Origin of the sequence: Peptacetobacter hominis, assembly GCF_006861675.1 — a bacterium.
Classification (GTDB): Bacteria; Bacillota; Clostridia; order Peptostreptococcales; family Peptostreptococcaceae; genus Peptacetobacter; species Peptacetobacter hominis.
Map to the genome: position 1 here is coordinate 1 of NZ_SGJB01000006.1, position 57,671 is coordinate 57,671.

The window sequence follows — 57,671 nt, forward strand, 5'->3', positions numbered from 1 at the left end:
ATATCTGGCTTAATTATGGTTTGTAAGAGTCCGAACAAATCGTTCGAACAAATTTATCTGCTGTTCAGTTTTCAAAGTTCATTTCTTATTTTCTTTTGCCCTCTCTCAAGGACAAGTATTATAATATCACCTTATTCAAAAAGAGTCAACACTTTTTACAAAACTTTTTTTAATTATTTTTTATTTTCTCATCTATCTTATATAATTCATAGCTTTCAATAGTATTTATAAGAACATCAGCATATATCTTTTCTCCCTTTTCATTCTCTTTTGTTGCATATCCTGCGTCCTCAAGGGCCTGTGCCTGTCCTTTATAATCTTTCGCTTTGAAAAATCCTGAATCTGTATACCTCTTATTTTTTTTCAGAAATTCCGCATAGTCTATTATTGATTCTCTGTATGATGAATATTTTCTAAAAGACGCATCGATTGTATCATTGTAATTTTCCTTTGTCGACATTACCACTGACTTTCCACTCCATGAAGAGTCCGCTTTGATTCCGAAAAGATTGTATGCGTCTTCAGAAAGTTTTGATTTTCCCCAATTTGATTCTATAGCAGCCTGCGATATTGTAATAGATGGCAGTACTCCATAATCCTCGTATATTTCTTCAGCCATTGGTGTGATAGTATTTATAAAATCATCTCTATCCATTTCATTTAAATATCTTTTTCCAAAGACTGAATAAATAAGACCAAATATTATCATGACTGTTATTATTACAAAAATATCTCTTTTTACCGACACTTTTCCTTTGGATGATTTTGATTTCACAGTTTTTTTCTTTCTTTCTTTTCCTTTTGTTTTCTGAGATTTTGTTTTGTTATTATGTTTATTTGTGTCTTTTTCCTTTTTTCTGTTTTCAAAAGTATAGAGTACATCATCACAGTATTTTTTAGCATTACTTATAATAGTAGATTTACCTTTTGGGGATTTTTTCATACAAAACGCTCCTTTTCATATTATAGACCTGTTTTTTATTATATCATCACTTGTATATCATCTCAAATAAATACCTCCCAATAAAAATTATCAGGAGGTAATCTATTATTATTCTGATTTAAGTTCTATCCATGCCTTGTCATACATTTTAATTGCATCTCCAAGGTCTATAAAAGTTTCACATTTATTAAGAAGTTCATCACTAGGATAAGCATCCTCATCACTTGTTATTTCCTCATCAAGAAGTTCCATACAGGCTTTATTCGGAGTTGAATATCCTATATACTCTGTGTTTATTTTTGCTATCTCAGGATCAAGCATGAAATTTATAAACATTTCAGCTTCCTTTTTGTTTTCGCATGTAGTCGGTATACACATTGCATCTACCCACTTGTTACTTCCTTCTTCAGGAACAAAGAAATCTATATCCGGATTTTCCTCACTCATAAGCGGATAATCTCCCGAATAGAACATACCTATATAAGCGTCTTCCCCAACCATTCTATCCTTACCTTCATCATTTACATATGCAAGTGCATACTGTTTCTGATCTATAAGAATTTCCTTTGCTTCATCTATTTCCTTCTGGTTTGTCGTATTCATACTGTATCCAAGTTTTATAAGAGCCGCTCCAAGAGTATCTCTTACTGAGTCAAATACCATTATTTTTCCTTTATATTTTGGGTTCCAAAGTATATCCCACGAACCTATATCCTCTTCATCAACATACTTTGTATTATATGCTATTCCTACAGTTCCCCACATATATGGAACACTGTACTCGTTTTCAGGATCGTATTCGGGATTAAGAAACTTCTCATCTATATTCTTCATATTTGGAATGTTGTTAAAGTCAATTTTTTCAAGCATTCCCTCTTTTATCATTTTTGATACCATGTAGTCTGAAGGTACTACTATATCGTATTTTGTACTTCCACTTTTTACTTTCTGATACATCATTTCATTTGTATCATATGTAGAGTACTGAACATCTATACCAGTCTGCTCTTCAAATACCTCTATAAGACTTTCATCTATATAGTCACCTACGTTATATACATTCAGAACTTTTGAAGAATCTGAATTTTTTCCACATCCAGTGAACATAGCTGCTGAAGCTACAGACATAGTTACTGCAACTAAAAGTGCTGTAAATTTTTTTGATATTTTCATTATCTTCCCCCCTCAGCTATAGACTGCTTTTTATTAGACAGTATAAGAAGTATTATAACTGCCGTAAACATAAGAGTTGAAAGCGCATTTATTTCAGGTTTTATACCTCTTCTCGCCATAGAATATATCTCTATAGAAAGATTTGATACACCATTACCTGAGTTGAAGAAACTTATTATGAAATCATCTATTGACATTGTAAATGCCATAAGAAATCCTGATACTATTCCCGGTTTTATCTGAGGTATTATAACCTTTCTAAGTGCATAAAAAGGTGTAGCACCAAGATCAAGTGCCGCATTTTCTATGTTTTCAGGCATCTGTCTAAGTTTAGGAAGCACTGAAAGTATTACATATGGTATACAGAACATTATATGAGATATAAGCATTGTAAAATATCCGAAATCCATCTGTACAAATGTAAAAAGACTCATTATAGCTATACCTGTTACTATTTCAGTATTAAGTATTGGTAGATTGTTTACATTAAGCATTATCGCCTTATTTCTAGGTCTCATTTTATTTATACCTATAGCAGCAAAAGTTCCCATTATAGTAGATATAATAGATGCTATTACAGCTATACTTATTGTATAGTAAAGAGCAGACATTATAGCTTCATTCTGGAAAAGCTGAACATACCATTTAGTTGTAAATCCTCCCAGATGACCCATTGATCTTGAGTCACTGAATGAAAATATTATTAGCGCAAAAATAGGTATGTACAGAAACAGGAATACTAGAAACATATATATATCTGACACTATTTTTACTTTTTTATTTACTCTTTTAGCCATTATATAATCATTCCTCCTTCTCCTTTTCCATCATCCATTCTAGACATTATTCTCATAGATATAAGTATTACTATCATCAGGAATATTGATATTGCAGAACCGAAGTTCCAGTCTCCTACAACTGTAAACTGCTGTTCTATAAGGTCTCCTACAAGCATTGTCTTTCCTCCACCAAGTATTCTTGATATTGCGAAAGATGTTACTGAAGGCATAAACACCATAGTTATCCCTGAAAATACTCCAGGCATACTAAGCGGAAGTATTATCTTTCTAAACACTGTAAAACTTCCAGCCCCAAGGTCATATGCTGCATCTATAAGGTCATGGTCCATTTTACATAAAGATGTATATATCGGAAGAACCATGAATGGAAGGAAGTCATATACCATCCCTACAAGAACCGCTGCTGGTGTATATAGTATTGAATGATATGTTATTCCAAATATTCCAAGAAAACTGCTTAAAAGTCCATTTTGCCCAAGTATTGCAGCCCATGCATAAGTTCTAAGTAGAAAGTTCATCCACATAGGAAGTATAAAAAGAACTATAAGAGTTCCTCTTCTGCTTAAAGGAGCCTTTGTTATAAGATATGCAACAGGATATCCCACAATAAGACATATAAGCGTTGCAAGTCCTGAGATAAGTATAGATCTTACAAATACATTAATATATATAGGATCAAGTACTTCTTTAAAGTTTGCAAGAGTAAACACAACTTTACCATCGACTTCCTGAGTAAAGCTGTAATATACCACCATCAAAAGAGGTATTATTATAAATATTGCACTCCATACCACATATGGATAAGCGTATAAAGATTTAGAGTTCTTAATTTTCATGGCACTCACCTGCTTTTTTCATGATGTGTATATCTTCTGGATATATATCCATACCAAGCTCTGTACCTACCTCTGCATTCTGAGTATTGTGAAGAAGCCAAGTTATACCATTAGCTTCAAGTTCTATTTCATAGTGAACCCCTCTGAATATTGTAGATTTTACTATACCTTTTAACATACCTTCTTCAGGAGATACCATTTTTATATCCTCTGGTCTTATTACAACCTCTATTTCCTCGTTTTTATCAAAGCCTTTGTCAACGCACTCAAATTCTCTGTCTGCAAACACAACCTTGAAGTCCTCAAGCATTGTACCTGGTATTATGTTACTTTCTCCTATAAAGTCTGCAACAAATGCGTTTTTAGGTTCATTGTAGATATCCTGAGGAGTACCCATCTGCTGTATTTTTCCTTTGTTAAGTACAACTATTGTGTCAGACATACTAAGAGCTTCTTCCTGGTCATGTGTAACAAATACGAATGTTATTCCAAGTTTCTTCTGTATTCTCTTAAGTTCCACCTGCATTTCCTGTCTAAGTTTAAGGTCAAGTGCTCCAAGAGGTTCATCAAGAAGAAGCACCTTTGGCTCATTTACGACTGCTCTTGCTATTGCTATCCTCTGCTGCTGTCCACCTGAAAGAGAATCTATATCTCTTTTTTCAAATCCTTCAAGAGCAACAAGTTTTAAAACTTCCTTTACCTTCTGGTCTATTATATCTTTAGGAGTTTTCTTTATTTTTAATCCGAAAGCTACATTCTCATAAACATTCATATGAGGAAACAAAGAATATTTCTGGAAAACTGTATTTACATGTCTTTCATTTGGAGGCATGTCGTTTATCTCTTTTCCTTCAAATATTACCTTTCCATCGTCTGCATATTCAAATCCAGCTATTATCTTAAGTAGTGTAGTTTTTCCACATCCACTTGGTCCAAGTAGTGTAAGAAATTCATTTTTCTTTATATCAAGATTAAAGTTATCAAGTACCACGTTGTCATCATAAACTTTATTTACGCCTCTTAACTCTATTATATTTTCTGCCAAATCAAACACCTCTTTCTCATCTTATCCTTTATTTAGAATGTAGGTGGAGTACTCACCCAAAGAACTTTCGCTACCGTCTTGCCTTCGTTTGCAAGATAGTGCTTAGCTTTTGGCTTGAAGTAAAAACTCTCTCCCTTTCTTACTTTTAAACTTTTCTCTCCAAGATGGAGATAAACAGATCCCGCAAGAACATACCCGAACTCTTCACCCTCATGTGGTTTTTCCTCTTTGTATCTTCCTCCAGGCATTATTGTAACTATTACCGGCTCCATCTCATTTTTCTGTGAGTTCGGTACAAGCCACTTAAACTCATATCCTAAATCTTCATCTTCAGTTTCAAACATATCGTCTTTTACAAAGACGATTTTTTCACTTTCTGTATCGCTGAAAAATTCCTTGAGATTAGTTCCTAATATCTCCAGTATATCTATAAGAGTTGCTATAGACGGAGAAGTAAGGTCATTTTCAAGCTGTGATATAAACCCTTTTGAAAGCTCACATCTATTTGCAAGCTCTTCCTGGGTGAGCTGTTTCTCTATTCTCAGCCTCTTTATTTTTTTTCCTATTTCCATCATCGGCCAATCCCTCTTTTTCTATCATTTTACTAAACTATTAGTTTATTTTTTCTAAACAACAGTATTCATTATAAACAAAAAGTTTATTTTTTTCAACCTTTTTTTCGTAAAATTATAATTTTTATACAATTCCTGTAATCTTTGTATTTACTGGATATCAATTTGATTTTTTTATATTTTCTTATATTAATTTTTTCTATGTTTAATATTAGTAATCTTTTCGTCGATTTATTTGAACAGTTTTTATATTACACTTTTTAACATTTCTCTATATATAGCTGATTTATAACTTTTGCTATATCTTATGAGATTCACTCAATCTATACTTTTTATAAAAAATAAAAAGCATCAATCATTAAAGATCGATGCTTTTACTAAACATATTAAGATTTTCAAGGCGAATTATCTTATTTTATCAGATGCAACACCTTTTATAAATTTTATATCATCCACTATATATCTGTTTTCAACCCGAGTTCCATCGAAGTGACATAACTTAAATACTATTTTTATGGCATATCCAAGGCCTATAGCACTTATAACTGTTCCTATTCCAACCTGTCCTCCAAGTAGAACTCCTGCTGCAAGAGCTGCAACATCCATAGTAACTTTTACAACATTTTCAGTTTTACCTGTTTTTTTCTGAAGACAAACCATAAGTCCATCTCTTGGACCACTTCCAAGGGCACTGTCCATATACACGACCATACCGAAAGACATTACTATAAGTCCGCCTATAAGTAATATCAGACCTGATACTATTCCTGTTCCCAATGGTATCCATCCTGTATATAGAAGAAAATCCATGAAAAATCCTACAAGAATTATATTACATACAGTTCCCCATCCTATATTATTTCCAAGTAAAAGACCTGCAAGCATTGTCAGTGCTGCAACTATTATACTGGCTGTTCCTATTGTTATTCCAAATTTTTGAGAAATACCCCGGTGTAAAACATCCCATGGCTGCATACCAAGGTTTGAATTTATTGTCATTATTATACCCACAGAACATATAAAAAGACCCACAACAAGTTTTGTGATTCTCTCACTTATATTTTTAAACATTTCATCACCTCTGAAAAAATATTCCCTTACCTATATATTACACCAAAACCGTTCAAATTTACAGCTTTTTCATATATCTATCGGATTTATTTATTCATAGCTTTTTGTTTGATATTATATAAGTTATATTTTTGTCATGGAGTCTTTTTTAACTGTAATCTAAATATTTATTTTATTTTGTGGCATCTATACATACTTTCACCACTGTCAAATCCAAATTCAAAGTACACTTCACCTGTAGAGAAGTTTTTCTCAAATGCTACTGTATCCTGCTCTGAAGTTTTTCCTCCAGTTCCAATCATAAATACCTGATTATCTTTGTCAACTTCACTTACAGATCCCATATATTTATAAAAATCACCTATATCATATGAAGCATATTCTGTTACTTTCATATTTTTCTCGTCAAGTTTAAGTTTTACAATTCTTGTGCTTTCATTTTTATCTCCATTATCATAGACAGTGATATACCCGTCATCTGTAAATGTTACATGATGCTGTCTTGAAAATTTCTGTTCCTCTGTCATCGAAAAATCATCTCCATCTCCACCTAGAGTCCACATGATTTCTCCTGTTTTTCTGTTTATTTTTACTACTTCATCAAGATTTCTGAAAGAACATACAAGATTTCCATCACTTTCATCTATTGTCATTGAGTTAAAGTGCAGATAATCAAGTGCTGAATCATTTTCCTCTGAGTATGTATTGCCCTCTTTACTCTGAGCATATAATTCCGGATACTGAGATGATCTCCACTGCCATACTACCTTTCCATCTTTTACTTCCTGTATAACTTCTTCAACAACCTCAGGTGTTTTTCCACCTGATACTGAATCTGGAATATTTGTAGCTGTTACCTGCTGATAACTGGATAAAATATAATGATTATCATCTATGTATATATAATCATGGTTTTCAAGAGGATCTCCCTCCTCTATTGTGTCATATTCAGACATCATTATATTATTTATCTCATTGTAATTTTCATCAAGTACAACCAGCTGAGTTGGAGAGTAGCCTATTGAACTTATTCTGTATGATTTATCTTTAAGAGTATCCATATATAGATATCTTATATCTCCATCTTCTGTTGTAACTTTCTGGAAATTAAACGGATTTGATTCAGTTTCTTTATAGTATTTCATACTTCCATCTTCATTCAAAACAAACACATAGTTGTGCTCTTCATTATGAGTAGTCATATAATAGTCCCCATCATAAGGGCTTTCAGCTTTTACACTGTATCCTGGAAAATCTGTACTCATTGTATTTATATAATAATCATAAGTCCCATTATCATCGCTGAACTTGACCGATAATTTTATTTTATTTTCATCATCTATAGACGATATACTGTATTTCAATTCACTTTTTACCGGATACTCTATATCATTTATTTTTATCTGTTCCACTTCCGATATATCTTTTATTTTTATATTGTTTACAGCACCTGTTCTCATTTCTGATACATTATATCCTTTTTCTCCATTGTTACTGTTCATGGAAATAGATTTTCCATTGAATTCTATATTAAAATTTCTTCCATCATCTTTATTTATATTACCAACCGCAAATACTACTATAACAGCTGTAAGGACTACAGCTGCTATAGCAATGAAAATCTTCTTCATCTTATATTTATACCTTCTTTCCTACTTTTCTATACACATATCAACAAAATTTACACCATTTATCTGACCTAGAGAGTTTATAAAATCCATACTCTCTTTCTTCATTTTTATGTTATATTCAGTTTCAAAATTACCATCTGATGTTATTTTTTTTCTTGTCATATTGTATTTTCCATCAAACGATTTTATCATATCTGATATTTCATCTTCTATTATCTCATTTCTATATTCTATTTTTATTTTGTACATATGATTCTTCTTTTCAAGAAATGATATTACATATAACAGTATTCCTGCTATCAGTGAGATTGATGCTGCCAGAGGAACAAACTGTATTCCACATGCAAACCCTATTGATATTGCCCACAGAATAAAGCATGAATCCTTTATATTTCCGGCATCCATCTTTATTACAGAAAATACTGCAAAAACAAGTATTGCTATTATAATCTGAGAAGTTGTTGTCATACTTACCATAGCTACTGAAAGCGAAACCACTATAAGAGTTGCTTTCATATTTTTTACATCATCTCCATAAAGTACCTCGTATAAAAGTCCTATAAAGACTGCTATTACAGCTGCTGACAGGGCTACAACCACCATATCTGCAGCTGAAAAGGAAGCCGTCATCCCCATATAAATTGTTTTGATATTTTCGATAAATCCTGACATATTTTTATTCTCCTTTCGATTTTATAAATTGTTTATAGTATGTCGAATATTTTATATTAAAATATCATTCTGCTTTGTTGATTCTGAAAATCACCACCTTCATTTTCCTTACTTCTTATAAGATATTCAATTGCTTCAGGAAGTTTTCTTTTATGATTTACTGTTACTGTACAGCTACCATCTTCTGATACAGGAACAGTTTTCAGAGCCTCACTTAGTATTTCCTTTTCATTCAAAGATGCACTTATTTCACTATCTACACATATCTCAAGATCTCTTTCTTTGTCTTTTACATGTATTCTATTGAACCTTATAATAGCTTTAGGTTCTATAAGCATACACATCATTTTCAGATAGAATTCTCTTAGTATATGTTTTTCTGAAAACACCAGGTACTCTATATCACCAAGCAGTATATTTTCAGCATCTTCTTTTGTTATATTTGTTCCTATCGTACATACCTTTCCACCATTTTTCATTACTTTTTCAAGCCTTATATTTTCAATCTCTGTCTCATAGTATCTTATTCTGAATTTTTCACTGAATTCCAGACCATTTATTTCCTCTTTTAATTCTTCGTTGTGTGGATCATCAAAATAAAGATCTCTTATCGTCATATTTTCACATTCTATTTTTTCATTTCGGTATTTTATTATCATATCGAGTCGTCTTGTGAAAACTTCTGACTCCTCCTTATTCATTTTTATTTTCTTTTCAAATTTATATTTAAGATTTCCTCTCATAATTATCTTCCTCCATTTATATTTGATTAATATTTTCTGGATATATTCTATGTATATAATTATATTTCAGCAGCTATTTTTAATCCCCGTAAAAAAAAGGTAAAAATGTGGCATATTTGTAAGAATGATTAAACCCTGTCTATTTTTGTAAAAAAATAAGATGTATCCCGAAATTGGATACATCTTATTTGAATTATTTTATTTTTCTCAGTACGATTGTGAATTTTGCTCCACCTTTTTCATTATTTTCAGCGTATATTCTTCCACCATGTCTATTTATAACTTCTTTTGAAATTGAAAGTCCTATACCATGTTTGCCGTCCTCACCTTTATAGAATCGTTCAAAAATATGAGGCAGATCCTCATATTTTATTCCTTTTCCATCGTCTGATATTACTACTGTTATATTCTTTCTGTCTTCTCTGCATTCCACAGTTATTTTATTATTTGCATATCTTATACAATTTCCTATGATATTCTCAATAGCTTTTGAAAATTCTCTTACATCACATTTTATAGGTATCTCGGAATCATCAAACAGACATTCTATTTTTACACCTTTGTTCTGTGCTATTATATTCCTTCCAGAAACACATGAGGATATGATTTCTCTTAAATCATGCACCTTCATATCGTATTTTTTCATATCGCTGTCCATCTTGGATATATATATTATATCCTCTATCATAGATTTAAGATTCTCACTTTCCTTCAATATTACATCCGCCGCATCCTCACTGTTCATAATTTTATACTTTATTGCCTCAGCATATCCGTTTATCGACATTAGAGGTGTTCTGAGTTCATGGGATATATTCTGGAAAAATACTGTTTGTTCTTTATTTCTGTTGTCAAGATATTCAGCACTTTTATTCATAACTTCAGCCATTTCCTCAAATTCTCTATCGCTGAAACTGAATTTTCTTCTTTTAAAATCTCCCTTTCCTATATCTTCAGCAAATCCTGAAAGCTCATTTATAGGTTTTGCTATTTTTTCTGATATCATCCCTGATACAATAACCGCAAATATTCCTACAACAAACATAATTGTAGCAAGCATTGCATTTATACCATTTATCAGAACAAGATTGTTGGTTATATTCACAAATAATACTATATATGTATTTTCTGAAACCGATTCTTCTTTTCCTGATTCTATAGTTGCTTTTACTGATGTAATATAATATTCCGAGTTCTGTGTTTTTATTCTTCTTATACCACCTTCTCCGGGAGTTATATTCTCAGACTTCATCACTTCACATATGTTTTCCAATTCATCTATATTTTTCAGAAAATCATTGTTTCTATTAGGTAATAACATATTGTAGTTTTCATCTATTGCCATAGCTTCAGCATCAGAATTTTCCTGAGCTATTCTGATTCTATTATTTGTATCTTTTAAAAATCTGAATATACTTGCTTCATCTTCTGAAAATATTTCTGATTCGGTTATTTTATCCTCCGGCCCCTTCATACCCTCGACGTCAATGTTTTTTACAATCAAAGTGGCTTTTTCAAGCTGATTTTCCGCAGTATTTTCTATATATCTACTTATAAGGATATTAAATGAAACAGATATTACAAGAAAAGCTATTGCCAGAAGCAGTAAAAAGTTGAAAAGTATTCTGTTTCTTATATTATTATCAAACAACCGCTTTTTACTTAGTTTTTCTTTTATTTTATCCATATTATTTTTCTCCAAGTCTGAAACCAAATCCCCATACAGTCTTTATTTCTATATCTGTATCAGCGATTTTTTTTCTAAGTCTTTTTACTGTATCATCAGCTGCCCTCGTTTCAATATCAGCACTATATCCCCATATTTCATCCAGAAGCTCATCTCTTGAAACTGCTCTTGTACTATTTTTAAAAAGATACTCAAGTAAACTGAATTCATTTGGAGTAAGATTTATATCTTTCCCATTATAATTTACTGTCTTATTTGCAGGATTGATGCATATACTTCCATAGCATAATTCCTCCTGATGTTCATTTGCACTTTCAGATAATCTTTCTCTTTCCATATCTATTCTTCTAAATACTGCTTTTATCCTCATTATAAGCGCCATCGGACTAAATGGTTTTGTAAAGTAATCATCACTTCCAAGACTTATTCCCGTTATATAGTCTATATCCTCACCTCTTGCAGTAAGCATTATTATAGGGACTGTACTTTCCTCTCTTATCTTTTTGCATATCTCAAATCCGTCCATTCCCGGCATCATTACATCCAGAAGCACCATATCCGGTTCTTTTTCTCTGAACCTTTCAAGTAAAAGCTCTCCATTTTCAAAAGCCTCTACATCATAGTCAGAACTTTTAAGAAAAGTTTCCACAAGTTCTCTTATATTTTTGTCATCGTCAGCTATATATATAAGCTTTTTCATAATATTTTTCACCTACTTTATATCATCTGCACCAAACGACATCGGAAGCAGACTTTCTATATCTGTAACTAAAACTTCTTTTCCGTTTGAAAGAATAATTTCCGCTTTTTTAGGTATCAGTTCAGACAGTACCTGTCTACATGCCCCACAAGGAGATGCAGGAACATCACCCGATGTAACAATTGCAATGGATTTTATATTTTCTTTTCTACATCCATCTGAGTATGCTGCAAAAATAGCATTTCTTTCAGCACAGCATGTAAGTCCATATGATGCATTTTCTATATTTGCACCTATATAAAATCTTCCGTCATATGTTTCAACACATGCACCTACTTTATATTTTGAATATGGAGCATATGCATTATTCTGAGCTTCAAAGGCTTTATCTATTATTTTATCCATAAAATCATCTCCTGTTACTTTTATATATGCATAATTTATCTATTATAATTATAATATCATTATTATCATAATTTTACCTTAACAGCATTGTATAATTACTGTATTTTATATTATCAGGATATCTATATATAAAAAATACCCACCATGATTTTAATCACAGTGGGTATATCCATGTATAATTTATATTTCCTATATGCTGTTTTACATTCTTGTATAATCTTTTGGATCAAGCTTTGACGCTGCTTTTTCATCAAGAACAAGAACAACATCTTTATGAAGCTGAAGTATAGAAGCTGGAACCATAGGATCTATATCTCCATATACAGTTTTTGCTATAGCATCTGCCTTTGCCTCTCCTGAAGCAAGAAGAACTATTTTCTTTGACTTCATTATTGTTCCTGTACCCATACTTACAGCTTTTTTAGGTACCTCGTCAGCAGATTCAAAGAATCTTGAGTTTGCCTCTATAGTTGATTCTGTAAGTTCTACAAGATGAGTTTCTTTTTTGAATGCTGATGCAGGTTCGTTAAATCCTATATGCCCATTCTGACCTATTCCAAGAACCTGTATGTCTATTCCACCTGCTGCGTCTATTTTTGCTTCGTAATCCTTACATTCTTTTTCAACATCTTCAGCCATTCCGTTTGGAAGGTTATAGTTCTTTATATTTACATGATTAAAAAGATGTTTTTTCATAAAGTAGTCATAACTCTGATCATTTTCTTTTGGAAGGTTGTAGTATTCGTCAAGGTTAAAGCTTGTAACCTCTGAAAAATCTATCTTTCCTTCATTATATTTTTCTACAAGAGATGCATACATTCCCTCTGGTGTACTTCCTGTAGCAAGTCCTAAAACTGTATCCGGTTTTAATATAAGCTGTGCAGCAAATATTCTTGCAGCTCTTTCACTCATTTCATCGTAGTTCTTACATACTAATATTTTCATCTCATATCCTCCAAAATTATATTTATTTATAAACTATATCTCCTGTGCATATAGTCATTTTACATCTCATATTTTCATCAAATATTGCAATATCTGCATCTTTACCAACTTCTATGCTTCCTTTTCTATCATATAATCCTATTGCCTGTGCCGGATTTTTTGAAGCAAGATTTATTGCTTCAACTATTGTAAGATCTGTATTTGTATAGAAATTGTTTACCATGTCATTCATTGCTGATACACTTCCTGCAAGAGCTCCATTTTCAAGTCTTGCAGCCTTATCCTTGACTATTACTTTCTGTCCACCAAGTGAATATATTCCATCTTCAAGTCCACCGGCTTCCATAGAGTCTGTTATAAGTATAAGTTTATCTTTACCTTTGTTGTTTACGACAAACTGGAAAAGTCCTTTGTTTACATGTATTGTATCTGCTATTATTTCTGTATAAATATCTCTTGTAAGTGCAGTTCCTACTATCCCAGGCTCTCTGTGATTAAGTCCTGTCTGAGCATTGAAAAGATGTGTAACACTTCCTACCCCGGCATCTACTGCCTTGTTTGCCTCTTCAAAAGTCGCCTTGCTGTGTCCCATTGATATAAGTATATCTGTACTTCTTTTTACTGCTTTTATAAAGTCAAAGTTTTCGTCTTTTTCCGGAGCTATAGTTATTACTTTTATAACATCAGAGTAATCCTTTATAAATGAAAATTCAGGAACTGCTATGAATTTTTTATTCTGTGCTCCTTTATATTCCTCATTTATAAAAGGACCTTCAACATGTGAACCAAGTACCTGTGCTCCATTAAGTTTTCTTGTTTTTGCTCTTCTTACTGTCTCAAGAGCTGTATATATGTCATTTTTACCCATTGTCATTGTAGTAGGAAGAAATCCTGTAACACCATTTTTTGCAACATATGAAGACATTGTTTCTATGGCTTTATCTGTACCATTCATTGTATCTTCTCCACCATTACCGTGTATATGTATATCTATAAGACCTGGAGATACATAATTTCCTTTGGCATCTATTATTTCACAGTTTTCTGGTATAGAATCTGATATATCCTGTATCTTTGTATCAAATATAAGATTCTTACCTTCAATTATTCTGTCTTTTAATATAATTTTACCGTTTACAATACATTTCATTTTCTTATCCCTCGCTTTCAGCCTACATTCCTATATTAAGTTCGTATTGATATTTATCACTTCTTATTATCGAAACCGTATATTCTATAAGAACACCGGCCTCATTATATGATTTTCTCTGTATTTTAAGAGCAAGCCTTCCTGCATCACATTTAAGTAGCTCTCTTTCTTTTCCTACAAGTTCTATCGGCTCTATTATCTGATCCACAGATTTAACTCTATATCCGAACTTTTCATCAAGTAGCTCATAAAGAGATCTATTATCAAGCATTCCCTTTGTAATTCCCTCACATATTCTTTCTGATAAATATGCAATCTCATATACAAAAGGATCGTTTTCTACATATCTAAGTCTCGCTATCTTATAAACATTTTCACTTTTATCCGTTATTTCAAGCTTTTCTCTTATCTCATCATCGGGAATCATCATTTCAAATTTAAGTATATCTGTTCTTATTTCTATTCCCTTGCTTCTCATAACTTCAGTAAATCCATTTGCATTTCTGAACTGATATTTTTTCTTTTTTTCCGCTACAAAAGTACCCTTTCCCTGAACTCTATATAAAAGTCCTTCTGATACAAGGGCATTTATAGCTTTATTTACTGTCATTCTGCTTACATCCTGTTCTCTGCATATTTCTCTTTCAGGAAGTATCGCTTCTCCCTCTTTCAGCTCTCCTGAAAATATCATATCTTTTATCATCGACTGTATCTGTATATGCAGAGGTGTAGAGCTGCTTTTATCTATTTTTTTCATACAACTCACCTATCCATCTTTTTGGTATATACCAATTATAATCCAATTATACATTTAATTCAACCTTTTTAATATTTTTTTGTCCATGTAAATTTATTTTTACAATTACCGGCAGATATATATTATAATAGTATCTAGAAATAAAATCGTAAGGAGTGAAAATTTTGGTAAATACAGGTAAACTTAACAGACTTGAAGTTAAAAGAAAAACAGAGTTCGGATATTTCCTTGATGGCCAGACGGGAAATTCATCAGACGATATACTTCTTCACAACAAATTTATAAAAGAAGGAACTGAAATAAATATAGGTGATGAAATTGAGGTATTTATATTTATAGATTCCAAAGGCAGAAAAGCTGCCACTATGGACAGACCTCTTGCACAGGTTGGAGATATAGCATACCTTAAAGTTGTATCAAATACAGATATAGGTTCTTTTGTAGATGCAGGTTTTCCAAAAGATATCCTGGTTCCTTTCAAAGAAAAGAAATTTCCTCTTTTCCTTGATGAAAAATATCTTTTCTACATATATCTTGACAAGAGCGGAAGAATTGCTGCAACTACAGATATAGACCTTTATCTTTCTACTGATCATGAATATAAAGAAGGCGACACTATAACTGGAATAGTATATGGATTCCAGACAAACAAAACTGCAATGCTTTGTGTAGATAATAAATTTGCTGCGGTAATCCTTAACAACGAATACTATACAGAACTTGAAATCGGTCAGGTCATGGAAAATCTTAAAGTTATAAAAATATACGAGGACGGAAAACTTGGACTTACTCCTAGAGCTGACAGAAAAACTGAAATGGATTCCGTTGAATATAGAATTTTAAGTTACATGGAAGGTAACGACGGATATATGAGATTCAACGATAAATCAGATCCTAATGATATAAGAATTCTTTTCAATTCAAGTAAGAAAAACTTCAAAAGAGCCCTTGGAGTACTTATGAAAAAAGGCATTGTATATCAGGACGAAAATGGAACATATCTTAAATAAAATAAAAAAGAGCTGAAATTCAGCTCTTTTTTATTTTATTTGCAGTTTATAATACTTTTCATTTTGAATTAATAAAAATCAACAGAATATTTTTTTAGAATACCATCTTCATATTCTATTTTTGCATTGAATATTTTGCCTGTTACAAGCCATTCCATAAATATCCTATCGCCATCCCACATATTAAGGTCAAGCACCTTTTCATTTTCAACCCATACAAGCTTACCTTCCGGGCACTCGTTCATTCTTTCCTCAGAAACTTCACCTTCAAAGTCTCTGCAGCTGAAGAGAAACATATACCAGTCTTCACCCTCTTTAAAGTCTGGAAATGATATAAGGCCATGATATTTTAATTTATTTGCAACAAGGCCAGTCTCTTCTGTTATTTCTCTTGAAATACATTCCTCAGGAGTTTCTCCAGGTTCAAATTTTCCGCCTATACCGACATATTTTCCTTCGTGTATATCATTTTTCTTCCTGTTTCTATAAAGCATAAGTGTCTTTCCATCTTTTTCAATATAGCATATAGTTGTTAATCTAGTTATCTTCATTATTCGCTTCCCTTCTATTCGACACCTCTATAGAAATGCCCTGTAGTTATATTATCGAATCTTTCATATATTTTATCTGCACTATACATATTTTCTTCTATAGCTTCTATATGTGCTTTTACAACTTCTCTTGTAAGTTCTCCGCTTTCTATTGTAAAATCCAATCTGAATACATCTGTATCTGTATTTTCAATATCTTCTATATTATTTAATATCATTGTCGGTTCAGAATTATATATTGTGGTTCTGCAGAATTCATTTTGAGAAAGTCTGTATCTATTTCCTGAAGAATCAACCAGAGAATATTTTATTTTTCTACAATCGGAACATCTTTTTTCCTTGTGACAATCTCTTACAAGCACTCCCATTGGACAATACTCACTGATCATAAGAGGTGTATATCCATATATACATACTTCTGTTTCTATATCTGTAAATTCTTCAAGCTCATCTATTTCACCTATATTTAATTCCTGGGAAAGACATACACTTTTTATTCCACTTTTTCTCATAAATTCTGCACTTTCTCCGTTAAATGTATTTAAAGACCAATCAGCTCTTATTCCACATCCGAATTTTTCTGTAAAATATTTTATTTCTCCCCATGATGAAACAAGAACATCATCCTGCTCTGTTATTACGCCTTCCAGCTTTTCAAACACTCTGTAATCATCATTTCTCATTATTCTAGGTGCTGAATAGATTATTTTTTTATTATTTGATTCGCATATATCTTTTGCTGCTTCAAAAGTATATATATCCTCGTAATATATTTTATCTATGTCAAAATCTACTACCGCTTTAAGCTGTTCCAGATTTTTCAGTTTTACTCTTATTTTTTTCTCATCTGTGCTGTAACTGTTGTACTCTTCGCTTCTTGGTTCAGATTTATAGCTTATATCCGTAAATTTATACTTTCTATCGTTTATTTTTACCCTTTCTGCAGATATTCTTTCTACGGCTTCCCTTCTCATACTATTGATCATACTAACAGGTATTGTAGCATCATCATCTATACTGCATTCAATATATTCAGCCTTATATGGCGTATTTCCAAGTTTTTTCAACTGAGTCTCCGCTTTTTCAGAAGAAAGTGCCACTTTTATTGCTTTTTCGGCCTCTTTATCACCATATACATGAACACTGCTTCCATCTTCATCGTATACCTTTAAAACCGGTGGTTTTCCTATCTTCACCTCAAAATTCATAAACAGTGGTATTTTTACATTCTCGCTGTTTTCATCAAATGTTTTTCTGGCTTTTTCTATAAGATCATTATCAGAAGTCTTAAATACCTTTTGACCTATATATGCATCACCTATAAAGTCTATTTCTATTGTTTCACCTTTATATCCCTCTTCACATATATTGTTTCCTTTTAGAATTCTTCCTATAGTCCCTCCACCAAGATTTATTCCATCACCTTTTTTAAGATTATTTTCAAGCTTTATTTTAAGTCTCTTTGACTTTCTGTTATAAGATTCTACTGTACCTATATAAAGGCCTCTATTATTTGGTTTTTCTGAATTCATTATTTCAAGACCTACTTCATCAAGTATATATCCTCTTGTAAACTTTCTATTAAAAATTGTATAAAGCTCATTTATCTCCTCAGGTGTAACTATACTTTTTTCACCATTTATATATCTTTCTACTGCATCTCTATATACTGATACAACAGTAGCTACATACTCAGGTCTTTTCATTCTCCCTTCTATTTTCAGAGATAGTACCCCTGCATCTACTATTCTACCTATTTCCTCTACGGTGTTTAAATCTCTGGGACTTAGAATATATTCTCCCTCTGTTTCTATTATCTTTCCTGTTTCCTCATCTTCAAGGATATATTTCTGTCTACATGGCTGAGCACATCTTCCTCTGTTGCCTGAACGATTTCCTATCATACTGCTCATCAGGCACTCACCTGAATAACATACACAAAGTGCTCCATGTACAAATACCTCTATATCAACATCCACATTTTTACAGATATATTCTATTTCTTCTATGGTAAGTTCTCTTGCAAGAACAACTCTCTTAAATCCTATACTTTTTAGATACTTTACATCTTCTATACTATGCGCTGCCATCTGCGTACTTGCATGCAACTCGAAATCAGGCATAAGCTTCTTTATAAGCATTGCCATACCTATATCCTGAACTATAACTGCATCTACATCTATGTTATAGAGAAATCTCATATATTCAATAAAATCTTCAACTTCATTTTGTTTTATTATGGTATTTGCTGTTACAAATAATCTGACACCTCTTATGTGACAGTATTTTACAGCTTCTTCAAGTTCATCTCTTCCAAAATTGGCTGCAGATGCCCTTGCACTGAAGTCTTTTCCACCTAGATAAACTGCATTTGCACCATTTTGTACTGCAGCTCTCAAAGATTCAAATGAACCTACAGGAGCAAGAATTTCAAGATCACTTCTCATAAATACACTCTCCTTATTTTTATAGTCCGAATTTTATTTTATCATTTTTTTATATGGTTTGTACAGTGTATAACTTACTGCAGATAATTCAAACAAAAAATCAGCGAGACAGTTTTAACTGTCCCGCTGAAATATTATCCCCTTTATTGATTAACTGCTTTTTATTTAGCCTCATACTTCATCTGTATTTCATAAGCTCTATTCTGAAACTCAGATGCTAATTTTTCTGATTCCTCAGCCTTTTTCTCTGCTTCTGCAAGCTTTTTCTCAAGTTCTATAAATGCTTCACTTTTTTTGTCGGAATTTTTAAGTTCAAGAATTTCTTTTTTCTTGTCATTTATAATTCCCATAAGTTCCTGCATCCTTATTTCAAGATTTGAGATTTCGGCGTTCTTCTTTTCAAGTTCGATTCTGTTCTGAGAAATTATATCTTCAAGCTCAGAGTATTTTTTTTCATCACATGAACTATTTTCTGATATTTCTTTTACCTGAGCCAGCAATCTTTCATTTTCTTCTGAACACTCGAAAAGCAGATCAGCTATATTTAAAGATGTAAGAATTGCAACAGCTGAAGTGCTAAGTTTTGAGTTGGCTTCAGCTATCATATTCATTTCAGAATCTACATATTCCGCTATTTTGTGCATCTTTTCAACAGGAGTATCTCCTACCATCTGGTATTCTGAACCCTGTATTTTTACCACTGTTTTATTCATTGTGGTCACTCCCTATCCTCTTAATGTAGCTCCAAGCTTATCATTAAGTTCTTTTAATATATTGTCATGTACTTCTTCAACGTCATCATCTGTAAGAGTTTTATCAGCACTTCTATATGTTATTGTATATGCTACTGATTTATATCCTTTTTCTATCTGAGATCCCTGATATACGTCGAATAATCTGTAGCTTTCTACAATTCCTTTTCCATTGGCTTCTATTATATCTTCTATTTCTTTTACATATATATCTTCTTTTACCATAAGAGCTATATCTCTTGATGTAGAAGGATATTTTGGAAGCTGTTTATAAACTATTGTTCTATCAGAGTTTGCAAATACTATATCTGTATCTATTTCACATACATATACTCTCTGAGTAAGTCCATAGTTTTCAAGAACTTCCGGATGTACTTCTCCCAGATAACCTACAAGTTCACCTTTACATAAAAGTTTTGCACATCTTCCCGGATGGAATGTAGTGTTTTCTTTTTCCGGTACTATTTCATACTCATCCATACCCGCTCTTTCAAGAACTTTTTCAAGAGCTCCTTTAAGTACAAAGAAATCTGTATCTTTTCCGTACATAGCCATACACATATGATTTCCTTCGTCTGGAAGTCCCTCTGCATTAGGGTAGAATACATGTCCACATTCAAATGCAGCAAATTCAGGATTTTTACGAGACATATTTGTATAAACTATATCAAGCATATTTGGTATTAATGTAGTTCTCATAACTGAAGTTTCTTCTCCAAGAGGGTTAAGAAGTTTTACAAAGTTTCTCTTTGGAGAATCTGCAGGAAGTTTTATTTTATCAACACCAGATGGACTTACAAATGAGTAGCTAAGTACTTCATAAAGACCTGCTGATAAAGCTGTGTTTCTTATGACGTCATCAAATTTCTGTCTTTCTGTTTTGGCACCTGCTGTATAGTTTCCTTCCAGCTGTTTTGCCGGTATATTTTCAAATCCGTATATTCTTGCTATTTCCTCGAATACGTCTGCATCTTCAACCATATCAAGTCTGAATGAAGGAACTTTCACTTCCATCTCTTCATCAGATTTTATTGTGCATTCAAACTCAAGGTCTTCAAGTATTTTTACAAACTGTTCCATTGGTATATCAACACCAAGCTGAGCTATTATTTTCTTAGGATGTACAGTAAGAACTGTCTGTTCTTCTTTTACAGGATAACAGTCTTCAACACCTTTTAGAACTTTTCCTGCTCCTAGCATTTCTATAAGCTGTGCTGCTCTGTTTACTGCATCATATGCAACATTTACATCTATTCCTTTTTCATATCTTGAAGAAGCTTCTGTTCTAAGACCAAGTTTTTTAGATGTTGCTCTTATATTTTCTGCTTTGAATGATGCACTTTCAAGAAGTATCTCTGTAGTATTGTCTGTTATTTCTGAGTTTAATCCACCCATAACACCTGCTAATGCAAGAGATTTTTCTCCATTTGTTATAACAAGCATGTCGCTGTAAAGAGTTCTTTCCTGCTCGTCAAGAGTAGTAAATTTCTCTCCATCCTGTGCATTTTTTACAACTATTCTTCCTGTAGATACCTGATTAAGGTCGAATGCATGCATTGGCTGACCCATTTCAAGCATTACATAGTTTGTTATATCAACTATATTGTTTATAGGTCTTACACCGGCCTCCATAAGTCTTCTCTGCATCCAGTATGGAGATGGAGCTATTTTTACATCTTTTACTATTCTGGCTGCATATCTCTTACAAAGATCTGTATTCTCTATTTTTATGTCGAAATCTATTGTTTCATCAGATTCCTCTTTTACTGATATCTCAGGATATTTTACTTTTTTACCTACTGTTACAGCTGCTTCTCTTGCTATTCCAAGAACACATCTACAGTCTGGTCTATTTGATGTAAGTTCGAAGTCTATAACTGCATCGTTTATTCCAAGAACTTCTTTTACATCTTTTCCTGTTTCATAACTTTCTTCATAATCAAGAAGGTATATTCCGTTTTTCTTATAATCTTCAACATATTTTTCATCTATTCCAAGTTCAGCAGCTGAACACATCATACCTTCTGAAACTTCGCCTCTAAGCTTTCCAGTTTTTATTTTTATTCCACCTGGAAGTTTTGCTCCGTTTACTGCAAGAGGTATATAATCTCCTACAGATACGTTTTTTGCTCCTGTTACTATCTGAAGAACCTTATCTCCTGCATCTACTTTTGTAACTATTAATTTATCCGCATTTGGATGAGGATTTATTTCAAGTATTTTTCCTACTACTACATTTTCTATATCTTCACCGAAGTATTCAACAGTTTCCATTTTTGTACCTGTCATAGTCATCATATCGGCAAATTCTTTTACATCCATATCTATATCGACATAGTCTCTTAACCATTTTACTGATACTAGCATTTATTTTTCCCCTTTCATAACTAGAACTGATCTAGGAATCTTACATCATTTTCGAATAAAAGTCTTATATCGTCTATTCCATACTTAAGCATTGCAAGTCTTTCAACACCCATACCCGCGGCAAATCCATTATACACATCAGGATCTATTCCACAGTTTCTAAGTACATTTGGATGTACCATACCTGCTCCTAGTATTTCTATCCATCCTTCTCCCTTACATACAGGACATCCTTTACCTCCACACTTGAAGCATGTAACGTCTATTTCCGCACTCGGCTCTGTAAATGGGAAGTTGTGTGGTCTGAATTTTGTCTTTGTACTGTCTCCGAAAAGTTTCTGTACAAATGTATTAAGAGTTCCTTTGAATTCAGTCATTGTTATATCTTTACCTACAACAAGAAGCTCTATCTGATGGAACATTGGTGAATGAGTTGCATCAGGTGAGTCTGATCTGAAACATCTACCTGGAGCTATTACTTTTATTGGAAGTTCTTCATGTTCCATAGTTCTTATCTGAACAGGAGATGTCTGAGTTCTAAGAAGTAAATCATCATTTATATAGAATGTGTCAGTCATATCTCTTGATGGATGGTCTTTTGGAGCGTTAAGAGCATCAAAGTTGTTTCTCACAGTCTCAACTTCAGGACCATCTGCTATAGAGAATCCCATTCCAAGGAAAATTTCTGTTACCTCGTCTATTATTTTTGTTATAGGATGTTTCTTTCCTACTTTGAATTCTTTAGAAGGCATTGTAACATCTATTGTTTCTTCAGCAAGTTTTTTAGCCATTTCTGCTGCTTTAAGTTCTGTTTTTGCAGTGTTTATAGCATTTTCTATTGCCTCTCTTACCTCATTACCTATTTTACCTACTACCGGTCTTTCTTCTGCAGAAAGTTTACCCATACCTTTAAGTATTGCAGTAAGTTCTCCTTTTTTACCAAGGTATTTTATTCTGTAGTTTTCAGCTTTTTCTATGCTGTCGGCTGATACTATTTCAGCCAGTGCTGTTTCCTTTAATTCAATTAATTTTTCCTGCACCTTTTATCATCCTTTCATTTTTGATATAAAAAAAGCCTCTCATCCCTCTAGGGACGAAAGGCTACTGTTTCGCGGTACCACCCTAGTAGTTCTCATAGAGAACCACCTCAAAGACTTAACGCGTCTACACGCCGGAACCTACCACACTGCTTCAGAACCGGACTCCGGAGCGAACTTCATACTGTCTTTTGGAAGATGTTTTCAGCCATGCCATCTCTCTCTGTATCCTTAAGTTCAATATTACTTTTCTCCATCATCATTTTCAGATTATTTGCTATTTTACACTATATAGATTATATCACAGCTGTATACTTTAAACAAGAATTTTTATCTTATTCTGCTTTTTCCTATTATAGATCTTTTTATTTCATACATTAAGACTGCAGAACTTATAGCTGCATTAAGTGACTCCGCACTTCCATATATAGGAATCTTTACAAGCAGATCTGAATTTTCGGCGATTTTGTCCTCAATTCCATTTGCTTCATTTCCTATTACAAGTGCAACCTTTTCTCCATAATCCACTTCATCATAGTAGTTGTCTGTATTCAGCCAGCTTGAAACAAGATTTATATTATTTTCCTTCATTGCTGAAATCATCTCATCTCTTTCAGATGATATAATTTTCATACTGAATATAGACCCCATAGTGGAACGTATAACCTTTGGATTGTATATATCAACACATCCCTTTAAAGTTATTATTGCATCGGCACCTGCTGCATCCGCGGTTCTTATTATAGTTCCCATATTTCCCGGATCCTGTATCCTGTCGAGAACCACTATGAATTTATCTTCTGTTTTCAAATCATTTTCTATATTTTTCTTTTCAAAGGGAACAACAGCAAGTATTCCCTGAGTATTTTCAGTGTCTACCATATCTTTGAAATTTTTGTCTGTAGTCTTGTATACTCTTATATCTCTGCTTTCAAGTTCATTTATAAATTCTCTGTGTTCTTTCTTTTTCTCAAACTCATCATTTATAAATACATACTCTATTTCTGCATTACTTTCAAGCGCAAGAGTTAGTATTCTATATCCCTCTATTATAAATTTTCCTTCTTTTGATCTGTTTTTAACTTTTAAAAGAGATTTCGTATACTTTATCTTATCATTATCCCTGCTTGTTATTTCAATCATAATTATTTTCTCCTTACAAGCTCCCGGTTTTCATTTATTATTTTTCTTATACTTGCATTTTTACCTATTACAACAAGTATACTTCCACCTTCAAGTTTTTCATCTGGAGAAGGAGTTACACTTATATCCTTTCCATTTTTTATAGCAAGTACTGTGATTTCATATTTTCCTCTAAGTTCAAGTTCTATAAGAGATTTTCCCATCCATTTTTTAGGTACAACTATTTCAACTATAGAATATTCAGGGTCAAGCTCTATATGGTCAAGTATATTATTCGATACAAGGTTGTGCGCAACCCTTACCCCCATATCTCTTTCAGGGAATACAACCCTATCGGCTCCGATCTTATAAAGTACTTTTGCCTGAAGTTCATCCTTTGCTTTACAGATTACTTCATTTACTCCCATTTCCTTTGCTATAAGTGTAGCCATTATAGATGCTCTTATGTCTGAACCTATTGCTATTATAGCAACATCAAAGTTTCCAAGTCCCAGAGATCTAAGAGCCTGTTCATCGGTAACGTCTACTATTGCAGCATGTGTCACCTTGCTAGAAAGATTCTGTATTATATCTTCACTTTTATCTATAGCCATTACCTGGTGTCCTAAAAGATGCATTGTAGATGCAACTGAAGCACCAAATCTTCCACATCCAATTACTATATACTGTTTCATTTTTCTACCTCTCCAAAATAATTAACCTACCATAAGTCTTCCTTCAGGATATCTTATAGGCTGAATTTTTTTGTTTCCTCCTGACATAAATGCCATAAATATTGTAAGAGAACCAACTCTACCCATAAACATAAACATTATTATAAGAAGTTTTCCTATAGGTGTAAGCGTAGGGCTTCCCCCTATACTAAGTCCAACCGTTGCAAAAGCAGATGCAACTTCAAATGCGGACGCTGTCAATGTAAAATGAGGCTGAGTTATGGAAATCATAAGCGTTCCAAGTACAACAACAGATATTGCAACAACAAATATACCCATGGATTTTCTGACTGTTGATTCTCCAATTCTTCTTCCATATATTTCTATATCTGTTTTTCCAAGTATAACACTTTTTACAGAAAGCATCAGTGTTGCAAGAGTAGTTGTTTTTATACCTCCTCCTGTAGACGCTGGAGATGCCCCTATAAACATAAGTATTATCATTATAAATATTGTACTTTCTCTCAGTTTTGTAAGATCTACCGTACTAAATCCTGCAGTTCTGGCAGTTACAGACTGGAAGAATGCTGCAAGAATTTTATCTTTCATACTTAAATTTCCAATAGTTTCCGGTCTTGCATACTCAACAGCAAAAATTAGTATAGTACCTATAAATATAAGTGTTATTGTTGTAAATATTACAACTTTTGTATGCAGGCTGAATTTTGAATATCTTTTTTCTCTTATTATATTAAGTATAACAGGGAATCCAAGTCCACCAAGAACAATAAGCATTGCTATCGTAATAACTATAATCGGGTTATTATAGTACGATGTTATAGATGTAAATGGTCCGGACACTGTTCCCATAAGATCAAATCCCGCATTACAGAATGCCGAAATTGAATGGAATATAGAATACCATATTCCTCTTGCAAGTCCAAACTGCGGTATAAATACCAGGCTAAGAAGAAATGCTCCTGTACCTTCTATTGCAAAAGTCATCATAAGCACATACCTTGCAAGCCTTACTATACCTGAAAGGTCCATCTGGTTCAAAGACTCCTGAATAAGAAGTCGTTCCTTTAGATTTATTTTTTTCCCCGTTATCAGCGCAAACATGGTTGTCACTGTCATAAATCCAAGTCCCCCAACCTGAATCAGCATTATTATTACAACCTGTCCGAATATACTCCAGTAACTGGCGGTATCAACCACTATAAGTCCAGTTACACATACTGCAGATGTTGCCGTAAATAATGCGTTAAGAAAGCCTATACTTTCTCCTTCTTTTGATGATATCGGTAAATTTAGTAGAAGGGCACCTATAAATATGACAGATGCAAAACCAATTACCATTACCTGTGTAGGCTGCATTCCACTTCCATATGATGCAAGCCTCTTCACCATAGTCTTCACAACTCTACCTCCTATATGGCAATAATAATATGTTTTCTCAAATCGTTATTATATTATATGCCATATTAAATATAAAAACAAGCATCAAAACGTTTAATTTTCAATAGTTAAATTTTAGATTTGAGAGAAATTTTTAAATATAAAAAAAAGAATTTTTATAGTATGTTTATATAGTATAAAATAACTTTTTTAATATATTTTGCACAAAATAAAAAGACCATCTATAAGATGGTCCTGATTTTTTTAATTAAGCTAATTTAGCTTTAGCAACTTCTACTAATTTAGCAAATCCTGCTGGATCATGTATAGCCATTTCAGATAACATTTTTCTGTTAACTTCTACACCAGCTAGTTTTAATCCGTTCATGAATCTTGAATAAGACATTCCGTTCATTCTAGCTGCAGCGTTTATTCTCTGTATCCAAAGTTTTCTGTAGTCTCTTTTCTTTAATTTTCTTCCTATATATGCATTTCTTAATGCTTTCATTACAAATGCATTAGCTGGTCTATATAATTTGCTTCTAGATCCTCTGAATCCTTTTGCAAGTTTTAAAACTTTTTTATGTTTTTTACGGGCATTCATAGCTTTTTTTACTCTTGCCATTCTTCCAATCCTCCTCGATTATTATTAAATTCTAAACATTATATATTATTGTAATTTGATTTCTTATTAGGCTACCGTTTCTTATTTGTATGGTAGTAACTGAGCTATTCTTCTTGCATCACCTTCAGAAACTAAAGTTGACTGTCTAAGGTTCATTTTAGTTTTTGGAGATTTTTTAGTTAATATATGGCTTTTGAAAGCTTTAGCTCTCTTTAACTTTCCATTTCCTGTTCTTTTTAATCTTTTTGCTGCTCCTCTATGAGTTTTCATTTTAGGCATGATAATTTCCTCCTCTCAATTATTTCTTATCTTTTTTTGGATCTATTATTACAACCATGTTGTTCCCTTCGAATGCAGGGGCTTTTACTGGTTCTCCAAACTCTTTAACTGCATCTATGAATTTAAGCATAACTTCTTTACCTATATCCTTATGCCCTAATTCTCTACCTCTGAATCTAAGCTCTACTTTAACCTTGTCTCCTTTTGAAAGGAATTTGCAGGCCTGTTTAGCTTTAGTGTTAAGGTCGTTCTGTTCTATACCAGGTCTTAATCTAACTTCTTTAACATTTATAGTCTTCTGTTTTTTCTTTGCTTCTTTTTCTTTTCTTGCCTGTTCGTATCTGTATTTACCGTAGTCCATTATTTTACAAACCGGCGGTTTTGCGTTTGGTGATATAAGTACAAGGTCAAGATTTTTGCTGTTTGCCAGCTTCTGAGCTTCCTTTGTAGGCATTATCTTTGGCTCTCCATCCTGGAAAACAACTCTTACCTCATCACATCTTATCTGTTCGTTTATTGCGACTTCCTTACTAATGGCAGTACACCTCCATAATTATATTTAAAAAAGGCGAATGAGTTTTCTCATCCGCCATATAAGTTACATCATAACAAAACTTCTCTTCTTTACAGAAAAGTTTTCAACCTATATTAACACTTACTGACTCTTAGTCGTAAGGTGAGAAACGGATTTCTACTTGCTGTCCTTTTTCGATTACTTGATTAGTATATCATCCTTCTGTATACAATGCAAGTCTTTTTTGAAATAATTTTTATTAATATGTAAGTATCTCTATTCCATCCTCTGTTACAAGTATCTGATGCTCCCACTGAGCAGAAAGAGAATCATCTGCTGTATATACAGTCCACTCATTCTCATCATCTACATATACATCGTATTCACCCTCATTTATCATAGGTTCAACTGTAAATATCATACCCGGTGCAAGAATCATTCCTTCACCTTTTTTACCTACATGAGCTACAAATGGATCTTCATGGAATTTAAGACCTATACCATGACCTCCAAATGCTCTTACTACAGAATATCCATTTTTTTCTGCATGTTCCTGAACTGCTGCCCCGATGTCACCAAGATGGCACCATGGTTTTATAGCTTTTATCCCTGCTTCAAGACATTCTTTCGCTATATCTGTTATTTTATCGGCAGCTTCACTTACCTTTCCTATTTTGAACATTCTAGATGCATCAGAAAAATATCCATCTTTTATAGTAGATACATCTACGTTTATTATATCTCCTTCTTTAAGAATTATATTCTCATCAGGAATTCCATGGCATACCTCATTGTTTAATGATGTACACACACTCTTAGGGAAACCTCCATAGTTAAGTGGTGCAGGTATAGCACCATGCTCTATAGTATAGTTGTGTACTATTTTATTTATATCTTCCGTACTCATTCCTGCTTTTATATTTTTAGAAACCTCATCAAGTACTCCTGTATTTATTTCTGCACTTCTTTTTATTCCTTCTATCTGCTCCTTATTCTTTATAAGAGATTTCGGAGGCATTATTTCTCCGCTAGCTTTAAGCTGTTCATATTTTTCATCAAATTCCATGTGGCATTTCTTATATTTAAGTCCACTTCCACACCAGCATTTATCATTTCTGTTCATTAATAAATTCACTCCTCTATTTCATTCTATATATATTTTACCATTAATTTTTATTAAGGAAACATTTATTATCTATTTTTATGTTGACTTTGGACTAATTCAAAATTATAATAATATCAGTTGAATATAATATCATACTTTGATAGGGGAGTAGTCGGCATTTTTTATTAAAAATGTAATACGGTCAACATACTGGCAGCACAGCTGTCTGGCTTTATTTTGAATGATGAGACTTATCTGCAGATATTCTGCAGGTAGGTCTTTTTTATTTTCAACTGATTATTCGTATCATTTTAGGATTTATTTGTTAGGAGGTATTTATGAGTACATTTGAAATTTTTCTTACAGCAATTGCACTTTCTATGGATGCATTTGCTGTAGCTGTATGCAAAGGTCTTTCACTTGACAGGAAAAACTTCAGACTTTCTGCACTTACAGGATTATATTTTGGGGGATTTCAGGCACTTATGCCTGTTATAGGATTTTTCCTGGCCGGTATATTCAGCGATAAAATCAATTCATTCGATCATTGGATAGCCTTTATATTACTGGGAATTATCGGAGCCAATATGATAAAGGAATCAAGAGATACAAGCTGCGAAGTTTCAAGTCCATCTTTTTCATTTGTAGTTATGACTGGCCTTGCCATAGCTACGAGTATCGATGCTCTTGCTGTCGGTGTAACATATTCTTTTCTGAAGGTAAATATCCTATACGCAGCAATTATAACCGGTATAACTACTTTTGTTATATCAACTGCCGGGGTATATATCGGCAATATATTCGGTGCAAAATACAAGTCAAAAGCAGAGTTTGCCGGTGGACTTGTTCTTGTACTTCTCGGTACAAAAATTCTTCTTCAGCACCTTGGAATATTATAAATAAGAAAAACCCGAGAATTCTCTCGGGCTTCTTTTTTATTTTAATCTATTATCTTTTTCTATTACCGCTGTTACTGCTTTTTCTGCTGCATCCATAAATGCCTTTTCGTGAAGTGTACAAACTCCCTCTATTGTAGTTCCTCCTGGTGAACAAACCTCATCTACAAGTGCATAAGGATGTTTTCCTGATTCAAGAACCATTTTTGCAGAACCCATTACAGAATCCGCTGCTATCTTAAGTGCAAGATCTTTAGGCATTCCAGCCTTTACTCCACCTCTTGCAAGCGCATCTATGTACATATATGTAAATGCAGGAGATGCCCCACCTACTGCAGAGAATATTCCAAACTGATCTTCTGTAAGTTTTATTATACTTCCAACAGCTCCAAACATTTCTTCTACTGCTTTTATTTCTTCCTCTGTTGAATCTTCACTTGCTGTATAACAGCTTGTAGAACTAAGTACCCGTGAGTTTACGTTAGGCATAACTCTTATTACATGTACATTTTCCCCAAGTTCTTCTTTTAAATACGATATTTCTTTTCCGGCAGCTATAGAAACTATAAGCTGTCCATCCTTCATATATTTTTTTACTTCAGGAAGAACTGAAGGTAACATCTGTGGTTTTACTCCTAGAACTATTACATCTGATTTTTCAACAAGTTCCTGAGTTGAATAGCATGTAGTTACTCCATATTCAGCTGAAAGTTTTTCAACCTTTGCTGCAGTTCTATTGTATCCCAGAATATCTTCATTATTGAATTTATCACCTGCACACATACCTCTGATTATAGCAGATGACATATTTCCCACACCAATAAATCCATACTTCATATTCAATACCTTCCTTTCATATTTTCTCATATCGTTAAAAATATAATTTATATACACATACTAAAGAAGGCACTTTATAAGCGCCTTCTTTTATAATTTTTTATTTGAATTCAACATTTTCTCTTGATTTTACTTTTTTCTCTACATCAGCTATGAACTGTTCAACAGATACGTTTCCTAGTTCTCCTTCTTCTCTAGATCTTACTGATATACTGTTTTCAGCTTCTTCTTTTTCACCTACTATTATCATGTAAGGAACTTTTTCAAGCTGAGCTTCTCTTATCTTGAATCCTACTTTTTCTACCCTTGAGTCAACTTCTACTCTTATACCTGCATCAAATAGCTGTTTTCTAACTTTTTCAGCGTAATCAGCATATTTGTCAGATATCGGTATAAGTTTAACCTGAGTTGGAGCAAGCCATACAGGGAACTTACCTGCATACTGCTCTATAAGTATTCCTATAAATCTTTCTATACTTCCGAATGCAACCCTGTGTATCATTACTGGTCTGTGTTTTTCTCCATCCTGTCCTATGTAAGTAGCATCGAATTGTCTTGGAAGCTGCATATCAAGCTGTATAGTACCGCACTGCCAAGTTCTTCCTATGCAGTCTGTTAAGTGGAAGTCTATCTTTGGTCCGTAGAAAGCTCCGTCTCCTTCATTTATAACATATGGAAGACCTAACTCTTCAAGAGCTCCTCTAAGTCCATTTTCTGCTGCTTCCCACTCTTCATCAGATCCCATTGAATCCTCTGGTCTTGTTGATAATTCAAGGTGATACTCAAATCCGAATGTTTTGTATATACCATCTATAAGTGATATTACACCTTTTATTTCATCTCTTATCTGCTCTGGTAACATGAATATATGAGCGTCGTCCTGAGTGAATGCTCTAACCCTCATAAGTCCATGAAGTGCTCCTGAAAGCTCATGTCTATGAACTCTACCAAGCTCAGCAACTCTCATTGGGAAATCTCTGTATGAGTGCATCTCGCTCTTATAGAATAACATTCCACCTGGGCAGTTCATAGGTTTTATTGCATAATCCTCATCATCTATTTTAACAGTGTACATATTTTCTTTGTAGTGATACCAGTGTCCTGAAGTCTCCCAAAGTTTTCTGTTAAGTATTATAGGAGTTTCTATTTCTATATATCCATCATTTCTGTGAACCTCTCTCCAGTAGTTAAGAAGTTCATTTTTAAGAGCCATACCTCTTGGTAACATTAGAGGGAATCCAGGTCCTTCTTCAGGTATCATAAATAATTTAAGTTCTTTTCCAAGTTTTCTGTGGTCTCTTTTCTTTGCTTCTTCAAGCATATTTAAGTATTCTTCAAGATCTTTGTTTTTCTCGAATGATACACCGTATATTCTCTGAAGCATCTTGTTGTTTTCATCTCCACGCCAGTACGCACCTGCAACACTTGTAAGTTTTACAGCTTTTACTTTCTTAGTTGAAAGAAGGTGTGGTCCAGCACAAAGATCTGTAAAATCTCCCTGCTTGTAGAATGATATTACAGCATCTTCTGGAAGATCTTCTATAAGTTCAACTTTATAGTCTTCTCCTTTTTCTTTCATTAAAGCTATAGCTTCTTCTCTTGGAAGTTCAAATCTTTCTATTTTAAGATCTTCCTTAGCTATTTTTTTCATTTCAGCCTCAAGTTTTTCAAGATCTTCTGGAACAAGACTGTGTTCTAAATCTATATCATAGTAGAATCCATTGTCTATAGCAGGTCCTATAGCAAGTTTTGCTTCAGGATAAAGTCTTTTTATTGCCTGAGCAAGCATATGAGATGAAGTATGTCTGAATACCTCTCTACCTTCCTTATCTTCAAATTTTAAAAGGTTAAGTGAGCAATCCTTATCAAGAACCTTGTCAAGACCTACAACTTCTCCGTCTAACTCTGCTGCTACAACATTTCTTGCAAGACCTTCACTTATAGATTTTGCAACGTCAAGCACAGATACGCCTGATTCATATTCTCTTACATCGTTTTTTAAATTAACTTTTATCATAATCTATCCCCTCCATCTAAAATTTTTCCAATATTATATTTTATTCTTTATAATATTTTTCTCTGTTAATTAAAAAAGACTCATCCCATAGATTTTGGGACGAGTCTTACTTCGCGTTTCCACCCAAGTTGATATACCAAAGATATATCCTCTTGAAGATTATAAGGTAATCACCCGGATTTTTTCACATACATAAATGTTACTGAATCCAGCTCCAAGCTAGTTTTCAGATAGTTCATTTCCTGTGGACTCTCAGCCTTTGATCCACACTCTCTGTAAGACGACCTCTATCCTACTCTTTCTCTTCATCGCTTCTATAAAATTATAACTACATTCTATCATATGAAATATTATAATTCAATATCAGAGATTAATTTTTCTGAATATAGTATAAATACTTTCAAGATATATTTCATTGTAATAACTATATGTATTTTTTCTAAATATACCCATTATTTATTTTGTTACACATAAAATTAGTGTCCATTTGGAATTTTGTGAAGCATACCTTTTTCTTTTTTAAAATCCGCGTATAAAAGATCTATGAGAAGAATAGATAGTGGTATCAATGCTGCCCATATAGCTTTTCCTAAAAATTTATGTGCCAGAATTGTTGATATGATTCCTCCTGATGTAAACATAAAAAGCATCAGAACATGAAGTCTCATTTTTCTTATAAACTGCATATCTCTTTTTCTAAAATATTTTACTATAGCTATTCCTGTCTGTCTTACATGATTTGTACAGAATGTAGTCGCCATAGGGACTTTTTCCGCCTGTCTGAATGTATTGTACTGCATAGAACATATAAAGTTTATAGATACCTGTGCAATCCGGTAAGGAGCTGTTTCCGGAAGCATCCCCAGTATTATAACAACTATCATCTCTATTATTATAAGAAGTGTATCCCATCTTATAAGATTTATCTTTTTTATTCTCAGAGCAAAAGACTCTGATATTATACTTCCCAATAAATACGCACTCATAGGAATTACATAATAAAGAGCTTTTTTAAAACTTCCACTTCCCAGAGCCATTGCAAGAAGTACAAAGTTTGCAGTCTGCGCATTACAGAATATTCCACCTCTTATGGTGTATGTATATGCTCCATAAAACCCTGCTACAAACATAAGCACTGCAAAAACCCATTTTTTTTCACACTCAAGAAATTCATCTCCTGTATAATTGGGTTCAGCCGTATGTTCACCTTTTAATACTGTTGAGCTATTCAATAAAAACACCCCTTTTTTAAAGCTTTCGTATAAAATCAATTATTCATTTACTATAAATTTTATATTATAAAACTTATTATTCCCTGTACTATTCCGATTATAAATCCCAGAATAAGTCCCAGTACTTCAATATGTTTAAGTTCTCTGCTTGCAACCTCAAGAGTAATCTTTTCTATTTCCTCAAGGTCAAAGGCATTTATTTTATCTTCAACTATTTTTTCTATATCAACTCTTTCTTTAGCAGTCTTTATAAAATTATCTCCCATTTGATCTATCATATCTGAAGCTTCTTTTTTAACTATATCGGATATATATGAGTTTATCATTCCTGTTATAGCCCGAGGAAGAAACATAGCCTTTTCTGATACTATATTTCCTATTTTCTCATTCAGATATTCAACTATTTTCTCTTTATCCTCTTCCTTTATTACACCATCAAATATATCATCTTCATTTAAAAGTTCTCTATTTACTATCTGAGCTATGTTTTTTGCAATTTCAGCTCTTCTTTTTGGTATAAGTCCCATTATCTCATAGTTTATAATTGGTATTTTTACAGGCACAATAGGTCTAAACAGCATTTTTACTGCGACTACATTGGTTATATATCCTATAAGTCCACCGATAAGTGCCATAAGTAAAATTCTAAAAAATATCTCCATTTTTCACTCTTCCTTTCAATTGATGTTTTACTCTGTAGCCAGAGGGATTATACTTCCTAAATCCACAAGTTTTTCCTTTCCCAGAGAAACTGCTTTTTTATCTCTTTTGGTTAGAAATTCATTTATAATTTCATAATCACTGTGTCTTTCTATATTTCCGGTAAATCCTATTTCATTTTCTGAAATCATTCCACTGCATCCACCTATAAAACCGTAATTCATTCCAAAAAGCTCTATTTCTCCCGGCTCTATAAGAAGACTGTCTATACCGTGTTTTATAACCTCTCTATGTATTCCGGCATCTGATGTTATTATCGAATTATCATCTACAACGCATACAGAACATTTTGAATATCCCTGTTTAACATTTATTATGTTCATTTTTCTTTTTTCTATATATTCTTTTATAACAGGATCTGTATGTTCATATTTATGTATTATGTTATTTCCTACTACACAAACATTATATGCTATATTTCCTGGATATTTGTCAGATATGAATGTTTCTCCCTTTATTGCTTCTATCCCGTATTCTTTAAATATTTTTTTATAATCATCGTATAAATTGGGACATACTACAACTTTTCCATCCCCACAATTAAATATAGATATATCCGGGTGATAGGCTACTTCAGAATATGTATCTCTACATTCAATACTTTTTATAAGCCTGATTCCTCTTTTGACAAGATTTTTTTCAATTTCTTCTGAAACTCTTCCATCTACAAGTGCAAGAGCCAGTTTTTTATCGACTATAAACGGTTCTTTTGAAAAATTCATAAAAACATCTCCTTTTGAATCTGAATATATCCTTCAAAAAAACAAATAAAAAGGTAGAGCAATCTACCTTTTCAGTATTATACCATATTTGAATATATTATGTTTACTGTAATTTATGCAAACACTAGTGAAATAGTTTTTCTGATATCATAATATCGGCTCTTTTAGATAATCCATCCCATGTTTTATCAGACATATCCACAGATTTCTTTAAATCAGATCCATTTATTTTATCTTTTATAAACATATCTACAGCTTTTGAAAGATCTTCTGTGAATTTTTCCGGGCATTCTTCTTTGGGTATACCTACTCCTGCCATTTCAGGAAGAGAAATATAAACTATCTTTCCTGATGAATTTATTTTTTCTCCAATCCATTCTCTTACACCTGGAATATCTGTTGTAACAACGCTGTTTCCACATGCCATGGCTTCCAGTAAAACTACAGGAAGACCTTCATAAAAAGAAGGTAATACAAATAAATCAGCTTTATTCATTTTTTCCGCAAGCTCAGGCTGATTTAATTTTCCGGCAAACTCAATATTATATCTGCATTTTTCCCCAAGATTTTTTATTTCATTAAATGATTCCTCATCGCTTCCAGTACCAGCCATCGTTACATTCACAAAATCCTCTTTGTAATCTAATCTGCCAAGAGACTTTATAAAGGGAACAAGTCCTTTTGATTTACATATTTTTCCTGCAAATATAATTTCAAATCTATCTTTCGCGTGTTTATATTTTTTATTGACAAATATATTGTCATTATATCCACTTCCAAGAACCTCTACTTTTCTCTCCTCTATACCAAAAGTTTCTATTATATCTTTCTTTTGTTCCTCATGCAGTGCAAAAATCAAATCAAGCTTTGGTATCTGTTTCTTTATATAGTCCTTTTCAAGTTCTATAGTCTTATACTGTCTTAAACATGTTCCGTGACATACGGCAACGACTTTTTTATCTTTGATAATCTCTCTTATATATGAAGTAAGAAGGTACAAATGATGACATATTACAATATCAGGAGAAAATTCTTTAACAGCTTTCTTTATTGTTTTTCCAAAACTGTATTTCAGCTTTTCTACCATTTCACTGTTCATATCTCTATATCTTGTACTTTTATAAGGCATTGAGTCACTCATACCAACCACATTGAAATCAAGCTCTTCGGTATTATAATATACAGGATAAAATTCAGCACACTGAAATCCCTCTTTTTTCATATTTTGTGCATCATCTTCTATATCAATACCGGCTATTACAGCCTGATTATGCCCTAATTTATCAAATCCTCTTATCATTCCACACATATATATCCCGCTGCCTGTACTATTAGGCTTCTGTGTAGTTATATGCAGTATCTTCATATCTATGTTGCTTTTCCTTTCCTGACCTATATTATCCCTTTATTCTGATACAATTCAAAATATATGGCTGAAGAATCATCCATAACCTTAAATCTAGGCATTTTATTTGCCTTGTAATCATCTTCTTCAAAATCCCTTATTTTATTGTATATATATTCTATTCCCATCTTTTCGGCTATATATATAAGTTCATTTTCTTTAAGTATTCCATATCTGTCAGATGCACAGGTAAATCCATCACTTGCAAGCATAACATTCATTTTTTCCCCAACCTGTATATATCCGTGCATAGCGTTTCTTATAGCTTCTTCACTGAAATCAAGAATCCAATAACCACCTTTTGTATTTTTCTTTAATCTGTTTGAAATTATAGTATTCATTACCCTCGATTTTATTTCATCAAATGAAAGTTTTTCCAGATTTGGAATACTCATCATCTCGTCATACACTATATCGTCAAATTTGCAAATACTTCTATCTTTTATAATTTTTCTTTCTCCGTCATTGTAAAACAGTGAACAATCACCCAAAAGAAAATATTCTATCATATCATCTCTGAATTTTATTATTACTATCGAACTTGATGGAAGATCAATTTTTTTAGGCTCATCTCCATCTAAAAGAGTCCTATACTCCTCTTTTATCTTTCTTACACCTTCAAGCATAATCTCACTCAAAGAATCAGACCTTGATATGTTTTCATGAAGAAAAGTATTCCACCATTGTGTATACCATCTGGCATCGCTTTCTTCTGAAACAAGATTTTTATTATTAAGCCCTGTAGCACCATCAAGAACCCAGGCTCCAAAAGGTGTAATTCCGGCTGCATCTTCATTATATGGAGCAGTTCCTTTGTTGCACAGAAGGCTGTAATCCTTTATATTAAGTTTCATATTGTATTTCTCCTGTACTTCACAAATATACGACAATTCAAATTTGCCGTATTTAAATTATACCATAAATATATAAAACAAAAACAGCATGGCAAAAAACCATGCTGCATTAATATAGATTTTTTCTATTATACTATAAATATCATTAGTTTTTGTATATAGTTAGAATTTTTCCATGTGTACTTTAGCCCAATCTATGTCCTTATCCGTATATGAATCCTTAACTTCATCAGGATATCCAAGTCCTATTATACACTCTATACTATAATTTTCTGGTATTTCCATTACCTCTTTTATATAAGATTCTGCAGTTTTTGAATCATCATGCACCCTGTTTCTCACCTGAACCCAGCAAGATCCTATACCTAAACTATGTGCTTCAAGCTGTATATAGGATGCCGCTATAGAACAGTCTTCTGTCCATACATCTGTTTTTTCTGAATCAGCAGCTATTACTATCGCCGCAGCTGCATCTTTCAGGAAAAATCCTCCGCCCTGTGTTCTGCAGTTTGAAAGAAGTTCAAGTTTTTTATAATCTTCTGTAACAACAAATTCCCATGGTCTTTTGCTTCTTCCTGAAGGTGCCAGAAGCCCAGCTTTAAGTATACTTTTAAGCTTGTCCTCTGGTATGGCTATATTCCCGAACTTTCTACAGCTTCTTCTACCTTTTATAAAATCTATCATATCGTTATTACCTCCTTTTTTATCGCTTTTATATTATAATACTATACTGTTTTACATAATTCCTTTTATATTATTTATTTTTAATATTTTATATTTATTCAACACAAAAAGCTGATACAATTATTTTATTGCATCAGCCTTTTTGTTATTTTATTAAATTATACATATTAACATTCAATTTTTCTGCAAAGTTCATCAGCAAATTCATCCGTAGATGCACATCCGCCAAGATCTTCTGTAAGAATTTTACCTTCACTGAAAATTTCATCAAGTGCTTTTTCTATTTTATTAGCTGCGTCAAATTCTCCTATGTATTTAAGCATCATAACAGCAGACTGTATAAGCGCTGTCGGATTTGCCTTATTCATACCTGCAATCTGAGGAGCACTTCCATGAACAGCCTCAAATACTGCACAGTCTTTTCCTATATTTGCACTTGGAATCATTCCAAGACCACCGACAAGTCCTGCTCCAAGATCTGAAAGTATATCACCATAAAGATTAGGCATTACCATAACATCGTATTTTTCAGGATTTAATACAAGGTTCATAGCTGCTGCATCCACTATTAAATCATCATAATCAAGACCTGATTCCTCTGCTTTTTTATTGTATATATCAAGGAAAAGTCCATCTGATATTTTCATTATGTTTGCTTTGTGAACACCAGTAAGTTTTTTTCTGTTGTTTTCTTTTACATAGTTAACCGCAAAATCGACAATTCTCTCGCATGCAGGTCTTGTTATTATTTTTATAGTTTCACCTGCATAATCCCCTACTTTATGCTCTATTCCTGAATAGCAACCTTCTGTATTCTCTCTTATTATTACAAGATCGACATTATCATATCTGTTTTTAAGCCCCTTGAAATTCTTTATAGGTCTTACATTTGCATAAAGATCAAGTTTCTGTCTAAGACCTACATTTACACTTCTGAATCCCTTTCCTACAGGAGTTGTAACAGGTCCCTTTATCGCTATTTTATTTTTCTTTATACTGTCTATTACATAGTCTGGAAGCGGAGTGTTGTACTCTTCTATAGTTTCCATTCCAGCCTTTACTTCTTCCCAGTTTATATCAACTCCAGAAGCTTTTACAACTTTTTTCATCGCCTTTGTAACTTCCGGCCCTATTCCATCTCCTGGTATGAGTGTTATTGTATACATCGGTAATCACATCCTAATCATTTATTTTATATAAACTTTTCCACTAATATAAATTCAATCTGTATTTTTACATGTATAGCATAGTTTTATATATTATCTATGCTTTATGCTTTGTATAATTAAGTTTTCCACCGGCTTTTAATACCTCTACATCTTTTTCAGATACCTCTACCTTGACATCAAAACTATATCCTTTTGTGACATTTTCAACTGTAAGTATTCCATCTGAAAGTTTATCTTTTATGTTGTCTATCTTAAGTTCATCCATAAGATCTATTTTGTCGTAGTCTGAAGCATCCACAAATTCCATTGGTATTATACCGCTGTTTATAAGATTGGCCTTGTGTATTCTTGCAAAACTTTTTACTATTACACCTTTTATTCCAAGATAAAGAGGAGCAAGTGCGGCATGTTCACGGCTTGAGCCCTGTCCATAGTTTTCTCCACCGACTATAAATCCCCCACCATTTTCTTTTGCTCTTTCAGGGAAAGTCTCATCTACTGTACTGAAACAGAATCCTGAAAGATACGGTATATTACTTCTATATGGAAGAAGTTTTGCATTTGAAGGCATTATATGGTCTGTAGTTATATTATCTTCAACTTTTAGAACTGTTTTTCCACCTATATTATCATCAAGTGCTGTATTTACCGGGAATGGTTTTATATTCGGTCCTCTTTCAACATCTACATTATCTCCACATTCTGCAGGAGTTATTATCATGCTGTCGTCGACAAGGAACTCATCAACAGAAAGATCTTTAAACTCAACAGGCATTTCTTCAGGGTCTGTAAGATATCCTGTTATCGCACTTACTGCTGCTGTCTCCGGACTTACAAGATATACCTGCGCTGAAAGTGTTCCACTTCTTCCGTAGAAGTTTCTGTTGAATGTTCTAAGTGATACTGCATCTGTTCCCGGAGACTGTCCCATTCCTATACATGGACCACATGAATTTTCAAGTATTCTCGCTCCTGATGCTATTATATCCGCAAGAGCTCCATTTCTTGCTATCATTTCCATAACCTGTCTTGATCCAGGAGCTATTACAAGGCTGACATCTTTGTGTACTTTTTTACCTTTTAGTATCTGTGCCACCTTCATAAGGTCTTCATAAGAAGAGTTTGTACAGCTTCCTATTGCAACCTGGTTTATTTTTATATTTCCTATATTTTTTACTGAATCAACGTTATCTGGACTGTGAGGTTTTGCTGCCATTGCTGAAAGTTCTGAAAGATCTATAGTTATTTCATTGTCGTATACTGCATCTGCATCGGGCTTAAGTTCCATCCATTCGTCTTCTCTTCCCTGAGCTTTAAAGAACTCAAGTGTTTTCTCATCACTAGGGAATATAGATGTAGTCGCTCCAAGCTCTGCTCCCATATTTGTTATAGTTGCTCTCTGTGGTACAGAAAGGTATTTTAATCCTTCTCCACCGTATTCGTATACTTTTCCTACTCCACCTTTTACAGTTTCTCTTCTAAGAACTTCAAGTATTATATCCTTTGAAGCAACCATGTTTTTAAGTTTTCCTACAAGGTTTACTTTTGTTACCTTTGGAGCTTTTATACTGTATGCCTGACCTGCCATAGCAAGTGCAACATCAAGTCCTCCTGCACCTATTGCTATCATACCTACTCCACCAGCTGTAGGTGTGTGGCTATCTGAACCTAAAAGAGTATTTCCAGGTTTTGAAAATCTCTCAAGATATACCTGATGACAGATTCCGTTACCAGGTCTTGAGAAATACACTCCATGTTTATCTGCAACTGTCTGTATATATCTGTGGTCATCTGCATTTTCAAATCCCTGCTGAAGCATGTTGTGATCTATGAACGCAACACTTTTTTCAGTTTTTACTCTGTCTATCCCCATAGCTTCAAGCTGTAGATACGCCATTGTTCCAGTTGAGTCCTGTGTAAGCGTATTGTCTATTTTTATAGATATTGGATTTCCTGCTTCAAGTGTTCCCTCTACAAGATGTTTCTTTAAAATTTTATATACTAAATTATCTCCCACTTTATATTCACCTCTCAAATTATAATGCATTTATTAACGTCAATTTCAGTTTTCAGAAGATTCTATTCTTCTTCACAAAGATCTTTATATATATTTACTATCTCTTTATCAAATAGAGATCTCTTCATTCTTACTGATACAGCTCTTACTTCTTCAAGTACTTTATTTGCCATCTCCGGAGAAAGTTCTATGTCGTATTCATGGAATTTATTTATTATAGCTGCTTTTCCAGAGTGTTTACCTATAACTATCTGTCTTTCAAGTCCAACTTCTTCAGGCTCGAACGCTTCGTAGTTTTTAGGATCTTTTAATGCTCCATCTGCATGTATTCCTGATTCATGTTTGAACATGTTGCTTCCAACTATAGCCTTCCATGCAGGTAACTCTCTTCCTGAAGCATTTGAAACATACTCTGAAAGTTCTCTGAATTTCTTTGTATCTATATCCATGTCGTATTTGAATACATGTTTAAGCGCCATAAGCACTTCCTCAAGTGCTGCATTTCCTGCTCTTTCTCCAAGTCCGTTTACTGTTACACCTATATGATTTGCTCCACCGATAGCTCCTGCTATTGCATTTGCTGTAGCCATTCCGAAATCATTGTGTGTATGCATCTCTATATCAAACTGAGTTTCTTTGTGTATTCTTGCTATTTTTTCTCTTATAGTGAATGGATCCATAACTCCTACTGTATCACAGAATCTGAATCTGTCTGCACCTGCCTGTTTACCGGCCTTTATAAATTCTATAAGGAAATCCTCATCAGCTCTTGATGCATCTTCTCCGTTTATAGATACATACATTCCGTTTTTCTTTGCAAATTCAACAGATTTTACCATGCTGTCTATAACCCATTCTCTAGATGTTCTAAGTTTATTCTGGATATGTATGTCTGATACCGAAATAGATATTGCAACAGCATCTACTCCACAATCTATTGACTGCTCTATATCAGATATAACAGCTCTGTTCCATGCCATAACACTTGATTTAAGATTTTTTTTACATATTTTCTTTATAGCATCTTTTTCATCTCCACCCATTGCCGGTATTCCAACTTCAAGCTGATCGATTCCTAAATCACTAAGCATCTGTGCTATTATAACTTTTTCGCTGTTTGCAAAAACAACTCCTGCAGTCTGTTCTCCATCTCTAAGTGTAGTATCCACTATTTTTATTTCTCTGTTTCTTAATTTATCGATGACACACATTCCATTTACCTCCTCAAATAATCTTCTATATCTTCTCACTTTATTGTTTTAGTTTTTCTTCATTTCTGAATTATGCAAGTTTATTTTTAAATCTTGCATTTTCTTGTTGTATATATATTATCTCTTTATCAAAAATAAATCAATACCTTTTTGCATTTTTTAATTTTTTTCTTTCATTTTGCTGTATTTATGAGTACAATTATACTAACAGGGTTAAAACTTTTGAATCTACATAGAAGATTCTGATATAAATATAACTTTACAAAGGAGGAACGTATGGATTTCTTAGATTTAAACGTAGCCGAAGATATTGTGGAAATACTAAAAAAAGAAGGTATTAAGAAACCTACAGAAATACAATCTGAATGCATACCTCTTATAAAAAACAGTAATGACATAATAGCTCAATCACAGACAGGTACGGGTAAAACACTGGCTTTTCTTATACCTGTAATAGAAAAAATAAATCCTGAAAACAAGTTTATATCAACTCTTATTCTTGCACCTACCAGAGAACTTGCAATTCAGATAACAAATGAAGCCGAGAAGCTTGCTTCATGCAGAGATATAAATATTCTTTCGGCATATGGTGGAAAAGATATAAAAGCTCAGATGAATAAACTCAAAAAAAATATTCATATTGTAATCGCTACACCGGGTAGACTTCTTGACCATATAGACAGAGAAAGCATTGATTTGAAAAGAGTTGAGACATTTATACTTGATGAAGCGGACCAGATGCTTCTTATGGGTTTCAAAAATGAAGTTGAATCTATACTTAAGCATGTAAATAAGAAAAGACAGACTTTATTCTTTTCAGCAACTATAGATTCGCAGGTAAAAAAACTTGCATATAGATATACTTCAGATCCTGTGTTTATAGAGATAAAAAATCAGCATGTTACAATGGAGAAAATAAAGCAAAGTATAGTAATAACCACAGATAGAGAAAAGTTCGACAGTTTATGTAATGTTATAGACAACGACAATCCGTTCATGGCTATAATATTCTGTAGAACAAAAAGAAGAGCTGATAAACTTGAAGAGGATATGGGACGGAGAGGATATAACTGCGAAAAAATACACAGCGATATATCTCAGGCAAAAAGAGAACGTATAATGAAAAATTTTAGAAATATGAAAACCCAATATCTAATAGCAACAGATGTTGCATCAAGAGGACTTGATATAACAGGTATTACACATATATACAACTATGATTTTCCTGAATCTGCGGAAGATTATATACATAGAATCGGTAGAACAGGACGTGCCGGAGAAAACGGGGAAAGTTGTTCTTTTGTAACAGAGAAAAATATGAAGGTTTTATCTGATGTTGAAGAAAAACTTGGTTTTGAAATAAGCAGAAGATAATAGACTTTATAATTATAAATAAAAATTATCTGTATAATCAAAAAAATATAAAAGCCGCTGATAAACATCAGCGGCATATTTTATATCAATCTTATTTGTAAGATTCATCTTTAACTTTGAAGTAAGCCATTGGATGATTACATACTGGACAAACTTCTGGTGCTTTCTTTCCAAAATGTATATGTCCACAGTTTGTACAATGCCAAGCTGTAACTTCTGAATCTTTTTCAAATACCTTGTTTTCTTCACAGTTCTTTAATAGAGTTAAATATCTTTCTTCATGCTCTTTCTCTATTTTTCCAACTTCTTCAAACAGGAATGCTATATGATCAAATCCTTCTTCTTTTGCTTCTTTAGCAAAAGTAGCGTACATGTCAGTCCACTCATAGTTTTCACCTTCAGCAGCTGCTTTAAGGTTTTCTTCTGTAGTTCCTATTCCCTCAAGAAGCTTAAACCATATTTTTGCATGCTCTTTTTCATTTCCAGCTGTTTCAGAGAATATTGCAGCTATTCCGTTATATCCTTCTTTTTTAGCTTTTGATGCAAAATAGTCATATTTGTTTCTAGCCTGAGATTCTCCAGCAAATGCTGACCATAAGTTTTTTTCTGTTTTACTTCCTTTTAATTCCATAACCATACCTCCTATTTATTTCAGCTTTACAAGCTGTATTTGTTTATGATTATTATATACCCCCTAATAGTATAGGTAAACAATTTATTTCAAAATTTTATTTACAGAATTGTAACTTTCATTTTTTTATATTAAGTATATAAAAAGCTGCACACATATGTATGCAGCTTATCCATTCTTATTCTATTCAGGAACTATCATTACAATACATTTAGCCTGTTTAACAACACTTGCTGTTACAGAACCAATCATTCTTGTTAATCCCTTCTTAGTTGATTTTGTCATTACTATGATATCTATATCATCTTCTTTTGATTTTCTTATTATCTCATCGCCAGGATATCCAAATGTAAAGTATACACTTACGTCATATCCTTCCATTATTTCCTGTGCTCTATCAAGTATTTTTCTACCTAGAGCCTCAGAGTTTTTTATTTCTTCAGATAGTGATATTCCATCAATAAAGACAAGCTCTTTGACATTCATTATTTCTATCTCCACGCTATCTTTATCAAATATACCCTTTATAAATTCTAAAGAGTGCATACTTCTTTCTGTTCCGTCTATTGGTACCAATATTTTTCTTTTAGCCATAACGCATCTTCCTTTCAATTCATATTTGGTATATTTTTAGAATATACTAAATATTCTTTTTGTTATCTTTATTTTAACACTTTTACCTGAAAAAATCAAAAATTATTTGAAAAGCTTTGCACAGCTATCCTCTAAGTGTGGCTCTGAGTCTGTCTTTTTTTATTATGAGATTGAAAGCATCTTCAAGAGATCTTACCACAACATCACTTTTTGAAATAAGAGCTCCACAGCATCCTTCCTGTTCCATTATACATATCGATAAATCCGCTGAATCAAACATTTCTATATCATTAAATCCATTCCCAAAACATATAGTATGTCCATCTAAATTTTCCACTATTTCTTTTTTATATTCTGATGCATTATCTCCTGGAAATATTTTAATCTCTACAGGAAGTCCTGCACACTTTTCTCTGACAGTTCCATGCGTATCGGCTGTCAAAATATATATACTTGTATTTTTACTCAGCATTTTTATCTGTTCTTTTGTAATTTCATTTATTTCCCCATCTACAGCTATCGTACCATTGTAATCAAATACAAGATTTTCTATACTGAAAATACCTCTTCCAGGTATATCAACACTTATCATATTAAAATCTCCAATCTAACGTGTAAATTTTATTTTGAGCTCTCTTATATTTTTATCTTCCTCGAGATTTTTTATAAGATTTGGATTTATACATCCATCCTCAAGTTGTATTATACAGTCCCCAAGAAGTGTTTTTTCACTTCTCCACTGAAGATATTCTCCCATTTTGTTAGTTTTTAATAACCATCCTATAAAATCAATATCATCGAATTCATCAAGTCCATATTTTTCGATATTACTTGATGATATATTTCCATATTCATTTTCTATATAATACATGAAGTTTGTAAGATACTCCACTTTGGTCATATCTTCACTTCTATATTTGCTGAATATTACTGTCTCTTTGAATTTTGATATATCTTTGTTTATTGCTTCTATAGTATCTATATTTGTAAAATATCTGTTTCTTCTATTTGAATGCAATTCGTTCCAGTTTTTTACAAATTCTTTAAGCTGAGCGTTCATCTCCCACTTTTCAAGACTTTTTATTTTAATATTTGCATCATAAAGATCCTCAACTCTAAATGCACTATTTGAATATTTTATAGTGCTATAACCGACCTTTTGAGTAAGTTTTGTCAGATATTCTTCGTTATCTTCTCTATATACAACATAAAGATCTATTCTTGCATCATCCAGATATATTCTATCTTTGTTCCCCGGTTTATAACCTCTATAAAGCTGTTTTATACCTGCACCTGCATATATAAGTTCTCTTTTATCAGATATATTTATTCTCTCTATTATGTTTAGAAGTGATTCGACTTCATCCAGTGATATTTTCATTTTTACACCTCTCCGCAAAATTTCATTTAAATTTATTCCATAATTGAATCTTTTGTATCTACAGTACTATTATATTTCATATTTTCAATCTTTTCTACAAATGCTTTAACCTTTTCATAAAGCCCACTATGGAATTCCAGCTCGAACACCTCATCATTTTCTATCTTTAAAACTACAAACTGCAGTTGTTTACAGCTTGTTCATCCAGTTTTTACCATTTCATACTTTTCATCCAGAGATATGTTAAATGGCTCTTCAATTTCTATTAAATTGTCCATTCCTGAATTAAATAAATATATTTTTTCATTTTTACCTATTATAAGATGATTTATATATCTATCAAATATAAAGTCTTCCTCTTCTATACCTTTTCTTTTAAGTATTTCTTTCTTTTCTGCTTCGACTTTATCTATTTCTTTTTTCATATCTCTATATTGAGAATATGCAGAATACATTGATATAAGTATGAATATTAGTATAAGTATTACAATTATCTCCCATGTATTCATAAAAATCCCCTCCATCTTTTTTTATTATATATTCCCTTTAATATAATTTCATACTCATAATTTTATATAAATTTTAAATTAATTGTAAAAAATAAAAGGGTAGAGTGTTTTCTCTATCCTTTAATATTTTTTATAACAGCTGTAATCATCACTGTCTATTGCATTTTTTAATTCTTCAAGAATTTCTCTATATTTTTCCTCACCTGTTTTTTCCTTTATCTTTTCATCCCACTTTTCAAAAAGTGAATAACTCATTTTGAATGCTTCTTCACCTTTTTCAGTAAGTTTGAGTATGTGAGCCCTTTTATCTTTTTCATTTCTTTCCTTTGTTATAAATCCCATATCCAAAAGTTTTGATATCGTTCTTGTAGTATGACCCGCATCCATATTTAAAGCTTCGGTTAACTCTTTAGGTGAACAGCCCCTGTTTTTCCCCATATATATAATATAAAATAAAAGTCCCTGAGAAAGCCCTATTTTTTTTAGTTCAGAGTTGCAGTAATCTATAAAGTTATTTCTGAGATTTACTATTGTAAAAGCCATGGAATTTTTCATATAAAACACCTCCATATACTATTTTACATCATGTAAATCCTCACGTCTAATCAAATATACATCCTACACCTTTGTGATGCTGTATTCCTCCCAGACATTTTTTATTACATCTTATACATTTCTTTATATCTTCTGTATTTCCATTTTTCACCTTCTGAGGCCACATACTATCAGCTATAAGCTGTCTGCACATGGATACAAACTGTACTCTTTCAGAACTTATCTGCTTTTCTATAAAAACAGGATCAGTAAGTCCCCCAACACCACATATTGGAAGTTCTGTATATTTTCTTACCTCATCCGCAAACTTTAAAAAGCAACCTTCCATACCAAAGTCCTTATGTGTAGAAGGAGGTATTGTATCAGTTAAACTTGAATGATTGGCAAGTGCAACATGAAACGAATCAATACCTGCATCTTCAAGCATAGGCACGAATTCAGAGATTTCATCCACAGTTATACCCGCCTTTCCATAATCAGGATTTTCCTGCCTTACAGAAAGTTTATATTCTACAGGCATATCAGGAACAGCTTTTTTTACTGATTTTATCGAATCTATGGCAAATTTTGCTCTATTCTCAAGACTTCCACCATACTCGTCTTTTCTCGTATTGAACAATGTTGATGAAAAACTTCCGCACATTCTATCTCCATGAATCTGAATCATATCAAATCCAGCCTTTTTACACAAAAGTGCAGCTTTGCCAAATGATGACGTGATATTTTTCACTTCCTCTACAGGAATAGATGATATATATTCTCCTATTCTGTCATTAAGCATTTTTCTAAGATCATCAGCGGTAATCTCTCCACTTTTCATTTTTGGAATATTTTCCATTATAAATTTCATATCTGTATCACTCTGATGAAGTTGTGCAGATACAAGACATCCACGACTATGAATTGTCTCACATATTCTTCTGTACATTTCAAAACCCTCATCTGAATAAAGCGACATATGTCTCTGAGGAAGAACCGGTACATCCCCCACAATTATCATCGCACATCCACCTGATGCGATTTCATCCATTTTTTCAATTATTCTCTCTACATCATTATCCATAGATGTCGGTGCAAATATTATTCTATTTTTAAGTTCAAGATTTCCTATTTTATATGGTGTAAATATACTATTCATAAAATAACTTCCTTTCTTTTTAATTGACTTAATCAAGTATATAATATAAACTTGATTAAGTCAACTTTATAAACAGTTTTTACATCCAAATATCAAACAACGTAACCTCTGGAACAACTCCAAATCTTGCAGAAACATGTGTTGTTCCTATCCCCGTATTTACATATATCTTCTGCCCCGTAGATTCATCTATTGTGTACATTCCTGCTGTATATTTATCATTCATAGCGGTTTTAGAAAGAGCAATTCTATTTACATCAGGCACAAAAGGTATATCTATCTGCCCACCGTGACTATGCCCACTTAAAGCCAAATTATATCCATATTCGACATAGTTATCCACTACATCTGGTTCATGTGAAAGTAGAATTTTAATATCAGCATTTTCCGATGATTTTTCTATATATGGATTTCCGAGCATTGAATCATCAATACCTGTAATCATTATTTTCTTGCCGTTTATATCCAATATTTCAGTTTCATTTTTCAAAATTTTAAAACCGGATTCATACATAAGTTTTTCATATGCATTAGAGGCTCCTCCTCCATAATCCCTGTTTCCCCATACAGCAAATTTGTATTCTGCATTTATTCTTTCCAGCTCATCTTTTAGACTTTCATCTTCGCTGTATGTTGAATAATTATCGTATAAATCTCCTGTAAATACAACTATATCCGGATTCTTAGAATTTATTTTATCAACAACTTTAGAAAAATTCTGAGAAGTAAAATCTTCCTTTATATGAACATCTGAAAACTGAGCTATTTTTACATTACTTGTCCGATCTCCTGTTTTATACACCTGTTCATTTATTTTCACTCTATATGGCTCTATTTTAAATGCATATATTACACACGAAACTATTATCAAAATCATTATAAGTATAACTATAAATATTGTCTTTATTATTTTCATTACATTCCCCTTTCGAAATTAATTCCTATTATACTGTATTTATTTTACATAAATGTTACAGACTACCTCAGAATTATTTATAAATATATTACATATTTCTTAATAATTTTTCAATATAATTATATATATGACAACACAGAGATTTATAATTTACTTTGCAATAATCATAATATTTTCCATATAACCTGTGTTTGTTATTTCGAATCAGATTTGCTGACTGATTCAAAAAGCCCCTTCTGATAACTCAAAAGGGGCTTTTCTCCATATTATTTAGTCATATATACTATCTATATCTCTACTAACTATATTTCCTGTAGATTTATCTATTTCACAAGAATACTCTTTTTCTCCTGAATCAAATTCTATGTCAAATACTTCTATTCCGTCATCCTTTTCAGAGTGAACTTTAAGATTTTTTACATCAGACTCTGAAACACCAAATTCCTTATATGCTTTTGCTATTGCATCTTTTTCACTTATCGCAGAAGTATTTGATTGAGTCGTTTTTGTATCATCTTTTGTTGAGTTGTTCTGGCTTGAATTAGTTGATGATGTTGTTTCAACTTTTTCTTTTTTGTACTCCTCAACTTTTCCAGATTTATCTATTTCATATTTATATCTTACACCATCTGCTTCAAATCCAAATGAATATCCATCATCGTCCATTTCCTGACTATAAAGATCAACCTTTGTCTTTGAACTATCTATTCCTGCATGTTTATATGCTGCTTCCAAAGCTTCTTCCTGAGATACACTGCTGCATCCTACAAGTGCAAATACCATTATTCCCATAAAAACTGCTATTACTATCTTCTTTAACATGGATTTTTCCTCCTTTTATCTATTTCATCTATTTATATTAATCATACCCTATCAGATACAATAAAAACAATATTCTTCAGAATTTTTTAAGAATCTTCTGTTATTTTTTATAATATTTGCGTGGTATAATTATATTAACAAATACAATAAGGGAGGGAATTTTATGCTTGTAGTTACAACTCATACAATACATGGAAAAGAATTCGAAGAACTTGGTATAGTTACCGGAAGTACTATACAGTGTAAAAATATCGGTAGAGATATAGGTTCATCTTTCAAGAACCTTGTCGGCGGTGAAATGAAGTCATATGTTCAGATGATGAACGAAGCAAGAGATATAGCTTTTGAAAGAATGGTTAATCACGCTGAATCAATTGGTGCAGATGCAGTTGTAGGAATGATGTTTACTACAAGTGCAATAGCTCCTGGAGCAGCTGAGGTAATTGCATACGGAACAGCAGTAAAATATTTATAATTATCAATATTTAGTATAATAAAAGGATGCAGTTTTTACCGCATCCTTTTTATTACTTCTCAAATATACATATTCTATTTTTATCAATATAAAAATATACACTATCATTTATATTATATCTATCTGAATCTTGAGATACATTCAAAATACATCCTTCTGACTCCACTTCATAAAAAGTATTTTCTCCGGCGTATTTTTTATCGACTATGATCCCTCTAAAAAATTCATTGTTACATTCAGAATTCAACTCAAGGTATGAATTCTCATCAATTATATTTATACTTTCCTTTGGAATCATTATCTCAACATTTTCCGGGTCATCATAATTATTATCTAACTCAGAAACATCAAATAATATTTTATCGTTAATATCTGATGTAAATATATTATTATTTATATATCCTGAAATATAGTTTTTCTCGCCGAATACATCTGCTACTTCTCTGCATACAGGCTTTTCATATAGTTTTTTAGGCTCATCAAACTGTCTTATTCTTCCATCAATCATAACTGCTATCCTATCACTCATTATAATAGCTTCTTCCATATCGTGAGTAACAAGTATTGTAGTTATCTTTAACTCTTTCTGAAGATCAGATACAAATTTTCTCATTTCACTTCTTAGATTTACATCCAGATTTGAAAAAGGCTCATCAAGAAGAAGTACTTTTGGATTTACAGCAAGAGCCCTTGCTATTGATACTCTCTGCTGCTGTCCACCTGAAAGCTCGTTTGGATATCTGTTTTCATATCCAGAAAGTTTTACCGTCTCCAGAAGTTTCATAGACTTTTCTTTTCTTACAGACTTATCTACTTTCATCATCTTCATTCCAAATTCTATATTCTGAATCACAGTCATATGAGGAAAAAGAAGATAATCCTGAAAAACTATTACAGCTCCCCTCTGTCCTGTTTTTATATTATTTATATTTTCTCCGTCTATAAATATATCGCCGACATCCTGTTTTAAAATACCAGCGACTGTTTTAAGCGTGGTACTTTTTCCACATCCTGATGCTCCAAGAAGAGACACAATTTCCCCTTCTTTTATATCGAGATTTATATTTTCAAGAACCGGCTTCCCATCAAATGATAAGCCTAGATTTCTTATTTCCAAAAAAGCCATATTATCGCTCCTCAATTCTGCAAAGTACGGATGTTTTTCTCAGCATCCTCTGTATAATAAAAACCATAATCATAGTCACAATCAGAAAATATACACTGTAAACAGAGGAAAGGTTTCTATCTCCACTCTGTATATACGGAAACATTATCATAGGATATGTGACTATCTTTCCTCCACCTATAAGCATAGTAAGAAAATACTGCCCAAATGAAACTATAAAACTCATAGTAGCCGCAGATATTATCCCAGGAAGTATAGATGGAAAAGTTATATACCTGAAAGTATCGAATTTACCTGCACCGAGCATTTCAGCCCGAACTTCAAGTCTATCTCCATGAATTCTATATACATCTGAAAGAATCATAACCGCATATGGAATGCATGGAATTATATTTATAATAACGACACCTATTATTGAATTTGCTATTTTCATCCTAAGAAAACCTATATGAATTCCCATAGCAATAGATACCATTGGTATTATCATAGGTGACATCACAAGAAGTCTGAAAAATTTCTTTCCTTTGAATTTATACAAAGCTATTGCCTTTGATGCCGGAATACATATAATCACTGTTATCATAGATACTATAACAGCAATAAATATACTTTGAAGCATTGTTGTTATATTTCCCGGTTCAAATAAATACTCAAATCCTCTAAGAGAAAAACTTTCGGGAACTAAATTCGGATAACTCCAACATGCCGAAAAACACCACATAACAAGTATTGCCAGGGGAAAAATCATAGCAATAAATACGAGATTAAGTAAAAATTTCGCATATTTCATCTATATATCCCCCCTATCTATTTTCTCAAACACTCTGCTGTAGATATAAAGCATGACAAATCCTATGATAGATATAATCATATTTGCAGCCATAGCTACAGATCTTTTAGAAAAATCCGCACTTATATAATTTACATATGCATAAACAGGTAGTGCCTGTGGTGTTGAAGGTCCTATAAGCATAGGAACCTCATATGCTCCGAACGAAAATGAAAAAAGTATTATAAAAGAAGACACCACAAAAGGCATCGCCTGAGGCATTACAATATATCTAAACACCTGTAATCTGTTGGCACCCAGATTCATAGCTGCATTTTCGTATTTTTCTGATACACTTTTCAGAATACCATATACTGTCATCATTACATATGGAACGCCTTTCCACATATACACAATTATTATTCCCAATCCGTTTTCACCAAACAGAATATTATAAAAATCAGCCGAATCTTCTATAACTCCCACTGAATACATCAACCTCGATATAATTCCTGTTTTTGAAAATACAAATATCATAAGAACAACAGCTATTATATGCGGAACTGCAACCGGTATTCCTACAATAGATTTTCTTATTCTCGTATATTTTGAAAATGTCATTATATACGCAACTATTATTCCTATAAGCACTGAAAGCATTGCCGATACAAAAGAAGTCTTCAAACTTAACCAGAAAGAGGATATAAATGAAGTGTCTGATATTATATCTGTATAATGTTCAAATGTTATATCTGTCATTCCTATCCGAGGAAAATACCCCAGACTCTGAAGAACACAGTTTGTTATACCGAAAAACATAATTGTTGCAACAAAAATAAAAACAGGGGCTACCATAATATATGGCATTAGTTTTTTATTTTGCATTAAGAACCTCATCTGTCCATATTTCTTCTATTATACTTACCATTCCCGCAGAAGGCTCTGGAACAGATTTTTCTATAACTACAGAATCAGCGCTGAATTCTTTTTTCTCTTTATCAGATAACTTGTCCATATCAAGTACTGTCGCATCTCCCCAGTTTTCTGTGAAAGTCTTTGAAGCCTGTGCCTCAGGACTCATAAGAAAATCTATAAGAACCATCGCCCCTTCCTGATTCTGAGTATTAAAAGGCATACTTAAAAAATGTACATTTGTTATATTTCCATTTTTAAATTCAGTTATTTTGCTTGAATCTCTGAATTCACCTGTATCTATTTTTCCCCGTATTGAATTACAGTTATATGTCATAGTTGCATCAACTTCTCCGTCTGAGTACATATTATCAAGCTGAGAAAGATCTGCAGGATATGTCTTTCCTTCATTCCATAAATAAGGTTTTATTTCATTCAAATAATCTATAGCTGGCTGAATGACCTCTTTTACTTTTTCCTTATCTTCTGGAAGAGAAGAAACTTTTTCATATCCTACTATATCGTATATTATATTTCTTACGAATGCACTTCCTGTAAAATCAGATACAACCGGATATGTAAATTTGCCGGGATTTGATTTTACAAAATTCTTAAGACTCTCTGAATCTGTTATATTCCGATTTTTCCGGTTTGAATCATATACAACTGTAAACTGAGATTTTCCCCATGGAGCTTCCATTCCATCAGTAGAAACACCAAAATCAGTAGTTACATCCTCAGATTCTGTATTGACATAGTTATTGTATGAAGGAAGCTTATCTGTAAAAGATCCTAAAAGAAGATTAGATTCTTTCGCTGTTTTGAAATTTTCTCCGTTTATCCATACAACATCTATATTTCCTTCAGTATTTCCAGCCTGTTTATCAGAAAGCATCATATTCATTATCTCATCTATATTCATACCTGTTCTTTTTACAGTTATGTTGTATTTTTCCTTCATCTGAGGTATAACATATGAATCAAACCATTTGTTCATTACCTCATCTCCACCATAACCGTAAAAATTGACAGTTGTTCCCTCTGCTGTTTTTACTATCTCTTCAAAATCCGCATCTGTAACCTTGGCCTCACTATTTTCCTTACCACTACATCCAACAAGTGTAAAAATCATAGAAAAACACACTATCATACCAACAATTTTTCTTAGCATATCCATTCTCCATTCATATTTTATAGTCAATCTATTTTTATAAATCTTATTGATTTAAAACAATATTTTTAATAACCTTTGCAATATTATTTAAGTATTTTTTTAGCCTCTAAAAATCTCTGACATGCGGTAAATAATATCATCGCTGAAAAAATATACGATATTATCACTACCTGAGAACTAAAAAGAATCATAAGAGAAAACATTATAAATCCCTCACTTCTTTCAGCTACACCAGCCTGATAATAAAAAGATTTCATACCCTGTTTTTCTGTACACGCTCCAACTGTCAGAAATATCGTCATAGACATAAGTATAGAAAGTGAAAGTACAACAAGACTTACACCGGCATCGCTGAATTTAAGCGCCATAACAAGTATAATTCCCGCCTCTACTATTCTGTCTGAAACTATATCCATAAGCGTCCCAAAATACGATGTAGCCCCACTTTTTCTTGCCATTGCTCCATCGACTGCATCTAGATATCCTGAAAACCATAAAACAGCAACTGCAAGTATTCCCATATCAAAATATGCAAATACAGATGTCATTATTCCTATAAAAAGAGCAAGCATTGTTACATGATTCGGTTTTAATTTTAGTCCAAGAAAAAAATCCGCACCCTTTTCTATAGCTGGATTTACATATTTTCTTGCATGTGTATCAAGCATCTATAGTTTCCCCCTTAAAAAATTACAAACTTATATACATTAATATATAATACCATAATTTTCAATGTTAAACTTCTGTATCTGTATTAGATTATTTCTATAGGTGTATTTATTTTTTCTATAATAAGAAAGGTCCCTATCTATAATGACAGGAACCTTTATATTATCTAATCAAGCATTGCACAGGCTTTCTCGTATTCAGCCTGACTTTCTTGTACAAGTTTTTCTTTGTATGGAAAATTTTTATCAAATTCTTCTACCTCCTCATCTGTTACATCAAATACCTCTGAAAATACTGCGTACCCTTCGATACCTTCAAGCGCTCCATCAAAAAGTGACAGAACAAGAAGTCCTTTATAAAATTTGCCATCTTCCATAGATATACTGTAATTTTTTCCACTTTTAAATCCATATGGTTCATAATGATATGGATATCCAAGAGTCATTATAGCTCTATATCCCATATCTTCTGCTTCTGATATAGAATGACTTATCATTATTCTTCCAAGCCCCATTCTATGAAATTCCGGTGATATAAATACTGGTCCAAATGTTATCGTATCTACTTCTCCATCAGTTGTTACAATTTTTGATTTTGTATAGTATATAGCACCCTCAACTTTTCCATCTACCTCTATTACAAATGAAAGATCCTTTATAAAATCACTGTGTTCTCTCATTTTGTGCACAACAAAATGCTCATGTGCACCTGGGAAATATAGATTCCAGAAAGCATCTCTGGCTATTTCTTCACATCTTCTGTAATCTTTTTCTTCTTCATTTCTCACGATTATATTGTGTTTATCAAGAAAATCACACATGTTATCCACCCCATTAATTATTATTTTTTATATTATACTATACTAAATATTAATTATAAATATATAGAAAATGCTGTCGGGAAAATTCCGACAGCACTTTTATTCATCATCTTCAACATATTCAAGTATATCACCAGGCTGACAGTCCAAAGCCTTGCATATTTCGTTCAATGTTGAAAATCTGACCGCCTTTGCCTTGTTGTTTTTAAGAATAGATAGATTGGCGTTTGTGATGTTTATTTTTTCTACAAGTTCTTTTGATGACATTTTTCTCTTTGCCATCATCACATCAAGATTTACTACTATTGCCATAATCCACCTCCCTATATAGTAAGATCGTTCTCCTCTTTTATATCTATTGCATCTCTGAATGATTCTGCAATTACAAAACTTAAAAGACCAGGTATCAGCGACATACACATATCAGCTGTTATAAATACTCCTGGTATTATTGTTATTATTGTTCCATTAGAACCTGGAGTAACTAGCGCTGTTATATAGTCTATTATAGTCATAACTATAAATGTATATCCTATCATATTGAATCTATCAACATTCCTTCTTTTAAATATTGTATCATAAGAATCGTTTATTATTCGTATTAATAGTACGGATACTATAAACATCACTACAAGAAATACGATCCATGTAGTATCTAAATTCGGTTCTTTTATTAATCCTACAAAATTTAACACTACTGCAACTATCATTGTTACTGTGAAAAATATCATAATGTAAAGCACTAATTTAAGATATTTTTTTGAATTTGATTTTTTCATAATATCACTCCCTATATTGTAAGATCATTTTCTTCTTTTATATTTATTGCTTTCTGAAATGAGTCTGCTATCAGAAAACATAGTAGACATGGTATCATAAGTATGCACATTGTTCCCGATATCACAAAAAATGATCCACAGTCTATAAGTGCTCCCGCTGAAACCTCTCCTGTAATTACACAATTTACATAGTCAAACAGTATCAAGACAAGAAACATATATCCCAGTCTATTAAATCTTTTAACATTATTT

Annotated in this window: 61 protein-coding genes and 2 other annotated features (1 of these 63 running past the window's edge); of the genes, 4 read left to right on the forward strand and 57 right to left on the reverse strand. The window is 32.6% G+C overall.

What is annotated here, in order from left to right; all coding sequences use genetic code 11:
- Positions 1-169: 169 nt before the first annotated feature.
- The 16 genes from EXD82_RS04110 to EXD82_RS04185 all read right to left on the reverse strand — a co-directional run bounded on the left by EXD82_RS04110 (position 170) and on the right by EXD82_RS04185 (position 15,130).
- Positions 170-943: a glycoside hydrolase family 73 protein gene (locus EXD82_RS04110; protein WP_142535648.1), complete on the reverse strand. Its 774-nt coding sequence runs from the start codon at positions 941-943 to the stop codon at positions 170-172.
- Positions 944-1,051: 108 nt separating this feature from the next.
- A complete protein-coding gene (locus EXD82_RS04115; protein ID WP_142535649.1) occupies positions 1,052-2,116 on the reverse strand; it encodes an ABC transporter substrate-binding protein in 1,065 nt (354 codons plus the stop codon).
- A complete protein-coding gene (locus tag EXD82_RS04120; RefSeq protein ID WP_334295908.1) occupies positions 2,116-2,790 on the reverse strand; it encodes an ABC transporter permease in 675 nt (224 codons plus the stop codon). Before EXD82_RS04120 ends, EXD82_RS04115 begins: the two co-directional genes overlap by 1 nt.
- A gap of 122 nt (positions 2,791-2,912) precedes the next feature.
- A complete protein-coding gene (locus tag EXD82_RS04125) occupies positions 2,913-3,752 on the reverse strand; it encodes an ABC transporter permease (protein ID WP_142535650.1) in 840 nt (279 codons plus the stop codon).
- Positions 3,742-4,797, reverse strand: coding sequence for a spermidine/putrescine ABC transporter ATP-binding protein (gene potA / locus EXD82_RS04130; protein ID WP_142535651.1), 1,056 nt, complete (start codon positions 4,795-4,797; stop codon positions 3,742-3,744). Before potA ends, EXD82_RS04125 begins: the two co-directional genes overlap by 11 nt.
- Positions 4,798-4,829: 32 nt before the next feature.
- On the reverse strand, positions 4,830-5,369 hold the full coding sequence (locus EXD82_RS04135) for a helix-turn-helix domain-containing protein (RefSeq protein WP_142535758.1): 540 nt from the start codon (positions 5,367-5,369) through the stop codon (positions 4,830-4,832).
- A gap of 405 nt (positions 5,370-5,774) precedes the next feature.
- On the reverse strand, positions 5,775-6,440 hold the full coding sequence (locus EXD82_RS04140; protein ID WP_142535652.1) for a YczE/YyaS/YitT family protein: 666 nt from the start codon (positions 6,438-6,440) through the stop codon (positions 5,775-5,777).
- Between the two features lie 167 nt (positions 6,441-6,607).
- The gene (locus tag EXD82_RS04145; protein ID WP_142535653.1) at positions 6,608-8,071 is read right to left on the reverse strand and encodes an arylsulfotransferase family protein; all 1,464 of its coding nucleotides are present in this window, start codon (positions 8,069-8,071) and stop codon (positions 6,608-6,610) included.
- A 21-nt stretch (positions 8,072-8,092) separates the two neighbouring features.
- The gene (locus EXD82_RS04150) at positions 8,093-8,743 is read right to left on the reverse strand and encodes a hypothetical protein (protein WP_142535654.1); all 651 of its coding nucleotides are present in this window, start codon (positions 8,741-8,743) and stop codon (positions 8,093-8,095) included.
- Between the two features lie 56 nt (positions 8,744-8,799).
- Positions 8,800-9,486: a VTC domain-containing protein gene (locus tag EXD82_RS04155; protein WP_142535655.1), complete on the reverse strand. Its 687-nt coding sequence runs from the start codon at positions 9,484-9,486 to the stop codon at positions 8,800-8,802.
- A 193-nt stretch (positions 9,487-9,679) separates the two neighbouring features.
- Positions 9,680-11,173: a HAMP domain-containing sensor histidine kinase gene (locus EXD82_RS04160; RefSeq protein WP_142535656.1), complete on the reverse strand. Its 1,494-nt coding sequence runs from the start codon at positions 11,171-11,173 to the stop codon at positions 9,680-9,682.
- Between the two features lies 1 nt (position 11,174).
- The gene (locus EXD82_RS04165; protein ID WP_142535657.1) at positions 11,175-11,873 is read right to left on the reverse strand and encodes a response regulator transcription factor; all 699 of its coding nucleotides are present in this window, start codon (positions 11,871-11,873) and stop codon (positions 11,175-11,177) included.
- 12 nt (positions 11,874-11,885) lie between these two features.
- On the reverse strand, positions 11,886-12,278 hold the full coding sequence (cdd, locus tag EXD82_RS04170; protein WP_142535658.1) for a cytidine deaminase: 393 nt from the start codon (positions 12,276-12,278) through the stop codon (positions 11,886-11,888).
- A 201-nt stretch (positions 12,279-12,479) separates the two neighbouring features.
- The gene (gene nagB / locus EXD82_RS04175) at positions 12,480-13,223 is read right to left on the reverse strand and encodes a glucosamine-6-phosphate deaminase (protein ID WP_142535659.1); all 744 of its coding nucleotides are present in this window, start codon (positions 13,221-13,223) and stop codon (positions 12,480-12,482) included.
- A 22-nt stretch (positions 13,224-13,245) separates the two neighbouring features.
- A complete protein-coding gene (nagA, locus tag EXD82_RS04180; protein ID WP_142535660.1) occupies positions 13,246-14,373 on the reverse strand; it encodes an N-acetylglucosamine-6-phosphate deacetylase in 1,128 nt (375 codons plus the stop codon).
- Between the two features lie 22 nt (positions 14,374-14,395).
- Positions 14,396-15,130 (reverse strand): GntR family transcriptional regulator, encoded by a 735-nt coding sequence (locus EXD82_RS04185; RefSeq protein ID WP_142535661.1) that lies wholly within the window; start codon positions 15,128-15,130, stop codon positions 14,396-14,398.
- 164 nt (positions 15,131-15,294) lie between these two features.
- Between EXD82_RS04185 and EXD82_RS04190 the strand changes: the two genes are divergently transcribed.
- Positions 15,295-16,140: a CvfB family protein gene (locus EXD82_RS04190; protein ID WP_142535662.1), complete on the forward strand. Its 846-nt coding sequence runs from the start codon at positions 15,295-15,297 to the stop codon at positions 16,138-16,140.
- Between the two features lie 68 nt (positions 16,141-16,208).
- Here the strand turns inward: EXD82_RS04190 and EXD82_RS04195 are convergent, their stop codons facing one another.
- The 12 genes from EXD82_RS04195 to EXD82_RS04250 form a co-directional block, all read right to left on the reverse strand.
- A complete protein-coding gene (locus EXD82_RS04195; RefSeq protein WP_142535663.1) occupies positions 16,209-16,691 on the reverse strand; it encodes an NUDIX hydrolase in 483 nt (160 codons plus the stop codon).
- Between the two features lie 14 nt (positions 16,692-16,705).
- Entirely contained in the window at positions 16,706-19,138 is a 2,433-nt protein-coding gene (locus EXD82_RS04200) for a U32 family peptidase (RefSeq protein ID WP_142535664.1), read from the reverse strand.
- 161 nt (positions 19,139-19,299) lie between these two features.
- A complete protein-coding gene (locus EXD82_RS04205; RefSeq protein WP_142535665.1) occupies positions 19,300-19,851 on the reverse strand; it encodes a cell division protein ZapA in 552 nt (183 codons plus the stop codon).
- Positions 19,852-19,863: 12 nt separating this feature from the next.
- The gene (pheT, locus tag EXD82_RS04210) at positions 19,864-22,257 is read right to left on the reverse strand and encodes a phenylalanine--tRNA ligase subunit beta (protein WP_142535666.1); all 2,394 of its coding nucleotides are present in this window, start codon (positions 22,255-22,257) and stop codon (positions 19,864-19,866) included.
- Between the two features lie 20 nt (positions 22,258-22,277).
- The gene (pheS, locus tag EXD82_RS04215; protein ID WP_142535667.1) at positions 22,278-23,297 is read right to left on the reverse strand and encodes a phenylalanine--tRNA ligase subunit alpha; all 1,020 of its coding nucleotides are present in this window, start codon (positions 23,295-23,297) and stop codon (positions 22,278-22,280) included.
- 46 nt (positions 23,298-23,343) lie between these two features.
- Positions 23,344-23,563, reverse strand: a binding site (T-box leader).
- A 61-nt stretch (positions 23,564-23,624) separates the two neighbouring features.
- Positions 23,625-24,437, reverse strand: coding sequence for a TrmH family RNA methyltransferase (locus EXD82_RS04220; RefSeq protein ID WP_174919155.1), 813 nt, complete (start codon positions 24,435-24,437; stop codon positions 23,625-23,627).
- 2 nt (positions 24,438-24,439) lie between these two features.
- Complete coding sequence (locus EXD82_RS04225; RefSeq protein ID WP_142535668.1) at positions 24,440-25,111, reverse strand: potassium channel family protein; 672 nt, start codon at positions 25,109-25,111, stop codon at positions 24,440-24,442.
- A 21-nt stretch (positions 25,112-25,132) separates the two neighbouring features.
- The gene (locus tag EXD82_RS04230) at positions 25,133-26,500 is read right to left on the reverse strand and encodes a TrkH family potassium uptake protein (RefSeq protein WP_142535760.1); all 1,368 of its coding nucleotides are present in this window, start codon (positions 26,498-26,500) and stop codon (positions 25,133-25,135) included.
- 256 nt (positions 26,501-26,756) lie between these two features.
- Entirely contained in the window at positions 26,757-27,113 is a 357-nt protein-coding gene (gene rplT, locus EXD82_RS04235) for a 50S ribosomal protein L20 (protein WP_142535669.1), read from the reverse strand.
- 81 nt (positions 27,114-27,194) lie between these two features.
- Positions 27,195-27,392 (reverse strand): 50S ribosomal protein L35, encoded by a 198-nt coding sequence (gene rpmI / locus EXD82_RS04240; RefSeq protein ID WP_142535670.1) that lies wholly within the window; start codon positions 27,390-27,392, stop codon positions 27,195-27,197.
- Positions 27,393-27,411: 19 nt separating this feature from the next.
- Positions 27,412-27,927, reverse strand: coding sequence for a translation initiation factor IF-3 (infC, locus tag EXD82_RS04245; RefSeq protein WP_142535671.1), 516 nt, complete (start codon positions 27,925-27,927; stop codon positions 27,412-27,414).
- A 238-nt stretch (positions 27,928-28,165) separates the two neighbouring features.
- Positions 28,166-29,029, reverse strand: a complete 864-nt coding sequence (locus EXD82_RS04250) for a methionyl aminopeptidase (RefSeq protein WP_142535672.1) — start codon at positions 29,027-29,029, stop codon at positions 28,166-28,168.
- Between the two features lie 320 nt (positions 29,030-29,349).
- Between EXD82_RS04250 and EXD82_RS04255 the strand changes: the two genes are divergently transcribed.
- Complete coding sequence (locus tag EXD82_RS04255; protein WP_142535673.1) at positions 29,350-29,910, forward strand: manganese efflux pump MntP; 561 nt, start codon at positions 29,350-29,352, stop codon at positions 29,908-29,910.
- Positions 29,911-29,946: 36 nt separating this feature from the next.
- Here the strand turns inward: EXD82_RS04255 and proC are convergent, their stop codons facing one another.
- The 11 genes from proC to nifV form a co-directional block, all read right to left on the reverse strand.
- On the reverse strand, positions 29,947-30,744 hold the full coding sequence (proC, locus tag EXD82_RS04260) for a pyrroline-5-carboxylate reductase (protein ID WP_142535674.1): 798 nt from the start codon (positions 30,742-30,744) through the stop codon (positions 29,947-29,949).
- A 100-nt stretch (positions 30,745-30,844) separates the two neighbouring features.
- The gene (gene thrS, locus EXD82_RS04265; protein WP_142535675.1) at positions 30,845-32,761 is read right to left on the reverse strand and encodes a threonine--tRNA ligase; all 1,917 of its coding nucleotides are present in this window, start codon (positions 32,759-32,761) and stop codon (positions 30,845-30,847) included.
- A 92-nt stretch (positions 32,762-32,853) separates the two neighbouring features.
- Positions 32,854-33,079: a binding site (T-box leader), on the reverse strand.
- A 158-nt stretch (positions 33,080-33,237) separates the two neighbouring features.
- A complete protein-coding gene (locus tag EXD82_RS04270; protein ID WP_246082007.1) occupies positions 33,238-33,993 on the reverse strand; it encodes a YoaK family protein in 756 nt (251 codons plus the stop codon).
- 59 nt (positions 33,994-34,052) lie between these two features.
- Positions 34,053-34,655 carry a DUF445 domain-containing protein gene (locus tag EXD82_RS04275; protein WP_142535676.1) on the reverse strand — a complete coding sequence of 201 codons (603 nt, stop codon included), beginning with the start codon at positions 34,653-34,655 and terminating at the stop codon, positions 34,053-34,055.
- A gap of 27 nt (positions 34,656-34,682) precedes the next feature.
- A complete protein-coding gene (locus tag EXD82_RS04280) occupies positions 34,683-35,435 on the reverse strand; it encodes a DUF6873 family GME fold protein (RefSeq protein WP_142535677.1) in 753 nt (250 codons plus the stop codon).
- A 124-nt stretch (positions 35,436-35,559) separates the two neighbouring features.
- The gene (locus tag EXD82_RS04285; RefSeq protein WP_142535678.1) at positions 35,560-36,801 is read right to left on the reverse strand and encodes a glycosyltransferase family 4 protein; all 1,242 of its coding nucleotides are present in this window, start codon (positions 36,799-36,801) and stop codon (positions 35,560-35,562) included.
- A gap of 26 nt (positions 36,802-36,827) precedes the next feature.
- Entirely contained in the window at positions 36,828-37,694 is an 867-nt protein-coding gene (locus tag EXD82_RS04290; protein ID WP_142535679.1) for a hypothetical protein, read from the reverse strand.
- A gap of 162 nt (positions 37,695-37,856) precedes the next feature.
- Positions 37,857-38,378: a nitroreductase family protein gene (locus EXD82_RS04295; RefSeq protein WP_142535680.1), complete on the reverse strand. Its 522-nt coding sequence runs from the start codon at positions 38,376-38,378 to the stop codon at positions 37,857-37,859.
- A 167-nt stretch (positions 38,379-38,545) separates the two neighbouring features.
- Positions 38,546-39,544, reverse strand: coding sequence for an isocitrate/isopropylmalate dehydrogenase family protein (locus tag EXD82_RS04300; RefSeq protein WP_142535681.1), 999 nt, complete (start codon positions 39,542-39,544; stop codon positions 38,546-38,548).
- 97 nt (positions 39,545-39,641) lie between these two features.
- Entirely contained in the window at positions 39,642-41,564 is a 1,923-nt protein-coding gene (locus tag EXD82_RS04305; RefSeq protein WP_142535682.1) for an aconitate hydratase, read from the reverse strand.
- Between the two features lie 62 nt (positions 41,565-41,626).
- Complete coding sequence (gene nifV / locus EXD82_RS04310) at positions 41,627-42,775, reverse strand: homocitrate synthase (protein ID WP_142535683.1); 1,149 nt, start codon at positions 42,773-42,775, stop codon at positions 41,627-41,629.
- Between the two features lie 276 nt (positions 42,776-43,051).
- Between nifV and EXD82_RS04315 the strand changes: the two genes are divergently transcribed.
- The gene (locus tag EXD82_RS04315; protein ID WP_142535684.1) at positions 43,052-44,149 is read left to right on the forward strand and encodes a DEAD/DEAH box helicase; all 1,098 of its coding nucleotides are present in this window, start codon (positions 43,052-43,054) and stop codon (positions 44,147-44,149) included.
- A gap of 91 nt (positions 44,150-44,240) precedes the next feature.
- Here the strand turns inward: EXD82_RS04315 and rbr are convergent, their stop codons facing one another.
- The 9 genes from rbr to EXD82_RS04355 all read right to left on the reverse strand — a co-directional run bounded on the left by rbr (position 44,241) and on the right by EXD82_RS04355 (position 50,695).
- Positions 44,241-44,780, reverse strand: coding sequence for a rubrerythrin (gene rbr, locus EXD82_RS04320; RefSeq protein ID WP_142535685.1), 540 nt, complete (start codon positions 44,778-44,780; stop codon positions 44,241-44,243).
- A gap of 183 nt (positions 44,781-44,963) precedes the next feature.
- On the reverse strand, positions 44,964-45,374 hold the full coding sequence (locus EXD82_RS04325; RefSeq protein ID WP_142535686.1) for a universal stress protein: 411 nt from the start codon (positions 45,372-45,374) through the stop codon (positions 44,964-44,966).
- 124 nt (positions 45,375-45,498) lie between these two features.
- Entirely contained in the window at positions 45,499-45,966 is a 468-nt protein-coding gene (locus tag EXD82_RS04330) for an HAD family hydrolase (RefSeq protein ID WP_142535687.1), read from the reverse strand.
- A 15-nt stretch (positions 45,967-45,981) separates the two neighbouring features.
- Entirely contained in the window at positions 45,982-46,755 is a 774-nt protein-coding gene (locus tag EXD82_RS04335) for a hypothetical protein (protein ID WP_142535688.1), read from the reverse strand.
- A 200-nt stretch (positions 46,756-46,955) separates the two neighbouring features.
- Positions 46,956-47,264: a hypothetical protein gene (locus EXD82_RS10290; protein ID WP_174919156.1), complete on the reverse strand. Its 309-nt coding sequence runs from the start codon at positions 47,262-47,264 to the stop codon at positions 46,956-46,958.
- Positions 47,265-47,384: 120 nt separating this feature from the next.
- Positions 47,385-47,819, reverse strand: a complete 435-nt coding sequence (bilQ, locus tag EXD82_RS04340) for a bilirubin utilization transcriptional regulator BilQ (RefSeq protein WP_174919157.1) — start codon at positions 47,817-47,819, stop codon at positions 47,385-47,387.
- 46 nt (positions 47,820-47,865) lie between these two features.
- Complete coding sequence (bilR, locus tag EXD82_RS04345) at positions 47,866-48,957, reverse strand: bilirubin reductase (protein WP_174919158.1); 1,092 nt, start codon at positions 48,955-48,957, stop codon at positions 47,866-47,868.
- A gap of 79 nt (positions 48,958-49,036) precedes the next feature.
- A complete protein-coding gene (locus EXD82_RS04350) occupies positions 49,037-49,873 on the reverse strand; it encodes a metallophosphoesterase (protein WP_142535690.1) in 837 nt (278 codons plus the stop codon).
- Positions 49,874-50,143: 270 nt separating this feature from the next.
- Entirely contained in the window at positions 50,144-50,695 is a 552-nt protein-coding gene (locus EXD82_RS04355) for a PepSY domain-containing protein (protein ID WP_142535691.1), read from the reverse strand.
- 163 nt (positions 50,696-50,858) lie between these two features.
- On the opposite strand from EXD82_RS04355, the gene EXD82_RS04360 reads away from it, so the two are divergent.
- Complete coding sequence (locus EXD82_RS04360) at positions 50,859-51,170, forward strand: heavy metal-binding domain-containing protein (RefSeq protein WP_142535692.1); 312 nt, start codon at positions 50,859-50,861, stop codon at positions 51,168-51,170.
- A 52-nt stretch (positions 51,171-51,222) separates the two neighbouring features.
- On the opposite strand, the gene EXD82_RS04365 is transcribed toward EXD82_RS04360, so the two are convergent.
- From EXD82_RS04365 to EXD82_RS04405, 9 genes are all read right to left on the reverse strand, one after another.
- Positions 51,223-52,296 carry an ABC transporter ATP-binding protein gene (locus EXD82_RS04365; protein WP_142535693.1) on the reverse strand — a complete coding sequence of 358 codons (1,074 nt, stop codon included), beginning with the start codon at positions 52,294-52,296 and terminating at the stop codon, positions 51,223-51,225.
- Between the two features lies 1 nt (position 52,297).
- Positions 52,298-53,086, reverse strand: coding sequence for an ABC transporter permease (locus EXD82_RS04370; protein ID WP_142535694.1), 789 nt, complete (start codon positions 53,084-53,086; stop codon positions 52,298-52,300).
- Positions 53,087-53,950: an ABC transporter permease gene (locus tag EXD82_RS04375; RefSeq protein WP_174919159.1), complete on the reverse strand. Its 864-nt coding sequence runs from the start codon at positions 53,948-53,950 to the stop codon at positions 53,087-53,089.
- On the reverse strand, positions 53,940-55,148 hold the full coding sequence (locus EXD82_RS04380) for an ABC transporter substrate-binding protein (RefSeq protein WP_142535696.1): 1,209 nt from the start codon (positions 55,146-55,148) through the stop codon (positions 53,940-53,942). Before EXD82_RS04380 ends, EXD82_RS04375 begins: the two co-directional genes overlap by 11 nt.
- Positions 55,149-55,234: 86 nt before the next feature.
- Positions 55,235-55,819, reverse strand: coding sequence for a CDP-alcohol phosphatidyltransferase family protein (locus EXD82_RS04385; protein ID WP_142535697.1), 585 nt, complete (start codon positions 55,817-55,819; stop codon positions 55,235-55,237).
- 167 nt (positions 55,820-55,986) lie between these two features.
- The gene (locus tag EXD82_RS04390; RefSeq protein WP_142535698.1) at positions 55,987-56,640 is read right to left on the reverse strand and encodes a GNAT family N-acetyltransferase; all 654 of its coding nucleotides are present in this window, start codon (positions 56,638-56,640) and stop codon (positions 55,987-55,989) included.
- 99 nt (positions 56,641-56,739) lie between these two features.
- Positions 56,740-56,952 (reverse strand): helix-turn-helix domain-containing protein, encoded by a 213-nt coding sequence (locus tag EXD82_RS04395; protein ID WP_142535699.1) that lies wholly within the window; start codon positions 56,950-56,952, stop codon positions 56,740-56,742.
- Positions 56,953-56,963: 11 nt separating this feature from the next.
- Positions 56,964-57,419, reverse strand: coding sequence for a DUF2975 domain-containing protein (locus EXD82_RS04400; protein WP_142535700.1), 456 nt, complete (start codon positions 57,417-57,419; stop codon positions 56,964-56,966).
- Positions 57,420-57,430: 11 nt separating this feature from the next.
- On the reverse strand, positions 57,431-57,671 hold the 3' portion of the coding sequence (locus EXD82_RS04405) for a DUF2975 domain-containing protein (protein WP_142535701.1). Its footprint extends 227 nt past the window's final position; only the last 241 of its 468 coding nucleotides appear in the window; the start codon falls outside the window, past its right edge; the stop codon is at positions 57,431-57,433.

Coding starts and splice junctions, on each gene's coding strand:
- EXD82_RS04110 (WP_142535648.1), bottom strand. CDS start 943: ATGAAAAAATCCCCAAAAGGTAAATCTACTATTATAAGTAATGCTAAA.
- EXD82_RS04115 (WP_142535649.1), bottom strand. CDS start 2,116: ATGAAAATATCAAAAAAATTTACAGCACTTTTAGTTGCAGTAACTATG.
- EXD82_RS04120 (WP_334295908.1), bottom strand. CDS start 2,790: ATGGGTCATCTGGGAGGATTTACAACTAAATGGTATGTTCAGCTTTTC.
- EXD82_RS04125 (WP_142535650.1), bottom strand. CDS start 3,752: ATGAAAATTAAGAACTCTAAATCTTTATACGCTTATCCATATGTGGTA.
- EXD82_RS04135 (WP_142535758.1), bottom strand. CDS start 5,369: ATGGAAATAGGAAAAAAAATAAAGAGGCTGAGAATAGAGAAACAGCTC.
- EXD82_RS04140 (WP_142535652.1), bottom strand. CDS start 6,440: ATGTTTAAAAATATAAGTGAGAGAATCACAAAACTTGTTGTGGGTCTT.
- EXD82_RS04145 (WP_142535653.1), bottom strand. CDS start 8,071: ATGAAGAAGATTTTCATTGCTATAGCAGCTGTAGTCCTTACAGCTGTT.
- EXD82_RS04150 (WP_142535654.1), bottom strand. CDS start 8,743: ATGTCAGGATTTATCGAAAATATCAAAACAATTTATATGGGGATGACG.
- EXD82_RS04155 (WP_142535655.1), bottom strand. CDS start 9,486: ATGAGAGGAAATCTTAAATATAAATTTGAAAAGAAAATAAAAATGAAT.
- EXD82_RS04160 (WP_142535656.1), bottom strand. CDS start 11,173: ATGGATAAAATAAAAGAAAAACTAAGTAAAAAGCGGTTGTTTGATAAT.
- EXD82_RS04165 (WP_142535657.1), bottom strand. CDS start 11,873: ATGAAAAAGCTTATATATATAGCTGACGATGACAAAAATATAAGAGAA.
- cdd (WP_142535658.1), bottom strand. CDS start 12,278: ATGGATAAAATAATAGATAAAGCCTTTGAAGCTCAGAATAATGCATAT.
- nagB (WP_142535659.1), bottom strand. CDS start 13,223: ATGAAAATATTAGTATGTAAGAACTACGATGAAATGAGTGAAAGAGCT.
- nagA (WP_142535660.1), bottom strand. CDS start 14,373: ATGAAATGTATTGTAAACGGTAAAATTATATTAAAAGACAGAATAATT.
- EXD82_RS04185 (WP_142535661.1), bottom strand. CDS start 15,130: ATGAAAAAAATAGATAAAAGCAGCTCTACACCTCTGCATATACAGATA.
- EXD82_RS04195 (WP_142535663.1), bottom strand. CDS start 16,691: ATGAAGATAACTAGATTAACAACTATATGCTATATTGAAAAAGATGGA.
- EXD82_RS04200 (WP_142535664.1), bottom strand. CDS start 19,138: ATGAGAAGTGATCTTGAAATTCTTGCTCCTGTAGGTTCATTTGAATCT.
- EXD82_RS04205 (WP_142535665.1), bottom strand. CDS start 19,851: ATGAATAAAACAGTGGTAAAAATACAGGGTTCAGAATACCAGATGGTA.
- pheT (WP_142535666.1), bottom strand. CDS start 22,257: ATGCTAGTATCAGTAAAATGGTTAAGAGACTATGTCGATATAGATATG.
- EXD82_RS04220 (WP_174919155.1), bottom strand. CDS start 24,437: ATGATTGAAATAACAAGCAGGGATAATGATAAGATAAAGTATACGAAA.
- EXD82_RS04225 (WP_142535668.1), bottom strand. CDS start 25,111: ATGAAACAGTATATAGTAATTGGATGTGGAAGATTTGGTGCTTCAGTT.
- EXD82_RS04230 (WP_142535760.1), bottom strand. CDS start 26,500: ATGGTGAAGAGGCTTGCATCATATGGAAGTGGAATGCAGCCTACACAG.
- rplT (WP_142535669.1), bottom strand. CDS start 27,113: ATGGCAAGAGTAAAAAAAGCTATGAATGCCCGTAAAAAACATAAAAAA.
- rpmI (WP_142535670.1), bottom strand. CDS start 27,392: ATGCCTAAAATGAAAACTCATAGAGGAGCAGCAAAAAGATTAAAAAGA.
- EXD82_RS04250 (WP_142535672.1), bottom strand. CDS start 29,029: ATGAACAGAAATGATAAATGCTGGTGTGGAAGTGGACTTAAATATAAG.
- EXD82_RS04255 (WP_142535673.1), top strand. CDS start 29,350: ATGAGTACATTTGAAATTTTTCTTACAGCAATTGCACTTTCTATGGAT.
- proC (WP_142535674.1), bottom strand. CDS start 30,744: ATGAAGTATGGATTTATTGGTGTGGGAAATATGTCATCTGCTATAATC.
- thrS (WP_142535675.1), bottom strand. CDS start 32,761: ATGATAAAAGTTAATTTAAAAAACGATGTAAGAGAATATGAATCAGGC.
- EXD82_RS04275 (WP_142535676.1), bottom strand. CDS start 34,655: ATGGAGATATTTTTTAGAATTTTACTTATGGCACTTATCGGTGGACTT.
- EXD82_RS04280 (WP_142535677.1), bottom strand. CDS start 35,435: ATGAATTTTTCAAAAGAACCGTTTATAGTCGATAAAAAACTGGCTCTT.
- EXD82_RS04285 (WP_142535678.1), bottom strand. CDS start 36,801: ATGAAGATACTGCATATAACTACACAGAAGCCTAATAGTACAGGCAGC.
- EXD82_RS04290 (WP_142535679.1), bottom strand. CDS start 37,694: ATGAAACTTAATATAAAGGATTACAGCCTTCTGTGCAACAAAGGAACT.
- EXD82_RS04295 (WP_142535680.1), bottom strand. CDS start 38,378: ATGATAGATTTTATAAAAGGTAGAAGAAGCTGTAGAAAGTTCGGGAAT.
- EXD82_RS04300 (WP_142535681.1), bottom strand. CDS start 39,544: ATGTATACAATAACACTCATACCAGGAGATGGAATAGGGCCGGAAGTT.
- nifV (WP_142535683.1), bottom strand. CDS start 42,775: ATGTGTGTCATCGATAAATTAAGAAACAGAGAAATAAAAATAGTGGAT.
- EXD82_RS04315 (WP_142535684.1), top strand. CDS start 43,052: ATGGATTTCTTAGATTTAAACGTAGCCGAAGATATTGTGGAAATACTA.
- rbr (WP_142535685.1), bottom strand. CDS start 44,780: ATGGAATTAAAAGGAAGTAAAACAGAAAAAAACTTATGGTCAGCATTT.
- EXD82_RS04325 (WP_142535686.1), bottom strand. CDS start 45,374: ATGGCTAAAAGAAAAATATTGGTACCAATAGACGGAACAGAAAGAAGT.
- EXD82_RS04330 (WP_142535687.1), bottom strand. CDS start 45,966: ATGATAAGTGTTGATATACCTGGAAGAGGTATTTTCAGTATAGAAAAT.
- EXD82_RS04335 (WP_142535688.1), bottom strand. CDS start 46,755: ATGAAAATATCACTGGATGAAGTCGAATCACTTCTAAACATAATAGAG.
- EXD82_RS10290 (WP_174919156.1), bottom strand. CDS start 47,264: ATGAATACATGGGAGATAATTGTAATACTTATACTAATATTCATACTT.
- bilQ (WP_174919157.1), bottom strand. CDS start 47,819: ATGAAAAATTCCATGGCTTTTACAATAGTAAATCTCAGAAATAACTTT.
- bilR (WP_174919158.1), bottom strand. CDS start 48,957: ATGAATAGTATATTTACACCATATAAAATAGGAAATCTTGAACTTAAA.
- EXD82_RS04350 (WP_142535690.1), bottom strand. CDS start 49,873: ATGAAAATAATAAAGACAATATTTATAGTTATACTTATAATGATTTTG.
- EXD82_RS04355 (WP_142535691.1), bottom strand. CDS start 50,695: ATGTTAAAGAAGATAGTAATAGCAGTTTTTATGGGAATAATGGTATTT.
- EXD82_RS04360 (WP_142535692.1), top strand. CDS start 50,859: ATGCTTGTAGTTACAACTCATACAATACATGGAAAAGAATTCGAAGAA.
- EXD82_RS04365 (WP_142535693.1), bottom strand. CDS start 52,296: ATGGCTTTTTTGGAAATAAGAAATCTAGGCTTATCATTTGATGGGAAG.
- EXD82_RS04370 (WP_142535694.1), bottom strand. CDS start 53,086: ATGAAATATGCGAAATTTTTACTTAATCTCGTATTTATTGCTATGATT.
- EXD82_RS04375 (WP_174919159.1), bottom strand. CDS start 53,950: ATGCAAAATAAAAAACTAATGCCATATATTATGGTAGCCCCTGTTTTT.
- EXD82_RS04380 (WP_142535696.1), bottom strand. CDS start 55,148: ATGCTAAGAAAAATTGTTGGTATGATAGTGTGTTTTTCTATGATTTTT.
- EXD82_RS04385 (WP_142535697.1), bottom strand. CDS start 55,819: ATGCTTGATACACATGCAAGAAAATATGTAAATCCAGCTATAGAAAAG.
- EXD82_RS04390 (WP_142535698.1), bottom strand. CDS start 56,640: ATGTGTGATTTTCTTGATAAACACAATATAATCGTGAGAAATGAAGAA.
- EXD82_RS04395 (WP_142535699.1), bottom strand. CDS start 56,952: ATGGCAATAGTAGTAAATCTTGATGTGATGATGGCAAAGAGAAAAATG.
- EXD82_RS04400 (WP_142535700.1), bottom strand. CDS start 57,419: ATGAAAAAATCAAATTCAAAAAAATATCTTAAATTAGTGCTTTACATT.